Annotated in this window: 55 protein-coding genes and 1 riboswitch (2 of these 56 only partly in view); of the genes, 29 read left to right on the top strand and 26 right to left on the bottom strand. The window is 51.9% G+C overall.

Going from position 1 to position 57456, the window contains the following annotated elements; all coding sequences use genetic code 11:
• Together AGRI_RS06380 and AGRI_RS06375 are read left to right on the top strand one after the other, a co-directional pair.
• A protein-coding gene (locus AGRI_RS06380) for a DEAD/DEAH box helicase (protein WP_008984165.1) crosses the window boundary here: on the top strand, positions 1–803 show its 3' portion. Its footprint begins 532 nt before the window's first position; only the last 803 of its 1335 coding nucleotides appear in the window; the start codon falls outside the window, past its left edge; its stop codon occupies positions 801–803.
• A 229-nt stretch (positions 804–1032) separates the two neighbouring features.
• Entirely contained in the window at positions 1033–1245 is a 213-nt protein-coding gene (locus tag AGRI_RS06375) for a cold-shock protein (protein WP_008984164.1), read from the top strand.
• Between the two features lie 105 nt (positions 1246–1350).
• On the opposite strand, the gene dinB is transcribed toward AGRI_RS06375, so the two are convergent.
• A complete protein-coding gene (gene dinB / locus AGRI_RS06370; RefSeq protein WP_008984163.1) occupies positions 1351–2484 on the bottom strand; it encodes a DNA polymerase IV in 1134 nt (377 codons plus the stop codon).
• Positions 2485–2716: 232 nt separating this feature from the next.
• Between dinB and glyA the strand changes: the two genes are divergently transcribed.
• The 10 genes from glyA to AGRI_RS06320 all read left to right on the top strand — a co-directional run bounded on the left by glyA (position 2717) and on the right by AGRI_RS06320 (position 12947).
• The gene (glyA, locus tag AGRI_RS06365; RefSeq protein WP_008984162.1) at positions 2717–3970 is read left to right on the top strand and encodes a serine hydroxymethyltransferase; all 1254 of its coding nucleotides are present in this window, start codon (positions 2717–2719) and stop codon (positions 3968–3970) included.
• 120 nt (positions 3971–4090) lie between these two features.
• Positions 4091–4543, top strand: coding sequence for a transcriptional regulator NrdR (gene nrdR, locus AGRI_RS06360; RefSeq protein WP_008607564.1), 453 nt, complete (start codon positions 4091–4093; stop codon positions 4541–4543).
• A gap of 1 nt (position 4544) precedes the next feature.
• Positions 4545–5693 (top strand): bifunctional diaminohydroxyphosphoribosylaminopyrimidine deaminase/5-amino-6-(5-phosphoribosylamino)uracil reductase RibD, encoded by a 1149-nt coding sequence (gene ribD / locus AGRI_RS06355; protein ID WP_008984161.1) that lies wholly within the window; start codon positions 4545–4547, stop codon positions 5691–5693.
• 1 nt (position 5694) lies between these two features.
• Positions 5695–6345: a riboflavin synthase gene (locus tag AGRI_RS06350; RefSeq protein WP_008951478.1), complete on the top strand. Its 651-nt coding sequence runs from the start codon at positions 5695–5697 to the stop codon at positions 6343–6345.
• A gap of 11 nt (positions 6346–6356) precedes the next feature.
• Positions 6357–7466, top strand: a complete 1110-nt coding sequence (gene ribBA, locus AGRI_RS06345; protein WP_008984160.1) for a bifunctional 3,4-dihydroxy-2-butanone-4-phosphate synthase/GTP cyclohydrolase II — start codon at positions 6357–6359, stop codon at positions 7464–7466.
• A gap of 76 nt (positions 7467–7542) precedes the next feature.
• The gene (gene ribH, locus AGRI_RS06340; RefSeq protein ID WP_008607568.1) at positions 7543–8007 is read left to right on the top strand and encodes a 6,7-dimethyl-8-ribityllumazine synthase; all 465 of its coding nucleotides are present in this window, start codon (positions 7543–7545) and stop codon (positions 8005–8007) included.
• Between the two features lie 12 nt (positions 8008–8019).
• Positions 8020–8433 carry a transcription antitermination factor NusB gene (gene nusB / locus AGRI_RS06335; RefSeq protein ID WP_008607569.1) on the top strand — a complete coding sequence of 138 codons (414 nt, stop codon included), beginning with the start codon at positions 8020–8022 and terminating at the stop codon, positions 8431–8433.
• A 42-nt stretch (positions 8434–8475) separates the two neighbouring features.
• A complete protein-coding gene (gene thiL, locus AGRI_RS06330) occupies positions 8476–9435 on the top strand; it encodes a thiamine-phosphate kinase (protein WP_008984159.1) in 960 nt (319 codons plus the stop codon).
• Entirely contained in the window at positions 9435–9911 is a 477-nt protein-coding gene (locus AGRI_RS06325) for a phosphatidylglycerophosphatase A family protein (RefSeq protein ID WP_008984158.1), read from the top strand. The genes thiL and AGRI_RS06325 overlap by 1 nt, the downstream gene beginning before the upstream one ends.
• A gap of 27 nt (positions 9912–9938) precedes the next feature.
• A complete protein-coding gene (locus tag AGRI_RS06320; RefSeq protein WP_008984157.1) occupies positions 9939–12947 on the top strand; it encodes a two-component regulator propeller domain-containing protein in 3009 nt (1002 codons plus the stop codon).
• Positions 12948–12995: 48 nt separating this feature from the next.
• Here the strand turns inward: AGRI_RS06320 and dxs are convergent, their stop codons facing one another.
• Genes dxs through xseB form a run of 3 tightly spaced genes read right to left on the bottom strand, consistent with a single transcriptional unit; the run spans position 12996 to position 16022 of the window.
• Positions 12996–14864: a 1-deoxy-D-xylulose-5-phosphate synthase gene (dxs, locus tag AGRI_RS06315; protein WP_008984156.1), complete on the bottom strand. Its 1869-nt coding sequence runs from the start codon at positions 14862–14864 to the stop codon at positions 12996–12998.
• Between the two features lie 23 nt (positions 14865–14887).
• Positions 14888–15775 (bottom strand): (2E,6E)-farnesyl diphosphate synthase, encoded by an 888-nt coding sequence (ispA, locus tag AGRI_RS06310; RefSeq protein ID WP_008984155.1) that lies wholly within the window; start codon positions 15773–15775, stop codon positions 14888–14890.
• A gap of 1 nt (position 15776) precedes the next feature.
• A complete protein-coding gene (gene xseB / locus AGRI_RS06305) occupies positions 15777–16022 on the bottom strand; it encodes an exodeoxyribonuclease VII small subunit (RefSeq protein WP_008984154.1) in 246 nt (81 codons plus the stop codon).
• Positions 16023–16232: 210 nt separating this feature from the next.
• Between xseB and pomA the strand changes: the two genes are divergently transcribed.
• The 3 genes from pomA (at position 16233) to thiI (ending at position 19489) form a co-directional block, all read left to right on the top strand.
• A complete protein-coding gene (pomA, locus tag AGRI_RS06300; protein WP_008984153.1) occupies positions 16233–17003 on the top strand; it encodes a flagellar motor protein PomA in 771 nt (256 codons plus the stop codon).
• Positions 17000–17944 (top strand): flagellar motor protein MotB, encoded by a 945-nt coding sequence (locus AGRI_RS06295; protein ID WP_008984152.1) that lies wholly within the window; start codon positions 17000–17002, stop codon positions 17942–17944. The genes pomA and AGRI_RS06295 overlap by 4 nt, the downstream gene beginning before the upstream one ends.
• Positions 17945–18031: 87 nt before the next feature.
• Positions 18032–19489 carry a tRNA uracil 4-sulfurtransferase ThiI gene (thiI, locus tag AGRI_RS06290; RefSeq protein ID WP_008984151.1) on the top strand — a complete coding sequence of 486 codons (1458 nt, stop codon included), beginning with the start codon at positions 18032–18034 and terminating at the stop codon, positions 19487–19489.
• Here the strand turns inward: thiI and AGRI_RS06285 are convergent.
• Both AGRI_RS06285 and AGRI_RS06280 read right to left on the bottom strand, forming a co-directional pair.
• Positions 19486–20373 carry a ketopantoate reductase family protein gene (locus AGRI_RS06285; protein WP_008984150.1) on the bottom strand — a complete coding sequence of 296 codons (888 nt, stop codon included), beginning with the start codon at positions 20371–20373 and terminating at the stop codon, positions 19486–19488. The two genes, thiI and AGRI_RS06285, sit on opposite strands and share 4 nt — an antisense overlap.
• Entirely contained in the window at positions 20343–20705 is a 363-nt protein-coding gene (locus AGRI_RS06280) for a VanZ family protein (RefSeq protein WP_008984149.1), read from the bottom strand. The genes AGRI_RS06285 and AGRI_RS06280 overlap by 31 nt, the downstream gene beginning before the upstream one ends.
• Positions 20706–20786: 81 nt before the next feature.
• On the opposite strand from AGRI_RS06280, the gene AGRI_RS06275 reads away from it, so the two are divergent.
• Complete coding sequence (locus AGRI_RS06275) at positions 20787–21269, top strand: YajQ family cyclic di-GMP-binding protein (protein ID WP_008984148.1); 483 nt, start codon at positions 20787–20789, stop codon at positions 21267–21269.
• A gap of 70 nt (positions 21270–21339) precedes the next feature.
• Positions 21340–21560, top strand: a riboswitch (cobalamin riboswitch).
• A 36-nt stretch (positions 21561–21596) separates the two neighbouring features.
• Positions 21597–23369, top strand: a complete 1773-nt coding sequence (locus tag AGRI_RS06270) for a TonB-dependent receptor domain-containing protein (protein WP_008984147.1) — start codon at positions 21597–21599, stop codon at positions 23367–23369.
• Positions 23370–23430: 61 nt separating this feature from the next.
• On the opposite strand, the gene msrA is transcribed toward AGRI_RS06270, so the two are convergent.
• Positions 23431–23964 (bottom strand): peptide-methionine (S)-S-oxide reductase MsrA, encoded by a 534-nt coding sequence (gene msrA, locus AGRI_RS06265; RefSeq protein ID WP_008984146.1) that lies wholly within the window; start codon positions 23962–23964, stop codon positions 23431–23433.
• Positions 23965–24351: 387 nt separating this feature from the next.
• Here msrA and AGRI_RS06260 point away from each other — a divergent pair, with 387 nt between their 5' ends.
• Together AGRI_RS06260 and AGRI_RS06255 are read left to right on the top strand one after the other, a co-directional pair.
• The gene (locus AGRI_RS06260; protein WP_050979282.1) at positions 24352–25320 is read left to right on the top strand and encodes an NAD(P)/FAD-dependent oxidoreductase; all 969 of its coding nucleotides are present in this window, start codon (positions 24352–24354) and stop codon (positions 25318–25320) included.
• On the top strand, positions 25313–26041 hold the full coding sequence (locus AGRI_RS06255) for an SDR family NAD(P)-dependent oxidoreductase (protein ID WP_008984144.1): 729 nt from the start codon (positions 25313–25315) through the stop codon (positions 26039–26041). Before AGRI_RS06260 ends, AGRI_RS06255 begins: the two co-directional genes overlap by 8 nt.
• Positions 26042–26159: 118 nt before the next feature.
• Here AGRI_RS06255 and AGRI_RS06250 read toward each other — a convergent pair whose 3' ends face one another.
• On the bottom strand, positions 26160–29300 hold the full coding sequence (locus tag AGRI_RS06250; RefSeq protein ID WP_008984143.1) for an efflux RND transporter permease subunit: 3141 nt from the start codon (positions 29298–29300) through the stop codon (positions 26160–26162).
• Positions 29301–29302: 2 nt separating this feature from the next.
• Positions 29303–30358, bottom strand: a complete 1056-nt coding sequence (locus AGRI_RS06245) for an efflux RND transporter periplasmic adaptor subunit (RefSeq protein WP_156808360.1) — start codon at positions 30356–30358, stop codon at positions 29303–29305.
• Positions 30359–30559: 201 nt separating this feature from the next.
• Here AGRI_RS06245 and AGRI_RS06240 point away from each other — a divergent pair, with 201 nt between their 5' ends.
• From AGRI_RS06240 to AGRI_RS06225, 4 genes are all read left to right on the top strand, one after another.
• On the top strand, positions 30560–31222 hold the full coding sequence (locus AGRI_RS06240) for a DUF2982 domain-containing protein (RefSeq protein ID WP_008984141.1): 663 nt from the start codon (positions 30560–30562) through the stop codon (positions 31220–31222).
• A gap of 57 nt (positions 31223–31279) precedes the next feature.
• The gene (locus tag AGRI_RS06235; protein ID WP_008984140.1) at positions 31280–31615 is read left to right on the top strand and encodes a hypothetical protein; all 336 of its coding nucleotides are present in this window, start codon (positions 31280–31282) and stop codon (positions 31613–31615) included.
• 212 nt (positions 31616–31827) lie between these two features.
• Complete coding sequence (locus tag AGRI_RS06230) at positions 31828–33486, top strand: FapA family protein (RefSeq protein ID WP_008984139.1); 1659 nt, start codon at positions 31828–31830, stop codon at positions 33484–33486.
• Between the two features lie 160 nt (positions 33487–33646).
• Complete coding sequence (locus AGRI_RS06225; RefSeq protein WP_040291536.1) at positions 33647–34348, top strand: DUF2884 family protein; 702 nt, start codon at positions 33647–33649, stop codon at positions 34346–34348.
• Positions 34349–34366: 18 nt separating this feature from the next.
• Here the strand turns inward: AGRI_RS06225 and AGRI_RS06220 are convergent, their stop codons facing one another.
• The 11 genes from AGRI_RS06220 to AGRI_RS06170 form a co-directional block, all read right to left on the bottom strand.
• Complete coding sequence (locus AGRI_RS06220) at positions 34367–35419, bottom strand: succinylglutamate desuccinylase/aspartoacylase family protein (RefSeq protein WP_008984137.1); 1053 nt, start codon at positions 35417–35419, stop codon at positions 34367–34369.
• Positions 35419–36336: a 30S ribosomal protein S6--L-glutamate ligase gene (gene rimK, locus AGRI_RS06215; RefSeq protein WP_008984136.1), complete on the bottom strand. Its 918-nt coding sequence runs from the start codon at positions 36334–36336 to the stop codon at positions 35419–35421. The genes AGRI_RS06220 and rimK overlap by 1 nt, the downstream gene beginning before the upstream one ends.
• A gap of 68 nt (positions 36337–36404) precedes the next feature.
• On the bottom strand, positions 36405–37754 hold the full coding sequence (gene mgtE / locus AGRI_RS06210; RefSeq protein WP_008984135.1) for a magnesium transporter: 1350 nt from the start codon (positions 37752–37754) through the stop codon (positions 36405–36407).
• A gap of 28 nt (positions 37755–37782) precedes the next feature.
• Positions 37783–38745: a magnesium transporter CorA family protein gene (locus AGRI_RS06205; protein WP_008984134.1), complete on the bottom strand. Its 963-nt coding sequence runs from the start codon at positions 38743–38745 to the stop codon at positions 37783–37785.
• 50 nt (positions 38746–38795) lie between these two features.
• Complete coding sequence (locus AGRI_RS06200) at positions 38796–40643, bottom strand: DUF885 domain-containing protein (RefSeq protein ID WP_008984133.1); 1848 nt, start codon at positions 40641–40643, stop codon at positions 38796–38798.
• A 21-nt stretch (positions 40644–40664) separates the two neighbouring features.
• Positions 40665–41807, bottom strand: a complete 1143-nt coding sequence (hemW, locus tag AGRI_RS06195; RefSeq protein ID WP_008984132.1) for a radical SAM family heme chaperone HemW — start codon at positions 41805–41807, stop codon at positions 40665–40667.
• On the bottom strand, positions 41804–42409 hold the full coding sequence (rdgB, locus tag AGRI_RS06190) for an RdgB/HAM1 family non-canonical purine NTP pyrophosphatase (protein WP_008984131.1): 606 nt from the start codon (positions 42407–42409) through the stop codon (positions 41804–41806). The genes hemW and rdgB overlap by 4 nt, the downstream gene beginning before the upstream one ends.
• Before the next feature lie 9 nt (positions 42410–42418).
• Positions 42419–42853 (bottom strand): DUF4426 domain-containing protein, encoded by a 435-nt coding sequence (locus tag AGRI_RS06185; RefSeq protein WP_008984130.1) that lies wholly within the window; start codon positions 42851–42853, stop codon positions 42419–42421.
• A gap of 12 nt (positions 42854–42865) precedes the next feature.
• Positions 42866–43405, bottom strand: coding sequence for a YggT family protein (locus AGRI_RS06180; protein WP_008984129.1), 540 nt, complete (start codon positions 43403–43405; stop codon positions 42866–42868).
• A gap of 15 nt (positions 43406–43420) precedes the next feature.
• The gene (gene proC, locus AGRI_RS06175) at positions 43421–44236 is read right to left on the bottom strand and encodes a pyrroline-5-carboxylate reductase (RefSeq protein ID WP_008984128.1); all 816 of its coding nucleotides are present in this window, start codon (positions 44234–44236) and stop codon (positions 43421–43423) included.
• On the bottom strand, positions 44229–44927 hold the full coding sequence (locus AGRI_RS06170; RefSeq protein WP_008984127.1) for a YggS family pyridoxal phosphate-dependent enzyme: 699 nt from the start codon (positions 44925–44927) through the stop codon (positions 44229–44231). Before AGRI_RS06170 ends, proC begins: the two co-directional genes overlap by 8 nt.
• A 26-nt stretch (positions 44928–44953) precedes the next feature.
• On the opposite strand from AGRI_RS06170, the gene AGRI_RS06165 reads away from it, so the two are divergent.
• The 3 genes from AGRI_RS06165 to AGRI_RS06155 are packed head-to-tail and all read left to right on the top strand — an operon-like array spanning position 44954 to position 47588.
• Positions 44954–46006, top strand: coding sequence for a type IV pilus twitching motility protein PilT (locus tag AGRI_RS06165; protein WP_008984126.1), 1053 nt, complete (start codon positions 44954–44956; stop codon positions 46004–46006).
• An 8-nt stretch (positions 46007–46014) separates the two neighbouring features.
• Positions 46015–47133, top strand: a complete 1119-nt coding sequence (locus AGRI_RS06160) for a PilT/PilU family type 4a pilus ATPase (RefSeq protein ID WP_008984125.1) — start codon at positions 46015–46017, stop codon at positions 47131–47133.
• A gap of 11 nt (positions 47134–47144) precedes the next feature.
• On the top strand, positions 47145–47588 hold the full coding sequence (locus AGRI_RS06155) for a CBS domain-containing protein (RefSeq protein WP_008984124.1): 444 nt from the start codon (positions 47145–47147) through the stop codon (positions 47586–47588).
• Here the strand turns inward: AGRI_RS06155 and AGRI_RS06150 are convergent.
• A complete protein-coding gene (locus AGRI_RS06150) occupies positions 47573–48247 on the bottom strand; it encodes a lytic transglycosylase domain-containing protein (protein WP_008984123.1) in 675 nt (224 codons plus the stop codon). The two genes, AGRI_RS06155 and AGRI_RS06150, sit on opposite strands and share 16 nt — an antisense overlap.
• 12 nt (positions 48248–48259) lie before the next feature.
• Positions 48260–49537, bottom strand: a complete 1278-nt coding sequence (locus AGRI_RS06145; protein WP_008984122.1) for a DUF3422 family protein — start codon at positions 49535–49537, stop codon at positions 48260–48262.
• A 261-nt stretch (positions 49538–49798) separates the two neighbouring features.
• Here AGRI_RS06145 and AGRI_RS06140 point away from each other — a divergent pair, with 261 nt between their 5' ends.
• A complete protein-coding gene (locus AGRI_RS06140) occupies positions 49799–50656 on the top strand; it encodes an EamA family transporter (RefSeq protein WP_008984121.1) in 858 nt (285 codons plus the stop codon).
• Positions 50657–50705: 49 nt separating this feature from the next.
• Here AGRI_RS06140 and AGRI_RS06135 read toward each other — a convergent pair whose 3' ends face one another.
• The 3 genes from AGRI_RS06135 to AGRI_RS06125 are packed head-to-tail and all read right to left on the bottom strand — an operon-like array spanning position 50706 to position 55698.
• Entirely contained in the window at positions 50706–53780 is a 3075-nt protein-coding gene (locus AGRI_RS06135; RefSeq protein WP_008984120.1) for an efflux RND transporter permease subunit, read from the bottom strand.
• 10 nt (positions 53781–53790) lie between these two features.
• Complete coding sequence (locus AGRI_RS06130; RefSeq protein ID WP_008984119.1) at positions 53791–54909, bottom strand: efflux RND transporter periplasmic adaptor subunit; 1119 nt, start codon at positions 54907–54909, stop codon at positions 53791–53793.
• A 45-nt stretch (positions 54910–54954) separates the two neighbouring features.
• A complete protein-coding gene (locus tag AGRI_RS06125; protein ID WP_008984118.1) occupies positions 54955–55698 on the bottom strand; it encodes a helix-turn-helix domain-containing protein in 744 nt (247 codons plus the stop codon).
• Positions 55699–55895: 197 nt separating this feature from the next.
• On the opposite strand from AGRI_RS06125, the gene AGRI_RS06120 reads away from it, so the two are divergent.
• On the top strand, positions 55896–56324 hold the full coding sequence (locus tag AGRI_RS06120) for a CBS domain-containing protein (protein ID WP_008984117.1): 429 nt from the start codon (positions 55896–55898) through the stop codon (positions 56322–56324).
• Positions 56325–56475: 151 nt separating this feature from the next.
• Positions 56476–57096, top strand: coding sequence for a TetR family transcriptional regulator (locus tag AGRI_RS06115; RefSeq protein WP_008984116.1), 621 nt, complete (start codon positions 56476–56478; stop codon positions 57094–57096).
• A 44-nt stretch (positions 57097–57140) separates the two neighbouring features.
• On the opposite strand, the gene AGRI_RS06110 is transcribed toward AGRI_RS06115, so the two are convergent.
• On the bottom strand, positions 57141–57456 hold the end of the coding sequence (locus tag AGRI_RS06110; RefSeq protein ID WP_008984115.1) for a S46 family peptidase. Its footprint extends 1841 nt past the window's final position; only the last 316 of its 2157 coding nucleotides appear in the window; the start codon falls outside the window, past its right edge — the gene reads right to left on this strand; its stop codon occupies positions 57141–57143.

Here is a 57456-nt window from a genome sequence, read left to right as displayed (position 1 = left end):
GCTTACGGCAGACCTTGTTGTTTTCCGCCACGCTGGAGCATACCGACTTAGATGCGTTATCACTGGCGCTGTTAAAAAATCCGTTTCGGGTTAGTGTAAATAGCGGGCACGAGCTGCACAGTGATATCAGCCAGCGCTTCTATTTTGCCGATCATTTAACGCACAAAGAAGCGCTGCTAGCGAAGTTGTTACAGCAGGAAAGCCTGAAGCAGCTGATTATTTTTACCGCAACCCGCGATGACGCTGGCCGGCTGGCCGAGTTTTGTCAGCAAGCCGGTTTGCCCGCTATTGGTTTAAGTGCGCGGCTGAATCAGGCACAGCGTAATAAAGTGATGCAGGATTTCGCCAGCGGCAAGTATCAGGTGTTGGTAACGACTGATTTGGCCTCCCGTGGTCTGGACCTGTTGCAAGTATCACATGTCATCAATTTTGACCTGCCGAAACATCCGGAAGAATATGTACACCGCATCGGCCGTACCGGCCGGGCCGGTGCCAAGGGTACCGCAATCTCGCTGGTTGGTCCAAAGGATTGGCCAGCGCTACAGAAAATCGAAGCCTTCTTACGACGGCCGGCAGAATTCAGTACCCTGGAGGGGCTTACAGCGCGCTTTAATGGCCAGCCGGTAGTTAAGATGGCGCCGAAGAAAGCCGCACAAACTAAGGCTGCCAAGCCAGGTGCTGGCAAGGCAACACGGGTAGTGGCAAAACCTGAAACCAGCCCAACTGCAACGGCCAAACGTTTCTTTCAGGGCGGCGACGATGGCAGTGCACCGGTGCGGCGGAAAAAAATTCAGCCAGAGTGATTATTTTTTCAACATCTGCTGCTACACTCAAAAAGTGACATAGCAAAACTTGCCATGTCGCCGGTACGGCCTGTACAGCAACGAAAGTTCTGTTCGCTCCGGTATTTATGTTGACCACAGCATCAGCGCCACTGATAATGAGGTTGAATATCTATCAGCTCGATTACCTGGCCGGTAATATTTAAGACGCCGGAGCTCCGGCAAACTTTTGTTTAAGTAAGAGAATGTTATGTCACAGTTAATTTCTGGTACAGTGAAGTGGTTCAACGAGGAAAAAGGTTTTGGTTTTATCGCCCGTGAAGGCGGCAAAGACGTGTTTGTACACTTCCGCGCCATCAACGGCACTGGTCGTAAAACGCTGGTTGAAGGCCAGAAAGTAACTTTCGAAGTTACTGAAGGTCAAAAAGGCCCACAGGCTGAAAACGTCACTGTTACCGGTTAATTAGTCTCGTTTTTTTAAAAGAGCCGGCCTAGCGCCGGCTTTTTATTGCTGCCGACTTTATTGCCGGCTTAGTTGGCACTGCTGCCTTGATTCAAACCCGCTGGCTTAACCAGGCAGACAGGCCGCACTATAATTAAATTCATTAGGATGGGTTAGCGCCACCTCAAATGGCAGGCTCAACTGCTCTTCGCACTGTGTTTTAAAGCCCAATTGCAATCCCAACAGGCGAATACCCTGATCCGCGCGTCTTTGCCAGGCCTGTGTTAACAGCTCGTTTAGTAATACCGGGTCCAGATGCTGGCTTTGCGTCTCGACTGTGGTCAGCCGAAAATCACTAAACTTTAATTTCACGCCGATTTTAGCCAGTAAATGCGCCTTGCCGCTTTGCTCGAGCCGGCGTTGTAAATCCGGCAATAACTGTTGCAGCATCTGCTGGGCGTCAGTTAGTTGGTGTAAATCGCTGGCCAGTGTCCGCTCCACCGCGACCGATTTGCGCTCCCGGCTCGGTTGCACCTCGCGCAGATCGATACCCTGACAGCGCTCTAACAAACTGGCGGTTTGACTGCCAAACTCTTTGAGTAGAGCGCTTAGTAACGGCAGCGGCACTTCACCACCCGGCGGTACAATATCGCGGCAAAATTGTAGTCCCAGCCTGGCCAGCTTCTCCGCTGCCTTAGGGCCGACGCCGGGAATTTTGCGTAGCGGCAGCGCGGCGACAAAGTCGGCTACCTTAGCCGGCGTTAACACAAAAAGCCCATCCGGCTTATTTTCATCACTGGCAATTTTTGCCAGAAATTTATTTGGTGCCACCCCGGCGGAGACGGTCAGACCGGTTTCCGCGAACACGCTACGGCGGATATCTTCGGCAATCAGTGTCGCGCTGCCGGCAAAATGTGGGCTGGCACTGACATCAAGATAGGCTTCATCCAGGGATAAGGGTTCGACTAACGGCGTGTAGCGCAAAAAAATCTGGCGGATCTGCTTACTGACTGCCTGATATTTATCCATATTGCCGCGGACAAAAGTCAGCTGCGGGCAACGCTTTAATGCCTCATGACTGGACATCGCGGAGCGCACACCAAAGGCCCGCGCCGGATAATTACAGGTGGCGACAACACCCCGTTTACCGTCACTGCCGATGGCAAGCGGAATATCACGCAGCCGCGGATTATCGCGCATCTCCACGGCGGCGAAGAAGCAGTCCATATCCAGATGAATAATTTTCCGCGTCGAAGTCATTACTGCTTAGTGTGCTGTATGAATAACCAGTAATTTAGCCGATGGTCGCGGCTTTGGCAACTTTGCTGCACATTTTTAGCACGGTAAAAACAGCGCGGGTGGCATATTTTGTTTTGCAGAAGTCTGGACGGCTGTTTTTTCGGTGCAACAATTTTTATTTCAGGGTAGAATAGCCGCCAGTTTTTCAAACTGTCGTTAACGTTAAGCGTGATAGCCGCGCCCAGGAGAAAGCATGTTAAAGCGTGATATGAATATTGCGGATTTTGATCCGGAATTATGGCAATCCATGGTTCAGGAAACTGAGCGGCAGGAGGCTCACATTGAGCTGATCGCGTCAGAAAACTATGCCAGCCCCCGGGTGTTGCAGGCGCAAGGTTCACAATTAACCAATAAATATGCTGAAGGTTATCCGCACAAACGTTACTACGGCGGCTGTGAATATGTGGATATCGCGGAAGATTTAGCCATTGCCCGCGCGAAAGAATTATTTGGTGCCGACTACGCCAACGTACAACCGCATTCAGGTTCACAGGCGAACTCAGCGGTATTCCTGGCCTTATTAAATGCCGGCGATACCATTCTTGGCATGAGTCTGGCCCATGGCGGTCACCTGACCCACGGTGCCACAGTTAGTTCCTCTGGTAAGCTGTATCATGCAGTACAGTACGGTCTGCATCCTGAAACGGGTGTGATTGATTATGATCAGGCTGAAGCCCTGGCGTTAGAGCACAAGCCGAAGCTGATTATTGCCGGCTTCTCGGCATACTCAGGTATTGTTGACTGGCAGCGCTTCCGTGAGATTGCGGATAAAGTCGGTGCCAACCTGATGGTGGATATGGCGCACGTTGCCGGTCTGGTGGCGGCGGGTCTGTATCCCAACCCGGTACCTATCGCCGATGTGGTGACCACCACCACCCATAAAACCCTGGCCGGCCCTCGTGGCGGTCTGATCCTGGCCCGGAAGAATGAAGCCATTGAGAAGAAACTGAATTCAGCGGTGTTCCCGGGCGGACAGGGTGGCCCGTTAATGCATGTGATCGCGGCGAAAGCGGTAGCCTTTAAAGAAGCGCTGCAGCCGGAATTTAAAGTTTATCAGCAGCAGGTGCTGGTGAACGCTAAAGCCATGTGTACTGAGATGATCAGCCGTGGCTATAAGATTGTATCCGGTGGTACCGAGAACCATCTGTTCCTGATGGATCTGATTGATAAAGATATCACCGGTAAAGATGCCGATGCCTGGTTAGGGCTGGCGCATATTACGGTAAACAAGAACTCAGTACCGAACGACCCGCGTTCGCCATTTGTTACCAGCGGTCTGCGCATCGGTACCCCGGCTATTACCCGTCGTGGTTTTAAAGAAGCCGAAGCACGTTTAGTTGCTAACCTGATTTGTGATGTGCTGGATAGCCGTGGTGACGAGGCGGTAATTGCCAAGGTACGGGCTCAGGTGGCTGAAGTCTGTGGCCGCTTCCCGGTTTATGCCTAAGGCATAACTCGTGCTATGCTGTGATGGCCGCTAATGCGGCCATTCTTTTATGCAAAGCGCCGGCTAAACAGGCTGTTAGCGCCTTGTCCTGAACAGTTAGCTAGGGGGTAAAAGGTCAGTATGTATTGTCCCTTTTGTAATGCCGATGATACCAAGGTCATTGACTCGCGTCTGGTCGCCGATGGTCATCAGGTGCGCCGTCGTCGCGAGTGCCTGGCTTGCCACGAACGCTTTACTACCTTTGAAGCGGCAGAGTTGGTGATGCCACGAATTATTAAACGTGACGGCTCCCGCGAACCCTTTAATGAAGATAAGTTACGCAGCGGTTTATTACGCTCGCTGGAAAAGCGGCCGGTGGCGACCGAACAAATTGAGCAGCTGATTAATAAAATTAAATCCCAGCTCCGGGCTACCGGTGAGCGGGAAGTCGCCAGTAATTTGCTGGGGAATCTGATAATGGATGAGCTGGTGAAAGTCGATAAAGTTGCTTATGTGCGCTTTGCCTCGGTGTACCGCTCCTTTAAAGATATCCGCGAGTTTGGTGAAGAAATTGCCCGCCTCGGAGAGCAATAAGGTGAGTTTTAGTCAGGCCGATCATGCTTTTATGCGCCGCGCGCTGGCGCTGGCAGCACAGGGCCGTTTTACTACTGATCCCAACCCCAATGTGGGAGCGCTGGTGGTTAAGGATGGCCAGGTGCTCGGCGAAGGCTTTCATCAGCAAGCCGGCGGCCCGCATGCTGAAGTCTTTGCCTTACAACAAGCCGGCAGCGCCGCCCGGGGGGCGACCTGTTACGTGACGCTGGAGCCATGTGCCCACTATGGTCGCACGCCACCTTGTGCGGAAGCCCTGGTAAAAGCCGGTGTCGCCAGGGTGGTGATTGCAATGCTGGATCCGAATCCGCTGGTCGCAGGTAAGGGCGTTGCCATACTGCAACAAGCTGGCATTAGCGTTGCGCACGGTTTATTAACTGAGGAAGCCAGAGCGCTTAATCCGGGCTTCTTGAGCCGGATGGAGCGGCAGCGGCCTTATCTGTATCTGAAACTGGCGGCCAGTCTGGATGGGCGTACCGCCCTGGCGAATGGCCAGAGTCAATGGCTCACCAGTGACGTCGCGCGCGCTGACGTGCAGTTATGGCGGGCGCAGGTTAGCGCGATTTTATCCACTGCCAGTACCGTACTCGCCGATGCGGCGCGTTTAACGGTACGGCAAAGTAGCGATGCTGGCGCAGAGCCGGCTGCCTTGATCCGGCCGCTTGCCGATGGCAGTTTACGCCAGCCACTGCGGGTGATTCTGGACCGGCAGCAGCGGTTAACCGGCAGCGAACCACTGTTTAATGAGGGTGGTCCTGTGCTGCTGTGTTTTGCCGCTGACGCTGCGCCGCGTAAGTTAGCTGTGACAAAGGTCACAGTGGAACAACTGCCGCTGGCGTTAAGCGCTGACGGTCAGTTGGACCTGGTTCAGCTACTAACACGACTCGCAGCGCGACAGATTAATAGTCTGTGGACCGAAGCCGGCGCGATATTAGCGGGCAGTTTGCTAAAAGCTGGCTTAGTCGATGAATTACTGCTGTATCAGGCCCCGCTGCTGCTGGGCGAGCAAGGCCGGCCATTGGCGGTACTGGGTGATTTTCAGCAACTGGCGCAGACGCCAAAACTGGCGTTTAATGAGGTCATTAGTCTGGGGCCGGACCTGCGCCTGCGCGCCCGCCTGAGCGAGGAATAAGATGTTTACCGGTATTATTGAAGCCACTGGCACCCTGAGCCGGCTTAGCCCCAAGGGCGGCGATCTCAGTGTCACCATCCAGAGCAGTAGTCTGGATTTTAGCGACGTCAAATTGGGCGATAGTATCGCGACGAATGGCGTCTGTCTGACGGTCACTGCGCTGGGTAGCCAGTCTTTTAGTGCCGACTTGTCAGCTGAAACCTTAGCCCTGACCCGCTTTGGTGAATATAAGGTCGGGCAGTTGCTGAATCTGGAGAAGGCACTGCTGGCAACCGGGCGTCTCGGTGGGCATCTGGTGAGTGGTCATGTCGATGGGGTGACGTCTTTGCTGGCCATGGAACAAAGCGCCCGTGCCTGGCAACTGTGGTTTGCGCTGCCGGCAGAACTGGCGCCCTTTATTGCCCACAAGGGCTCGGTGACTATCGATGGCATTAGTCTGACCGTAAATGAAGTACTGACTGACCGATTTCGCTTAACCATAGTGCCGCATACGGCAGCACAAACTACCTTACTGACCTTGCAAAAAGGCAGTCGGGTACATATAGAGGTGGATCTGTTAGCCCGCTATATCCAGCGGCTGTTAACCACACCGGTTGCGGCGCCTAAGGGCGGTGTTGATTTGGCGTTGCTGGCGCAGCGCGGCTTTTTATAAGAAGGTTAGTTATGCAACTGAATACCCCCGCTGAAATTATTGAAGATATCCGTCAGGGCAAGATGGTGATCCTGATGGATGATGAAGATCGTGAGAATGAAGGCGATCTGGTGATGGCGGCCGAATATGTCACGCCGGAAGCCATTAACTTTATGGCCAAATATGGCCGCGGTCTGATTTGTTTAACACTGACCAAAAAGCGCTGCAAGCAGCTTAATCTGGCGTTAATGGTTGATGCCAACAAATCACCGTTCTCGACCAATTTTACCGTATCGATTGAAGCCGCTGAGGGCGTTACCACCGGTATTTCGGCAGCCGATCGCGCCCGCACTGTGAAAGCGGCGGTCGCACGTGATGCCAGTCCGGCAGATATCGTGCAGCCCGGCCATATTTTTCCGTTAATGGCGCAGGACGGCGGTGTGCTGGTGCGGGCCGGTCATACTGAAGCCGGCTGTGATCTGGCGCGCCTGGCTGGCCTGGAACCGGCCGCTGTGATTGTCGAGATCCTGAATGATGACGGTACCATGGCGCGGCGCCCGGATCTGGAAGTTTTTGCCAAGCAGCATGATATTAAGATTGGTACCATCGCCGATCTGATTGAATACCGGAACCTGAATGAAACCACCATCGAAAAGGTGGCCACCTGCCAGCTGCCAACGGAGATGGGCGAGTTTGAACTGGTGACCTTTAAAGATACTATCGATAATCAGCTGCATTTTGCGCTGGTGAAAGGGGAAATCCAGCCAGAACAACCAACCTTGGTGCGGGTACATTTACACAATACCTTCAGTGATTTATTACTGAGCAACCGTGGCGCTAATCTGAGTTTCCCATTGCACACTGCCATGCAGCGTATTGCTGACGAGGGCGGGGTGCTGGTGCTACTGGGTAAGCACGAGTCGACTGACGAGCTGGTGCAAATGGTGCAGAATTTCCAGGCCGAAGATAAAGGTGAAAAGCCCCGCTCTGCGCCCTGGAAAGGTACCTCCCGTAATGTTGGCGTTGGCTCGCAAATTCTGGCCAGCCTTGGTGTGCGGAAAATGCGGCTGTTAAGCCAACCGAAAAAGTATCATGCGCTGTCGGGTTTTGGCCTGGAAGTGGTGGATTACGTTTCTGAATAAGCCTCTGCCAGAACGTCGCAAACTATGCTATTATGCGCGGCTGATTTTAGTGGCAGTTAACAAGTAAGGACTGGCAATGCAGGTGATTGAAGCAGGCTATGCTGCAACAGGTAAAAAGATCGCGATCGTGGTCGCGCGCTTTAACAGTTTTATCGTCGAAAGTTTGCTTAGCGGCGCCGTAGATACTTTACAGCGTGTCGGCAATATCGCCGCTGAAGATATTACCGTGGTACGCATTCCCGGTGCCTTCGAACTGCCATTAGCGGTGCAGCGGGTTGCTGCCAGCAAAAAATATGACGCTATCGTTGCGCTGGGCGCGGTGATCCGCGGTGGCACGCCGCACTTTGAATATGTGTCCGGCGAATGTGTCAAAGGTATCGCTCAGGTCGCGATGCAGTTTGACCTGCCGGTTGCATTTGGCGTGCTGACGGTCGACAGTATCGAGCAGGCGATCGAGCGTGCCGGTACCAAGGCAGGCAATAAAGGCGGTGAAGCAGCGATGTCGGCACTGGAAATGATTAATGTGCTTGAGCAGCTGTAACAGGAAACCGGCATGAAACCAAATGTGCGTCGTCAGTCCCGCTCGTTAGCGGTACAAGGTATCTACAGCTGGCAAGTCAGCCAGAATCCGATTGCCGATATTGAACAGCAACTGTTGCTGGAAAACAATGTCAAACATCTGGATGTGCCTTACTTCCAGGATATTCTGCGTGGCGTGGTGTTACATCACAGTAAGCTTGATGAAGCCATTAAACCCTTTCTGGAACGGCCGTTTGAAGATATCGATCTGGTCGAGAAAGCCGTGTTACGGGTATCGGCTTATGAGCTGAAGTACCGGCTGGATGTGCCCTATAAAGTTGTCATTAATGAGGCAATTGAATTGGCCAAGGCCTTCGCCGCGGATGACAGCCACAAATTCGTCAATGGTATCCTGGACAAAGCCGTCCGGGTATTACGACCAGCATAACCTGCTTTATGGAGGCCGACGTAAGTCGGCTTTTTAATCTGTATGGGTGAATTTGATTTAATTGCCCGGTACTTTAGTCAGGCCGGAGCAAAACGCGCTGATACCCAACTGGGGATCGGTGACGACGGTGCTGTACTGCAGGTGCGGGATGGCTATGATCTGGTGATCACCACCGATACTATGGTGTGTGGCACCCATTTCTTTGCCGATGTGGATCCCAGAGCCCTCGGTCATAAGCTGGTGGCGGTTAACGTCAGTGATTTAGCAGCGATGGGCGCGGAACCTGCCTGGTTGTCGCTAGCCCTTACGTTACCGGAAGTTAACGAAGACTGGCTGGCGGAATTTGCTGCCGGTTTACATGAAACTGCCGACTATTATCACTGCCAGTTGATTGGTGGTGATACTACCCGCGGACCACTTAGTCTGACCATGATTGCCAAGGGGTTGGTGCCGCATGGTAAAGCCATTACCCGCAGCGGAGCCAAGGTCGGTGATTATATCTATGTTACCGGCACTTTGGGCGATGCCGCGCTCGGTTTAAAGTTAGTGCAAGGCCAGCATCAGGTCAGTAAGAAACATCAGGGCCACCTGCTGCAACGGTTTCATTACCCTTCAGCCCGTGTGGCTTTGGGACAGGCGCTGCGCAATCTGGCGAGTAGTGCAATGGATATCTCTGATGGTCTGGCCGGTGATTTACCGCATATTTTGCGCCGCTCCGGTGTTGGCGCCTTTATTGATGTCAATCGCATTCCGATGTCGCAAGCGTTAAAAGACAGTTGCGATCAAGCCGAAGCCTTACAGTTGGCCTTATCCGGTGGTGAAGACTATGAGTTGCTGTTCACGGTGCCGGAGAGCCGCCGTGGTGCCCTGGATGTACTGTTAAGCCCTTATGGCGTACCTGTTACCTGTATCGGCCGCATTACCGGCGCCAGTGGCAAACTGGAATTAAAAGCCGGTGAACAGGCTATTAGTTATCAACATACCGGCTTTGTTCATTTCTGATGCAGAACACTAAATTTCAGCTGTCTAAATGGCAGCATTTCTTAGCCCTCGGCTTTGGCAGTGGTTTAGCACCAAAGGCACCTGGTACCTTTGGAACTCTTGCTGCGGTGCCGCTGATCTTATTATTCAGTCAGTTAGGTACGCTTTGGTACGGGCTGTTTTTGCTATTTGGCACCGCTCTGGGTTGCTATATTTGTGGCAAAGCCGCGGCGGATGCCGGTGAGCATGACCACGGTGCTATTGTCTGGGATGAGATTATCGGCTTTATGCTGACGATGTTAATGGTGCCAATTTCTGTTAGCAGTCTGTTAGTGGGCTTTGTATTATTCCGCTTCTTTGATATTGTCAAACCCTGGCCGATCCGTTGGTTTGATCAGCGGGTGCATGGTGGTGTTGGCATTATGCTGGACGATCTGCTCGCTGCATTGCCGGCGCTGCTGATTTTACAGCTGTTAGTGCAGCTCAATTGGTTGTAAGGGTAAATCTATTCTAGGGAGGGAGTCATGCGACTGTTCTGCAGTATTTTGATGCTGTTGTGGCTACTGCCGCTACAGGCTGCAACTCCCTCAGTCTTTGACTACGATATTAAACACTGGACCAGTGCTGATGGTCTGGCCAGTAACTCGGTGCGGGCAGTGACCCAGGATCAGCAAGGCTATCTGTGGTTCGGAACCCTCTATGGTCTGCATCGTTTCGATGGCCAACAATTTGAAGTCTTTACCACTGAAACTCACCCCCACCTTGCCAGCAATGCTATCACACAGTTATTAACCGACAGTGACGGGCGGATTTGGGTCGGCACCAAAGCCGGCTTATCGGTGCTACAACCGCAAGAGCTGAGCTTTGAGCGCTTGCCGTTATTTAATGAAGTTACCTCCTTGATCGAAATGGCTCCGGGTGAAGTCTGGGTGGCTGCAGACCAATTGTTTCAGGTGCAGCAGGGGCAAGTACAAAGGATTGAGCAGGTTAAAACCGTTGTCAGTCAATTAACCCGCCATCAGCAGCAGGTGTGGGTGGTGGCGGCAGAAAGCCTCTATCAACGTGATGCCGATGGTAGCTGGCAGCAATTTGAATTGCCGCCGGAGTTGCGTCAGACACCGGTGTATGACGTCAGTTGGACTAGTGGCGGCGTGATGTTAGCTGCGGAGCCTGGTCTTTACCGACTCACTGCTGCAGGCGTAGTGGCTGAGGCATTGCCGGATAACAGTAAGGTTCCGGTATACCAGGTGTTACAGGATAGCAACGGCGCTATGTGGCTTTCGGCCTATCGGAAATTATTTTACCGGTTTCAGCAACAAGACTGGCAAACTGTGACCGTGCAGGAGTTAGGGAATTATCCCTGGTTTAGTGCGCTGTATCAGGATCAGAATCAGCAACTTTGGTTAACCAGTTTTAGCGATGGTATCTATCGTGCCGGCCTGACCCAAATCCGGCGCTTGCAACCGGCTCCGGATCCGGTGATCCGCAGCTTGGCGCTGACACCACAGGGGCAACTGCTACTGGCAGCGCAGACCGAGTTAGGCGTGCTGAGTAAAGACGGTGATTACCAGCAAATCCTGGCGGCAGAACAGTTGCAAGGACAAACGGTGCACGCGATGTATTGGCCTGAGCCTACAACGTTGTGGCTTGGCTTAGAGCGAGGTTTATTTCAGCTAACACTCGAAAAGGGTAGTTTACAACCTTTATTTCCGGAGCTGCAGGGGCAGGCCGTCAGAGTGATCCAGGGCGCCAGAGCCGGTGGCGTTTGGCTGGGGGCTTTAAAGGGCTTGTATTTCGCAACCGCAACCAAGCTGGAGTATTGGAGTGAAAACGCGGAGCTGGAATCGCGGCAAATCACGGCGCTGGATGAGAGTGAACAGCAGTTATTGGTGGGTACCAGCCGCGGTTTGTATCGCTGGCAACAACAACGTTTAACCCGGCTCGGCTCGGGTACTGCGCTCTATAATGCCTATATTATGGCGATACTGTTGCTCCCCGATCAAACGATACTGGTCAGTACCCTGGATGACGGTATTTTTATTTTGCAGCCAGGGCAGAGCTGGCAGCAGCTACACAGCGGTAATGGCTTGTTACACGGACCTGCGGTCAGTTTTTACTTCCATCAACAAAGCGGTTGGATCTGGATCAGTACGCACAAAGGCATCTTCCGCCTCGAACGTGCCAGCCTAAATCAGTTGCCACAAGAGGGGTATCGTATCGAAGAGGTGCTATCGCCTTTTGATCGTCAGATGGGCTCACTCTCCAGTCGATGCTGTAATGGTGCCGGTCAGGCTAAAGTGGCCTATTGGCAACAACAGCTCTGGTATCCAACTTTAAAAGGCGTGGTAGCAGTACCTGAACAACCACAAGGTACGGCCTTGCCTGATATTCAGTTACGGGTAAAACAGGTCCAAACTCCGCGTTTATATCCGTTAACAGCAACTGAGCGTCGCTTAGTGTTGGAGCAATATGAGCGTAATCTGACCATCAGTTATACGGCTTTGGAGTTTAGCCGGCCGGAAAGTCTGGAGTTTCGCTATCAGCTGCAGGGCTTTGATGAAGAATGGTACAGCGCTGCCGAGCGGCGGGAAGCGGTTTATACCAATTTACCACCCGGTAGCTTTGACTTCGTGGTACAGGCCAAATACCGACATCAGAGCTGGCAGGAAGCGGTGCAAGCACAGCTGCAACTGGTGATCCCGCGCCATTTTGATGAAACGCTGCTATATCGCTTATTATGGCTGGTATTGATTATCAGCTCCTTGTACGGTTTGTTTTGGCTGTACCGGCAGAATGCGCTGTTAAAACAGGAGCAGCTCGAGCGTTTGGTGCGACAGCGGACACAGGAGTTAGAAAACTCCAATCAGCGTTTAAACGAGCTTAATGAAGAGTTGCAGCAACTGACTCATCGCGATAGTCAAACCGGATTACGCAATAGCCGGTTCTTACACGAGCAATTGCCGAAAGACATTGAGCACTTCCAGCGTAATCTGGCCTCACTGCAAGCCCAGGGTAAGAGTATCGCGCTATTGGTGTTGCAACCCGAAGCTTTGGCACCGCTGGTACAACAGCACGGCAAGGGGATTACCGATAGCCTGTTGCAGCATTTTAGCGCAGTACTGAGTCGTGAGACCCGCGGCTCGGATTATGTTGTACGACTGGATAACTGGCAATTTGTCGTGGTGTTCCGGGATATTCCGCTGTCTCAGGTGGGCGCCTACGGTAAAAAACTGGCTGAGCAGCTGTCGGCTTTAACATTAAGTGAAGGCAACAGTCAGCAGCGCCTAAAAGTCTATGGCGGTTATGCGCTTTATCCTTTGCCGCTATTGGGCGGGCAGCTATTGGGGTGGGAAGTGTCGTTGCAACTGGCCAGTCTGTCCGCCAGTCAGCTACTGCAAAATGCCACACCAGGGGTCGCCAGTCTGCAATTTGCCGGGCAGGTTGATGCCTTTGAGTTTGAAGAGAGCACTGATCTAGAGCGGCAGGTGTTAAGGCTGCAGGCTGAAGGCTTAATCTGGTTACAACAGGAATAGCAGGCCCCGGGTGGAGCCTGAGAGTAAGAGCTTATTGATGTGTACTGGTTAGATTTTACTCAGTAAAGCCGAGGCCTGTTGCAAAATACCAGCGCTATCGAGCCCCAGTTCACTATAGATTTCCTGTTGGGTGCCCTGTTTTATAAATTCATCCGGTAAGCCAAGGTTAACCACCTTGCCAGCATACTGCTGTGCCAGCAGAAATTCATTAACCGCAGAGCCGGCACCGCCCATAATGGTATTGTCTTCCACCGTCAGGATGGCCTGATGCTCAGCCATCAGCTGGTGTAACAGCGCAGCATCCAGAGGTTTGACAAAACGCATATCCACCAGGGTAGCATCCAGCGCTTCCGCTACACTCTGACAGGCCGCCAGCAGCGGGCCAAAAGCCAGGATTGCCAGTTGCTTACCCTGACGCACTAACCGGGCTTTGCCGATAGCTAATAGCTCCATTTGCTCGCTAGCTGTGACGCCAGTACCACTGCCGCGCGGGTAGCGCACAGCAGCAGGCCCCGGATACTGATAGCCGGTATATAGCATCTGGCGGCATTCGTTTTCGTCGGATGGCACCATCACCACCAGATTCGGAATACAGCGCATAAAACTGATATCAAAGGCACCCTGGTGGGTTGGACCGTCGGCACCCACGATACCGGCACGGTCAATCGCAAACAGCACATCTAAGTTTTGCAGGGCCACATCATGGATGAGTTGGTCATAGCCGCGTTGTAAAAAACTGGAGTAGATCGCCACCACCGGCTTTAAGCCTTCAATCGCCAGACCAGCAGCCAGAGTGACGGCATGTTGTTCGGCTATCGCGACATCAAAGTAGCGCTTTGGAAAACGTTTGGAGAAGGCCACCAGATCCGAACCTTCGCGCATTGCCGGCGTAATACCTTGCAGCCGCTCATCCTGCTCTGCCATATCGCAAATCCATTGCCCGAAGATATTCGAAAAGCTGGGTTTGCCGGCTTTTTTCTCCGGCTGCTTGTGTTGCGCCGGGTCAAATTTCGAGACCGCATGATAACCAATTGGATCGGCTTCAGCCGGAGCATAACCTTTACCTTTTTTGGTAACGATATGCAGCAGTTGCGGCCCTTTTAATGACCGCATATTGCGGATAGTATCGACCAGCCCCAGCACATCATGGCCATCAATGGGGCCGATATAGTTAAATCCCAGCTCTTCAAAGAAGGTGCCTGGCGTGACCATGCCCTTAAAGTGTTCTTCGGCGCGACTAGCCAGCTCGTGTAATGGCGGCACACCACGCAGAATTTTCTTGCCGCCTTCGCGCAGGCTGGTGTAAAAACTGCCGGATAAAATCCGGGCGAAATACTGATTCAGGGCGCCAACATTCTCAGAAATGGACATCTCGTTGTCGTTGAGAATTACCAGCATGTCCGGTTTAACTTCACCGGCATGATTCAGCGCTTCAAATGCCATGCCGGCAGTGATGGCACCATCACCAATGACTGCGACTACTTTACGCTGACTTTTCGCTTGCCGGGCAGCAATTGCCATGCCGAGGGCAGCGCTAATGGAAGTACTGGAGTGGCCGACTGACAGCACATCGTATTCACTTTCTTCGCGGTACGGAAACGGATGTAAGCCATCTTTCTGGCGGATGGTATGCATGCGATCGCGGCGGCCGGTCAAAATTTTATGCGGGTAAGCCTGATGACCCACATCCCAGATCAGCCGATCAAAGGGGGTATTGTAGACATAATGTAAGGCCACGGTCAGCTCGACTGTACCCAAGCCTGAGGCAAAATGGCCACTGCTCTGACTGACCGTTTTTAATAAAAACTGCCGCAGCTCCTGACTTAGCTGTGGTAATTGCTCCTGCGGCAACTGTCTGAGTTGCTCCGGCAGGTTTGCTTTGTCCAACAGCGGATAATCCGTCATATCAATATGCATAGCTTGTCTACCACATGCCTTGGTTAAAACGTTCTGGCGATTATATAGTGGGCAAAGGCCCGTAATTCACTGGTGTCACCCGGCACGGTATCCAGTGCTGCCAGGGCGTCCTGGTACAGTTGCCCGGCTTTTTGCCTGGCACCTTCCAGACCTAACAAGGCCGGATAGGTTGATTTATTGGCTTTTAAATCTGAGCCCTGCGGCTTACCCAGGGTTGCGGTATCGCTCTCAATATCCAGAATATCATCCTGCACCTGAAAGGCCAGACCCAGCGCGCTGGCATAGGTTAATAATGCTGCTAACACCTGCGGATCCTGGCACGGACTGCAGTAATAGGCCATTTTAACGCTACATTCAATCAGGGCACCGGTTTTCAAGCGATGCATCTGCTCTAACCGGTTTAAATCGATTTGCTGATTGGTCTGAGCCAGATCAATGGCCTGGCCGGCACACATGCCGGCAGCACCGGCTGCTCTGGCTAAGGCGTGCACCATTTTGATCTGGCATGCACTACTGACTTGCTGATAAGGATGCTGGCTCAATATTTCGAATGCCAGAGCCTGTAAAGCATCACCGGCCAGAATGGCTGTGGCTTCGTTAAAGGCTTTGTGGCAGGTCGCTTTACCGCGGCGTAAATCGTCATCATCCATCGCCGGTAAATCATCATGGATCAACGAATAGGTATGCAAGGCTTCAATGGCCATCGCCGGGGCATCTAAATCTTCCAGGCGGGCACCCAACAGTTGCCCGGTAACATAGACCAGATAAGGGCGAATGCGTTTGCCACCAAGTAATAAACTGTACGACATCGCTGGTTCCAACACCGCAGTGTCAGGCAGGCCCTGTTGCATTAATTGCTGAAGTTGCTGTTCCAGACGTTGCTGAAACCTGGGTAAACTGGCAGGGATCAAGTTAGTCTCCCGCCTGCGGGGTAAATGCAGTCAGTTGTTCTTGTTGCTGTTGTTGCAACAGGATTTGCACTTTTTGTTCGGCACTTTGTAATTGCAGTTGGCTGTGTTTAACCAGCGCAATACCACGCTCGAATTGGCTCAGCGCTTGCTCCAGTGTCAGCTCACCTTGCTCCAGCTGTTGCACAATTTGCTCCAGCTCCTGCATGGACTGCTCGAACTGTAACGAATCTGCGTTTTTTTTACTCATGCCACTCCCCAAAAACTGTGCGCAACCTTATCGTAGCAGGCTATTATGGTCAATGCTGCGATACTTGGAAACGACTAAATTGGTATTTTCTGACGATTTATTGCTTAATGTTCGTTAACATAGGTCGATAACTGTACGTTGCCTAAGATAATATAAGCAAACAGCAACCTCTTGAAGCCCACAAGGTGTCTGACGATTAAGGAGTGAGAAGTGGATTTAGCGACGCTAATCGGAATGGTAGGCGCTATCGGTTTTGTCGTGATGGCGATGATTATCGGCAGTGCTGGCGATCCCGGTATGTTTGGTGATTTAGTCTCAGTGCTGATTGTCGTTGGGGGTTCAATTTTTGTGGTGTTGTCGAAGTTTCCGTTAGCCGGATTTTTGGGGGCCGGTAAGGCGGCAGCTAAAGCCTTTATGTTTAAAATTGAGGCGCCGGAAGAACTGATTGAAAAAGCGGTGCAGCTGGGCGACTCGGCCCGCAAAGGCGGCTTTTTGGCGTTGGAAGAAGCTGAGATCCCAAATGCCTTTATGCAAAAGGGCATCAATATGCTGGTCGATGGCCATGATGCCGATGTGGTGCGCGCCACTTTGCAAAAAGATATTGCCTTAACCGAAAAGCGGCATGAAAACGCGATTGCGGTGTTTAAAAGTTTAGGTGATGTGGCGCCGGCAATGGGTATGATCGGCACCCTGATCGGTCTGGTTGCGATGTTATCCAATATGGACGACCCAAAAGCAATAGGCCCGGCGATGGCGGTAGCCCTGTTAACCACCCTGTATGGTGCCTTTATTGCTAACGTCATTGCGATTCCGATTGCAGACAAATTAGCCATTCGAAACCAGCAGGAAAAACTGAACAATATGCTGATTTTGGATGCCGTACTGGGTATTCAGGATGGCCAGAACCCGAAAGTTATCGAGGGTATTTTGCGTAATTATCTGGCGCAGGGTAAACGCGAAGTTGCCGGAGAAGCCGCATGAGTGACATGCCGGAAGAGTGCAAATGTCCACCACCGGGGGCACCAGCCTATCTGGCAACTTTTGCCGATCTGATGTCGCTGTTGATGTGCTTCTTTGTGTTGCTGCTGGCGTTTTCTGAGATGGACGTACTGAAATTTAAGCAGATTGCCGGCTCGATGAAGTTTGCCTTTGGCGTACAGAATAAAATCGAAGTGGACGATATTCCAAAAGGCACCAGTGTGATTGCCATGGAATTCCGGCCGGGGCGGCCGGATCCGACGCCAATTGAGACCATTCAGCAACAAACCATGGAAATGACACAACAGGTGATCGAGTTTCAGGCCGGTGAGGAAGACTCCGCCGGTGGTCGGCAAGAACAACGCGAAGATCAAACCGGTGGTCAGTCAGCGTTAAATGCCGAGGAGCAGGAAGTCGCCGAAGCGCTGGCAGAGGCGGCGCAGGAAAGAGTCAATGAGACGGTTAAAAAGCTGGCGGAAGAGTTAGAGCAACAAATTGTTGATGGTGCTATCGAGTTAGAATCGCTGGGACAACAGATTATTATCCGTATTCGCGAGAACGGCGCTTTCCCGTCGGGCTCGTCGTTTTTACAACCAAGATTCCGCCCTATTGTGCAACAGATTGGCCGGATGTTGGTCGATATTCCGGGGGAGATTACTGTCAGCGGTCATACCGATGATTTTCAGGTGGCTGATGAGCTGCATTTAAATAACTGGGATCTGTCGGCGAAGCGGGCAGTATCGGTTGCATCTGAGCTGATTCGGGCACCTGGTTTTGATCGTAATCGTTTGATGGTGGTGGGGCATGCTGATACCCGGCCACTGGTCCCCAATGACAGCGAATTGAACCGGCGGCGTAATCGCCGGGTAGAAATTGCGATTATGCAAGGCAAACCCAAAGAGTCGGAACCCGTCAGTTTGGAGCCAATCAGTAATCCCGGCTAAACATGTTCTGTTACGGCAGACCGCGAGTTAGCGGTTTGCCGGCTTTTCCGCTATAATGCGCGCCTTTTTTGCTACTGACTGTCAATCATGCTTGAATTTATCATCAAACTGCATCCGGAAATCTCGATCAAAAGTAAGTCTGTCCGCAAACGCCAAACCTTACTGCTGGAACGGAATCTGAAAACGATCCTCAAACAGTTGGATGAGCAGGTTGAGGTATTAAATAACTTTGATCACCTGACAGTGCGTAGCAGCAGGGTTGAACCTGAACTGCGCAGCCAAATGATAGAGCGTTTAAGCTGTATTCCCGGCATTGTCAGTTTCTCACAAATGCAAACCCGCAGTTTTTCCGATCTGCATGATATGTTTGAGCAGGTTGCCGCTGTCTATGAGCCGCAACTGGCCGGCAAAAGTTTTTGTATCCGGGTGCGGCGGCAGGGCAGTCACAGTTTTAGCTCGCTGGAGGCGGAGCGTTATATTGGTGGTGGACTTAATCAGCGCGTGGCCAGTGCCCGCGTGCAGTTAAAAAAGCCGGATCTGACCATCAAGCTCGAAATTAAGCAGGATAAATTTTTACTGGTCAGCGAGAGCTTTGCCGGTATGGGCGGCTTTCCGCTGCCATCACAGTCTGACGTGCTATCACTGATCTCCGGTGGTTACGATTCGGCGGTTGCCAGCTATCTGATGATCCGCAAGGGGTTACGTACCCACTACCTGTTTTTTAACCTGGGTGGTGCGGCGCATGAAGCCGGGGTGCGGGAAATGGCCTTCTATCTGTGGCAAAAATACAGCCTGTCGCACCGGGTAAAATTTGTCAGTGTTGATTTCGCGCCTGTGGTGACGGAGATTCTGGAGAAAGTCGAATCTGGTCTGATGGGCGTCGTTTTAAAACGGATGATGATGCGGGCGGCCAGTAAGGTGGCAGCAGATTTAGGTATCAAAGCACTGGTGACGGGTGAGAGTATTGGCCAGGTTGCCAGTCAGACCATTGCTAATCTGGCGGTAATTGATCGGGTAACCGATACCTTGATCCTGCGGCCACTGATTTATCAGGATAAGCAGGAAATTATCGATCTGGCGAAGCACATTGGCGCGGAAGAGCTGGCCCGCACTATGCCGGAATACTGTGGCGTGATTTCCAAAAGCCCGACGGTGAATGCGGTACTGGCAGAAGTTGAAGCCACCGAAGCCGCCTTTGACAGTACTATTCTGCAGCGTGTCGTTCAGGAGGCTAAGGTGCTGGATATCCGCACCGTAGAATATCAGGCCGAGCAACAGGCCCGTACGGTAGCGGTTGAAGAGGTGCTGCCGGTGGATGCGGTCGTGCTGGATATTCGCGCCCCGGATGAAACCGAGAGCCGACCTTTACAGCTGCACAGTCATCAGGTTTTGGAAATCCCGTTCTTCCGACTGGCAACGCAGTTCCCACAATTGGATCAGAGCAAGCAGTATTACTGCTATTGCGATCGCGGCGTGATGAGCCGTTTGCAAGCGCTACTGCTCCAGGAGCAGGGCTATCAGAATGTGGCAGTTTATCGCCCCTAAGCGGTGCTTGCCAGCGCTTGCCACAACGCCTGATTTGCCGGCACGGCTAAACCATGCCGTGCTGCCGTGTTGACTATGTAGCCAGTGATCGCTGCCAGCTCAGTGCGCCGGCCTACTCTGACATCCTGTAACATGGATGAGTAATTCGCGGCGGTGGCTGCTATCACTTGCTGCACCTGCTGCAGCGTCTCTGCAAGGGGCAGGTGCATGCCCTCGGCTGCGGCCACCACACAGACTTCGCTGACTATCGCTTCGAGCTGAGCCTGGAATTCCGCCGCCGCCAAAGCGCCATTGTTAATGCCATGAATAGCGGTAAGGGGATTAATAGCGGCATTGATAGCCAGTTTGCGCCAGAGTGCCGGTTGAATATCTGCGGTGATGGTCAGTGGCCCAAGCGCCGTATTCAGCCAGGGTTCGACCTTGGGCTGGCTGCTCAGGGCAGTGTCATTTAGCGCTGCCAGCACACTGCTACCGGCACCGGTATGCCTGACACCTGTGGCGGTGCGCATTGCTGCCTGACTGGTGCTGAGAAACCATAAACCCTGATTGACAGTAACATGACGTTGTAAAGTTGCCAGATCCGGCATGCCATTATGGCTAATCACGATTTGAGTGCCGGGCTGCAGAAGTGGCTGCAGCTGTTGTAAACACGGTAAAGCGGCATAGGCTTTAACCGGAATAAACAACAGCTCTGCCGGTCGCTGGCAGGCAGCAAAGTTTAAGCTTTGGCCAGGACCTTGTAATGGATGAAAATCGATCCGAAGCGGGTTTGGCTGACGCAACCACAGATCAACCGCCCAACCAGCCAGTTGGAGTCGGCTAGCTGCCAGTAAGCCGATGGCGCCCTGGCCAACTATGCTGCACTGCGGTTGCGCGGACGCCATAAATGCCAGAGTTTACGGCCAAGATAGAAGGTCAGGACGCCGGCCATATCGGCTACCCAGTCCCAGACGTCACCGTGGCGGCGGGTAAAGTATTCCTGCACCACCTCAATCAGGGCGCCATAAATGCCTAAAAACAGCAGTAACTTCCAGAAAACCGGCCGGAAAGCTTTAAAAAACAACCAGCTGAGTACAAGGAAGATCAGAAAATGCGCCAGCTTGTCGAGGTTAGCAACACCGACGCCAATGCGATGACCACTAAGTTCTGCCAGAAAACCGAAGGTCGATAACAGTAAGACAAACCAGCACAGTACACGATAAAAAGCTTGGGGCACGATACAACCTCCGCGAAAGTCGCTCGGATTGTAGCAGTTTTCTGGGTATAATCACCAGCAAACAGCTTATAGGAGAACAAGATGCCGTCCTTTGATATTGTCTCAGAAGTGGATCAGCAAGAAGTGCTGAATGCCGTTGATAACGCCAACCGGGAACTGCAAACCCGCTTTGATTTTCGTGGTATTACCGCCGAGTTTGCGTTGAAGGATAAAGTCGTCACGCTAACGGCTGAAGCAGAATTCCAGTTACAACAAATGGTCGAGATTTTCCTGACCAAGGCGGTAAAGCGCGGCATTGATATTCGCTCCTTTAAAGAGGGCAGTGTCAGTTTCTCCGGCAAGACCTGTAGTAACGCGTTAAATCTGCTGCAAGGTATTGAAACTGAAATGGCGAAAAAGTTGGTAAAGCTGATTAAAGACAGCAAAGCCAAGGTGCAGGCGTCTATTCAGGGCGAGCAAGTCCGGGTGACCGGTAAAAAACGCGATGATTTGCAAGAAGTGATTGCGCTGGTACGCGGCGCCGAGCTGGAACAGGCGTTTCAATTTACTAATTTTCGCGATTAACTAGACTTCCAGATGTCTGTTGACAATCTGGCGCAGAAGCGTAAACTGCCACGGCTTTTATCTTAGGGTAAAAGCCGTTTTGTTTTCAGGTGCTTTGCCAGCCAGGCAAGGTTAAACGGGAATCTGGTGTAACACCAGAGCTGCCCCCGCAACGGTAACTTACTGTGTTTATTTCAGATGCCACTGTCATAAGTCGCTTACTACAGGCGCTCAGATGGGAAGGCGAAATAGACGGTAGCCCTGTGCTACCAGGTAATAAGCCCGGAGACCGGCCTGAAAATTCCCCTAACCTGATTCACAGTGCGGTGGGCACTGTGTGGAGTGACTATGTTTAAATTCAGTTGGGCAAGCTTAATGCTTGCATCGTCTGCTATGGCGGTAGCGACAGAGCCGGTAGAACGGATCAGTGTCTATGCCAGCCATACGCCCATGTCGGAAAGTGAAGTCCTAGCCAGTGTTACGGTGCTGGAGCTAGCAGATATTCAAGCACGTCAGGCCCGCGATCTCCCCGCTTTGTTAGCGCAACTACCGGGCGTTCAACTTTCCCGGGACGGTGGTCGTGGCCAGAATAGTGGCCTTTATTTACGTGGCGGTAACACCGGTCATACGCTGGTGTTGATCGATGGTATTCGCGCCGGGGCGGCTACCAATGGCTATAAAGCGCTGGCACTGGTGCCGCTTGAACTGGTCGAGCGGATTGAGGTAATCCGTGGTCCACGCGCTGCCTGGTATGGGGCGGATGCGTTAGCCGGCGTTATCGCTATTACTACCCGGCAAAGTGCCGGTGCTGAGCTTAATGCTAATCTTGGTAGTTATGGCCAGGCGGGGGCTGATTTGAGTACCGGTTGGCAGCAAGACCGGCTGCAACTTAATGCATCTCTGGGCTATAGCCGCGCTGATGGTTTTAACGTACGAGAAGATTTAGATCCGGATCGCGATGGCTATCAGCAGCGTTTTGCTAAGTTTGCGGCCACTTATCAAACATCCTTTGGCACCCTACAGGCGCAAGCCGATATCAATAGTGGTAACACCGAATTTGATACCGGTTGGGGCACTGAAGATCAGAGTGCCGTACTGCAGCGCAGTTACCGTCTGGGGTGGCAGCATGATGGCGCGCGCTGGCAACAGCAGGCGCAGCTGAGCCGTATTTACGATCAGGATACCAGCTATGGCCCGGCTTCGCGCAGCCCTTTTATTACTGAACGGGATGAGTTTAGTTATCAGAGCTCGCTGAGTCTGACTGAGCAGCTACAGTGGCACGGCGGCGTCAATTGGTATGCGGAACAGGTCGACCGTTCTGCTGTGCCGTATCTGGAGCAGAGCCGCATCAACCGGGCATTATTTAGCGGTTTGAACTGGCAACAGGCTGGCTGGCTGCTGGAAGGCTCGGCCAGACGCGATCTAAACCAGCGTTATGGTGGTAATAATACCTGGCAAGTGGCGGCAGGCTATCAGTTTGCTGATGGCTGGCTAGTTCGCGCCAGCCGCGGGGCAGCGTTTAAAGCGCCAACCTTTAATGATCTGTATTATCCGGGTAGTGCCAACCCGGAGTTGGCTCCGGAACGGGCCATCGCCGATGAGCTGGCGTTAAGTTACTACACTGATAATGGCAGTGTGCAACTGGCCTGGTTTGCCCGCGATGTCAGCGATCTGATCCAGTTTAATCTGGCGACCTATTTGCCGGAGAATATTAGTCAGGCGCGGATCACCGGTGCCGAGCTGCAGGTGGATGTGACCTTAGCCCAGTTACGGCAACAGTTTGCCTATACCTTTTTGGACACGGAGAATCAGCTCACCAGCGAGCCACTGCCGCGACGGCCAAAGCATAACCTCAATTGGCGTTTGGAATACCAATGGCGGCAGCTTAGCACTTACCTAAGTGCCAGTTACCAGAGTGAGAGTTTTCAGGGGCCCTACGCCAGTCGTAGTTATCTTGGTGGTTATACGCTGTGGGGGCTGGGCGCAGCTTATCCGCTGAGTTCAAAACTCACGGTGCGGGCGAATATCGATAACCTGCTGGATAAAAATTATCAAAGCAGCGATGGTTACAACACCGCCGGCCTGACATTTGGTTTAAACCTGAATTACCGCGCTTTTTAAAGCGGCAAGGCAGGATGTTGGCTAATTTGATAAACGGCGGGCGGCGCAGGCGGCTCGCCGTTTATTTTAACCGCGCTTTAAATTGCTGCCGGAATTGCTGCATCTTAGGCGTAATGATCCAATGGCAATAGCCCTGAGTCGGGTGCTGCCGGTAATAGCCCTGATGATAGGCTTCGGCCGGATAAAACTGACTGGCAGGGCTTAATTCAGTGACGATGCTATCACTAAAAACCTGTGCCCGGCTTAATTCCGCGATAAAGCTTTGCGCTTGCTGCCGCTGTTGCTGATCATGATAAAAAATAACCGAGCGGTACTGGCTGCCAATATCATTACCCTGACGGTTAAGTTGCGTCGGATCATGTAAGGCAAAGAAGATCTGACAAAGCTCTGCAAAACTAATCAGAGCGGGATCAAACCGAACCTGCACCACCTCAGCATGCCCGGTTTGGCCGCTACAGACACTCTGATAATCGGGGTTAGCGGTATGACCGCCCATATAGCCGCTTAATGCTTCGGTTACGCCAGCCGTTTCATTTAACGCGGCTTCCAGGCACCAAAAGCAGCCGGCGCCGAAGGTGGCAAGTTGTTCGGTCATGATGTTCTCCTGATCGTCTGTTGCAGGTTAAACGTAAGCTGCAGTAAGCCAGATAAGGGCGTGTTGACGTTTGCTGCTTGTTTTTGCAGCCGTTTGGCTGGTGTTTATACAAGGCAGAGCTTGTGATGTGTAGTTATTCTACATGAACAAGCGATAACGCAGTAGAAACGCCAGCCAAACGCTGCCCAAAGGGTTCGCGCTGGCGGCGCTTTGCTCTTTGGGGCCTGCATGGATGCAGGTCAGGGGCGAGAGCAGGACGCGGTAGCTTCACTCGTCACTTATTTAGAATAACTAAACTGCGCTCCTCGTTTCGCGATCAAAGCGCCGCCAGTGCGAACAAAATCTAAGCAGCAAACGTCAACACGCCCTAGCATAAGTGAGTAAAGAATGAAGGTTGCAGTAGTAGGGGCAGGGATAGCGGGCTTGGCCTGTGCCAAGCGGCTGACAGAGCTTGGCATGGTGGTGGAGGTGTTTGATAAGGCGCGCGGCCCGGGAGGGCGCATGACTAGTAAGCGCACGACGCATGGGTATCTGGATTTGGGCGCGCAATATTTTACTGCCCGGGAGCCACGTTTTATCAAACAGGTGCAACACTGGCAGCAGCAAGGCGTGGTTGCCCCCTGGTTAGCACCCGTCTGGCAATATCAGCAGGGTAAGTTACAGCCATCTCCAGACTCGCAATACCGGTTTATTGGCGTGCCGGCGATGCACAGCCCAGTAAAACAGCTGGCAATGGGGCTTAACGTACAGTACCAGTGGCAATTGACCAAGCTACAATACGACGCAGCGGGCTGGTGGCTTACTGATAGCCAGGCGCGGCAACTTGGCCCGTTTTCAGCGGTGGTGTTAAGTATTCCTCCGGCCCAGGCGGCGGCTATGCTGCCAGCAGAGCTGGCGGCATCCTTGCCGACTGCCAGCCTGACCCCCTGCTGGGCGGTGAATATTGAACTGGTGGCACCAAGTGGCGTGCCGGCCGGCGGCATCTTTGTTAAAGATCCAGCCTTGCCGGTGAGTTGGCTGAGCCGGCAAAACAGCAAGCCAGGGCGCATGCACAGTGAAAGCTGGTTAGTGCATTTTACGCCGGCATTTAGTCAGCAGCATCTGGAGCAAGACGATAGCTTCTGGCAGCAAAGCGCTGTGACCTGTCTAGCCCAGATTTTATCAGCTGATATCAGCAGCAAATCGATACTTTGCCATCGCTGGCGCTACGCACAAATTAATCCCGCCAGTCAGGCCACAGCAACACAGGCATTAAGCCAGGGCTTATGGCTGGCTGGTGACTGGACTAAAGGTGGCCGGGTAGAGAATGCTTGGTTAAGTGGTATCGACATTGCGGAGCAACTTACCTATGGCTGAACATTGGTTAATCATTGGTGCCGCCGGCGGCATCGCGCAGGGCTTAATTCAACAATTACTGGCTGAGGGACACCGGGTCTCAGCAATCAGTCGGCAGGCCGCGCCTGCGCCACAGCCGCAACTTAGCTGGTATCAGTCAGCCACACCTGCCGATAATGGCGCTGAGGTGTCACCGGAACTAACCGCGGTGTTGCAGCAGGTGTTTAGTCAGGGCGTGACGGCCGTAGTGCTCTGTCAGGGCTGGTTGCATGGTGCCGGTATGCTGCCGGAAAAAAGCCTGAAGCAGCTAACCCGGCAAAGCTTGCAGCAAAGCCTGGAAGTGAACTTATTTAGCGTGGCATTTTATCTGCAAGCGCTACTGCCTTGGCTGCAGAAACAGCCTGGTATTAAAGTGGCGGTGCTGAGTGCTAAAGTGGGCAGTATCAGTGATAACCGCCTCGGTGGCTGGTACAGTTACCGGATGGCAAAAGCGGCACTGAATATGCTGGTAAAATGCAGCAGTATTGAATTAGGCCGCTTTAACAAAAGCGCGGTGTTATTTAGTTTGCACCCCGGTACGACGGATAGCCCGCTGTCGGCACCTTTTCAGCAAAATTTGCCGGCAGGGCAACTAAAAACGCCAGCCGATACAGCCAGCTATTTACTGGCGACGATTCGCGCTGTTAGTGAGGCAGAGACTGGCTTATTAGTTAACTGGGATGGCAAGGTATTAGCTTTTTAGATGCTGGCTGATGACAACGCAATAGCATCATTACGTTTAGCTGTTTTGGCAGGAGATAATGAAAACGGAGGCAGCGGCCTCCGTTTTTCATTAGGGTGTTAACACGAACGGGTGTCGCTTATGGCTTGTTTGGCTCCACAGGCACCACCTCATCGTGTGCGTGTTCGTTCGGGTTTTCCTGCTCAAGGCGTGCTAACTCTCGGCTAAGCGCCTGTGGCGAACCGGTGTTACGGGCCAGTGCGATATACATTACCGGCACCACATAAATAGTGAGTAAGGTTGCAAAGGCCACACCTGACAGGATCACCATACCGATCACCATCCGGCTCTCGGAACCAGGTCCGGTTGCCAGTACTAATGGCAGGCTACTCATGACAGTGGTAAAAGCGGTCATCACAATAGGGCGTAAGCGTTGTGCCGCCGCGCGTTTTACCGCCTCTTCAAAGGCAATACCGGCATCCCGTAGCTGGTTAGCGAACTCGACAATCAAGATACCGTTTTTCGCGACCAGGCCAATCAACATCACCATGCCAATCTGACTGTAAATGTTCAACGTCATGCCAGAGAAATAGAGTCCGGACAGGGCGCCAATCAGCCCCAATGGCACGGTAATCATAATGACCAGCGGGTGGATAAAGCTCTCAAACTGCGCGGCCAGTACCAGATAGGTAATGACCAGTGCCAGAATAAACACCAGCGCTGTCGATTTACCACTTTCCTGGAATAGCAGTGATTCCCCTTTATAATCGATACCAACCGGTGCATCAATTTCGGTACGCACGATATTGTTCAGATATTCCAGGGCTTCACCCAGGCTGTAACCCGGCGCCAAACCACCGGTAATGGTAATGGCTCGCATCCGGTTATAGCGGTTTAAACTGGACGCTGTTGCTTCCTCGCGTAAGGTCACCAGGTTATCCAGTGGAATCAGCTCACCGCTGTTATCAGAACGAATATAAACATTACTGATTTTACTGGGTGCCCGGAAATCGTCGTCCAGACCTTCAATAATCACATCATATTCACGGCCGCGGTCAAGGAAAGTCGTAACCCGCCGGCCACCGAGCATGGCTTCCAGCGCGCGGCCGATGGCGCCGACAGAGATACCGAGATCACCGGCCCGGTCGATATTGATATCGATCAGTACCTGTGGCACGGTTTCTTTATAGTCATGGTCCAGCATCAGTAAGTTTGGATTTTCTGCTGCCTTGGTCAGGATAATATCCCGCCATTGCGCTAACTCAGCATAGGTATTGCCTTGAATAACGAACTGGATCGGTCTGTTACCACCGCCGCCACCACCCAGGCCGCCACGCATAAAGGTAAAAGCACGGACGTCTGGTAATTCATTAATCTTACCGCCGATTTCTGTCACCAGATCCTGAGTACGGCGTTTACCGTTATACCAGTTTTCGGTACCTACGATAGCAATACCGCCGCTATTACCCCAGCCCGGCACCCGGATTAACATGCGGGTCAGCTGGCCATCCTGATAGTAAGGGGTGAGAATATCTTCAATCAGCCGCATGTTTCTGCTGTTACTGGCATAACTGGCGCCTTCGGCCGGGCTCATCATCACAAAGAAGGTGCCGCGATCTTCCTGTGGTGCCAGTTCGCTGGGCAGTAAACGGAAAACCTGATAACTGCCGAGAAAACACAGTACAACAACGATCACAACCGGCCAGCGGGTGTTACAGACAACCGCCAGCTGTCTTTTGTAAGCCTCTTCCAGTTTGGCAAAGGCCTGATGTAACCAGGTGCCTAACTTACTCTCCCGTTTGCGGTGGGTGAGTAGTTTCGAACAGAGCATCGGCGATAGCGTTAGGGCAACCACGCTGGAGAACGCAACGGCAGCTGCCACAGCCAGGGCAAACTCGGTGAACAGTTTACCAAGCTGGCCTTGCATAAAAACCAGCGGGACAAAGACGGAGATTAATACCAGCGTGGTCGCGACAACCGCAAAACCCACTTCGCGGGCACCGCGATAAGCAGCCAGCAGCGGAGCTTCACCTTGCTCAATCCGCCGGTAAATATTTTCCAGTACCACTATGGAGTCATCGACCACCAGGCCGATAGCCAGTACCATGGCCAATAAGGTAAGCAGGTTAATCGAAAAATCGAGCGCAAACAGCACAGTAACTGCTGCCACTAAAGCCACGGGTACGGTAATTGCTGGAATAAAAGTTGCCCGAATATTCCCTAAAAACAGGAAGATCACCAGGATCACCATGCACATAGCAATCCCCAGGGTGTTATAAACTTCTTTAATCGATTCGGCGATAAAGACCGAAGAGTCATAGCCAGGTTCAATAGTCAGGCCTGGTGGCAGATTGGCTTTAATCCGCTCCATTTCAGCGCGGGCGTTACGCACTACCTCCAGCGTATTGGCCTTAGATTGCTTGATAATACCGATACCGAGAATGTTTTTCCCGTCGCTACGGAATTCGCCTTCTTCATCCTCTGCCGCCAGCATCACATCGGCAATTTCAGATAAGCGCACTAAGTAGTTGTTGGCACCGCGTTTAACCACCAAGCGCTCAAAATCCTGTTGGCTGCGGAACGAACGTTCCACCCGCACCGTAAAGTCCCGCTCAAAAGATTTAATATTACCCGCTGGTAACTCCACGTTTTCTGCGCGTAATACGGCTTCTACGTCCTGCACGGTAACACCGCGAGCCGCCATGGCATCACGGTCCAGCCAGATCCGCATCGCATAATCCCGGGCGCCGCCGAATTGTAAACGGGCTACACCATCGACCACTGAAAAACGCTCAGCGATATAACGGTTGGCGTAGTCGGTAAGTTCCAACGTAGTCATATTGTCGCTGTTAAGCAGGAACCAGGCGATAGTATCTTCATCGGCATTCGCCTTGAATACTTCCGGCGGATCGGCCTGATCCGGCAGGTTATTTAAGGCGCGGGACACCCGCTCACGCACATCATTCGCTGCGGCATCGATATCGCGCTCGACATTAAACTCGATGGTGATGCTGGAGCGGCCATTGCGGCTGCTGGAGTTGATACTCTTAATGCCTTCCACCCCGCTGATGCGGTCTTCCAGCATTTGGGTAATTTTGGTTTCGACAATCTCGGCCGAAGCCCCAGGATAGTTGGTATTAATACTGACGATTGGCGAGTCGATATCCGGGTATTCGCGCAGCGGCAACATGCTGAAGCAAACAATACCAAAGATCACCAGCAGCAGGTTGACAACGGTCGCAAAGACCGGGCGTTTTACTGAGGTATCAGATAACCACATACTCAGCTCCCAACTTTACTGATGGTCACGCCGGTACGCACTTTTTGCACACCCTCAACAATAATTTCGTCGCCGACATCCAGACCGGTAACCACTTCCACCCAGCCCGGAATACGTTGACCAATTTCGACTTCTTTTTGCGTTACCCTATTATCGGCGTCAACCACAAATACATATTGGCGGTTTTGCTGCGGCACCAGGGCTTTTTCTGATACCTGCACTACCTCGCGGTTTTCCAATTGCAAGCGGACATTTAGCAGCATACCGGGCCGCAGTTTTAAACTTTCGTTTTCGATGATGCCGTGTACTGTCACCGAGCGGGTTACCGGATCAAGGCGGGTATCAATCGCCGAAACCGTTCCTTTAAACGGAATATTGCCATAAGCGATGTTAGTTACCGTAACGGGCATACCCACTGCTACCTCAGCCAGATAGCGTTCGGCAATACTAAACTGAACCCGCAGCTGCTGCATATCATCCAGTGTGGTAATCACGGTGCCAGCATTAATATAGGCGCCCCGGCTAACCTGACGTAAACCGAGGTGGCCGGTAAAGGGGGCGCGGATGGTCATATCCTGTAACTGCTTACGGGCGGTATCAAGCTGGGCCAGGGTGCTGTTAACCCGGGTTTGTTGCTCGTCAAGTAGAGATTGTGCCGTAGCCTGGGTTGTTGCCAGATTCTTTAAGCGGTCCAGTTGACGTTTTTGCTCACTCAGTACCGCTTCTAACTCTGCTACCCGGGCTTTTTGCTGCACATCATTTAAACGGGCTATCACCTCGCCCTGGGCGACCTTTTTACCTTCGTTCACATTCAATTCGACTAAAAATTCACTGCTGGGTGCGATTAACTGAATAGAATTATTGGCGATCCCAGTACCGATAGCACTGACTTCACGACTCATTGCCTGACTTTGCACCATTGCGGTTTTTACAGCGATAGCACCGCCCGGGCCGCGACCATTTTCGGTACTTTGTTGTGATTGCCAGTACAGAAAGCCAACAAAACAGAGTAGTGCCAGCAAAATGAACCAAATCAAACGAGAATGTAAAGGCGCCAAGGGAACTCCAAAATTAACCAAAAAATCAACTCCTGCTATTGTATGGAAATAAAGCCAATTCAGATTTCCTGTTATCGCAGTCATCAGGGTATTGGTCGTATCAGGCGCTAAGCCGGGAGCTGAAGCGGCGCTGACTTTGTGCTAATCTGCCATTAATAGATGACCGTATGGTGTTTCCGGTCTTTTTGCAGAGGAATTTAGATGTCAGCTTTGGCCTTCTCCGGCTCTGCCAGCAGTGGCGGGGCACGTTTGCTAATCGCCTCAGCGGTATTACTGCTTGGCTTGTTGCTTTACACCGCCTTTTTGGCGCAGCAATTTACCGCCATCCTCGCGATTGCGTATATCGCCGCCTTGCTGGGGCTGTTTCTGGGCTGGGCTAAGCTCGCTGAGCCGAAATACAGTCTGGTGTGTGACGCTGAAGGTGTCCGTTATCAGCATCGTAGCGGCAGTTGGTGTTTACCCTGGTCGGCGTTTAGTTACTGTGCGGTACCGAGTATAGAGGGTAAATCGCTTGCCTATATTGGTTTTAAAGTAACCAATATTGACGCCCTGCTCACCGGCTTGCCGGTGCGGTTGGCAGTGAAAATTATGACAGAGCAACGGCCGCTTTATCTGGAAGCCGTGCGTCAAAGTTGCAGCAGCGGCCAATGCGCAACGGAGTTATTGCGCGAAAAAGACCAGTATAAAACGTCCGTCGCGGTCTATGAGGGTGTTAAGGCGGTGTTCGCGCAGCGGATGCTGCGGTTAGCTGCCGCGACCGGACTGGAGTTGATGGTACCGGTTAATGTCGCGCCGGAGCAGGCGGAAAGCTGGTGTCGGGCGATTAATAAACAGCGTCTGACGCAGCTGCAAGATCCAAACTAGACAGTCAGGAAGGCCTGTATCATAATACGCTTAAATTAGTCACGTGGCAGAGCAGTAATGAATAATTATGAAAAAGCTTTTCTGGTAAGCGGCCGGAACACCATCATTCATAAGAATAAAAAGTTGGATCTGATTATCATCAATGATGATATTGATCCACCTTTAATCGTTACACGGCATGGTGTAAAAGAGTTCACTGACGAGGTGCCTGCCAGTAAGCTGGAAGCAAAAGAGCGTTATCTGGAGCTGGTTGATGTCTCGAGCGTTGACGTCTTCGGCGAGACCAAAACCCTGCTGTTTATTCAGGCGCTGAATAATAAAGAGTACAAGGTAGACTTCACTAAAAGAGGTACTGATATGTTTATCCGGGTACATCAGGATAACTATATCTGAATTCTTTTGGGGTATTCCGCTGTTATCGCCGCCCGAAGCAGAAACAGCGCTTGCCTTTCCAATGAATTTTTGGTTCATTAGCAGTTAAATTACACAGAATGTTGGTTGATGCTGCGATGAACCTGGTTATGCCTCCAGCTTCTTGCAAATTACCGGGTACAGGTCCCGGTGCGTCATGTTCTGTGATTCCCTTGAAGTAATGGGACTGCACCATGGAATTCGCTGAGCACAATAACAATATTATAATCAAAGTGCCGGTTACTGCCGAACCACTTAATGCGGCGACGATCAAGCAAGGGTTACAAGATGCTGGTTTTGGTCGCTGCTTTTTACTGCAAAATCAATTAGAAAATTTGCTGGTGGAATACCAGCAGTTACAGCAAAAAGTCAAAGCCTTAACCCTGGCCGAGCGTGCTAAGGTATTGAGCTATCCACTGGCCGAAAAACGGGCCGCTCAACTTAGCTTTGAACTCTCCGATGATAAAATGACCGCCTGGGCAATTATTACCGCAGCCTGGGGTGGTAATCCAATCTCCGCCAATGAGTTAGTGAAGGCCGCGCAGCAGTTCGGGATTATTTTTGGTTTTAATAAAGAACAAATAATTCAACTGGTGCAGCAAGCCAGCCGGGCTGAGCCTGGCAGCCGCTTAAAAATTGATATCGCCCAGGGCCGACCGGTAAAAGATGGTAAGAACTCCTGGTTTGAACCCTTGATTCCTGACATGGTGCGGCGACGCAACCAACCACTGGTGGAATCGGAGGCTAAAGCCGACTTGCGTGATTTTGGTGCTATTCCATCGGTTGCCAAAGGCCAGCCGTTGATGCGACGGCATCCGCCAACTGCCGGCGAGGCCGGTGTGGATGTGACAGGCGTGATCACGGCACCCACACCCGGTGTGGCTATCGAATGGCAATTAGCTGACGGGGTAGAACTGAGTCCGGAGAACGCGGATATACTGTTAGCGGCGAAAGATGGCTTGCCACGTGCCATCGATAATGGGGCGACTGTGGATGATGTGTTTACCGTCAAAAATGTCGATTTGGCGTCCGGACATATTATTTTTAAAGGCTCGGTAGTGATCAATGGTAATGTGATCTCCGGCATGAAAGTGGTGGCAGGCGGCAATGTTTTTGTAAAAGGGGTAATGGAAGGCGCCTTGATTGAAGCCGGTGGCGATATCACTGTAATGGGTTCGATTATTGGCCATCAGTTAAATAATCCGGGGGCCGCTGAAGCCGAATACAGCACAGTGCTGAAAGCCGCCGGCGATATTCATTGCAATATTGCTCAGTACTCAGCCTTTAATTGTCAGGGGGAGTTACAGGCCAATAAGTACTTAATGCACTGTCAGGTAGAAGCCGAGCGTGTCACCGCGGGCACTCCGGACAAATTAACTGGCAAGGTCGTTGGTGGTCATTACTTGTTAGGTCAGACACTACATTGTGGTCAACTTGGATCTCCTTCCAGCGGCGTGGTGTTTGTTAAATTAAACCGGCGTTTAAATCCATTATTCGAGCAACAAGAGACGATTCGCGCTCAGTTAGCGCCGATCAGAGTGTTAATGGATGAAATCAAACAGAGAATCGACAAGCAGAAAAAACTGCTCGCCGGGCAGGTCGACGAAACGTTAAAACGTTTAGAGCAGGAGTTTGAGGACCAAAAACAATTGGCGAAAACCCTGATTAATGAGGTGCGGGAGCTGGAAGAACAACGGCTGCAGATAGTGCCGCAGTTACACGTGAAAGTAAGCCAACAGCTATTTTCTGCGGTGGAGTTTCAATTTGGCAAAGAGATTATTCGCAGTCGCCGGGAATATGGGCCATCACTGGTTGCGGTCCAGGACGGTCACCCTGCGATCAATCCATTGTAGTAATGCGACCAAGCGGTACCCCGCTGCGATAGCGGGGGCTGTGCCGGAGACACTTTTTTTCTAAGCTGTCATAGACCCTGTTTATCGAGATACTGTTGTGCGATTTCTGCTAGTGTGCTGCTTCTTTCTAATTAGTTTGCCGTTGCAAGCTAACTGTAATATGGCATTCCGATACGGGGTGCTGATTTCGCCTGAGCATATCAGGGTAATGCAAAATAATCGCACCTTTGTCCAAATCAATCACGATCAACAGCTATTTATTAAAGGTGAATGGCAGCAGTTAGATGCCGACACGCAGCAACTGTTGCAACTATATGCGCATGGCTTGCGCAAATTTGTACCGGAAATTGTAAGCCTGGCAGTGGATGGCGTAGAGGTTGGCTTATCCAGTATCGAAGCGATGCTTGCCGGCGTGGGCAACAAGTCGCAACAAGCTGAATGGCGGGCGCTGATCCGCGAGACGACGTTTCAGTTTTTATCCCGTTTTGTCCGCACCGGCGACCATTTTTATCTGGCACCACAGAGCCTGAATGAGCTGGATAATTTCCTGAATGGCGAGCTTAAGCCACAATTAACCATGCTAGCCCGCCATACTGTTGGCGCGGTCTGGGGCGCGTTACGTGATGCGCTGCGCCAGTCAGACAGTAATTTTGAAAAAGCCGATAGTCAGGATTGGCAATCAGTAAATCAGCTGATGGATAAGATTACGCTGGGTATGGATCAAAAAATGGTCGAGCTGGAGGCAAAATCGGCGCTGTTTTGCCAGCGGATGCAAGAGCTTGATGAAATAGAGAGCAAACTGCAACAACGTTTACCTGCATTAGTCGAATACGACGTCGTAGTAGAAAAAGCGACGCCTTAACAGCGTCAACAGTTACGCTCAGACGACGCCGTACTCATCTGTTAACGACAGTGGCATCGCATTATCGACTTCGTCACTGATGGCATCCAGGGTTTTTTCTGCTTCCGCCAGCGAGCTGACTTCGGCAATATGAAATAAGGCCTCCCCCTCATTGACCAGCGGCAGGTTGGTGCGGCCGATAATGACCCCGGACAGCGTTGCGGTAACGGCCACTTCAAAATCGGAGTAGGGCGAGTAAATATGCGCCAGCAAATCGCCTTGCTGTACCGTTTGCCCCAGACTAACGTAATAGCGGGCAATGCCGTCATGCTCAGCGCGCACCCAGCTACTTTTCTTGGAAAATAACGAACGCGTTTTACCCAGCCGTTTGCCGCGGCTCAGCATGCCCAATTGTTGCATCACATTAACGATACCCCTAACGCCGATTTTGATCGATTGTTCGTCAAAGCGCAGCGCTTCGCCTGCTTCATACAGCAAAATCGGAATGCCCAGGTTGTTTGCCGTACCACGCATAGTGCCGTCACGACTGGCTGCTTTAATAATAATAGGGGCGTTAAAGCTCTCTGCCATACTCAGCGCCACTTTGTCTTTGGCACTGGCGCGCACCTGAGGCAGGTTACTCCGGTGAATGGCGCCGGTATGCAGATCGATGGCGTGTGTACATTTGCGTAAAATTTGTTCGGTAAACTGAAAGGCCATCCGGCTACCCAGCGAGCCTTTTTCGCTACCGGGGAAACTGCGGTTTAAATCCCGGCGATCCGGCAGGTAACGCGACTGTTGTACAAAACCATAGGTATTAACAATGGGTACCACTACTAATGTACCCCGTAGCCGATTTAAACGCGGTACTTTCAGTAAGCGGCGGCAGATTTCAACGCCGTTAATTTCATCACCGTGCAGGGCTGCGGTCACCAGTAAGATTGGCCCATCCTGACGGCCATGCACCACATGAGCGCCGATATTCAGTTCAGTGTGGGTGTAAAGTTTGCCAAACGGGATATCCACAACTGCCCGGCTGCCGGGGGGGATCTGGCTGTCGCCGAGGAAAAAAGACGCGCGTTGCTCAGTCATTAGCCGGTTCCTTTGGTTTTGGCCGGCTTGCGGCCTTTAAAACTGCTGACCCGTTTTTCCAGATGCTGAATAATGGCGCCGGCGACATCTTTGCCAGTAGCGCTCTCTATACCCTCCAGACCCGGAGAGCTGTTGACTTCCATTACCACCGGGCCATGATTTGAACGCAACAAGTCTACACCAGCCACATCCAGCCCCATGGTTTTGGCCGCTGCCAGTGCAGTACGGCGTTCCTCCGGCGTCAGGCTGACTTTGGTCGCGGTTCCACCACGGTGCAGATTGGAGCGAAACTCGCCGGCTTTAGCCTGGCGCTTCATGGCCGCGACGACCTTATCGCCGACCACAAAACAGCGAATATCGGCGCCATTGGCTTCTTTAATATATTCCTGTACCAAAATATGTGCGTTAAGCCCCATAAAGGCGTCAATCACACTCTCGGCGGCAGTGCGGGTTTCAGCCAGCACCACACCGATACCCTGAGTCCCTTCGAGTAATTTAATCACCAGCGGCGCACCACCCACCATATCAATCAAGTCAGGGATATCGCCAGGCTTATCGGCAAAGCCGGTAACAGGTAAGCCAATACCCTGACGGGCTAATAATTGTAGTGAGCGTAACTTATCGCGGGCACGGCCAATTGCCACGGACTCATTCAGCGCATACACCCCCATCATTTCAAATTGGCGCAATACCGCGGTACCATAAAAGGTGATTGAGGCGCCAATGCGTGGGATCACCGCATCAAAGCCCTCCAGTACCTCGCCTTTATAATGAATAGACGAGTTGATACGGTTGATATTCATATAACACATTAAGGGATCAATGACCCTTACTTCATGTCCGGCCAGAGTGGCGGCTTCCACTAAACGCTTGGTTGAGTAAAGCTCTGCGTTGCGCGATAAAATCGCTATTTTCATATCGGCTCCTGTTCCGCGAAGCTTGGAACAACAGTTAGCACTGCCTGCGGTGGCAGCTAGAGACCATATTATGCCAGTAAAAACAATGAACCTAAGCCCAGGAACGCAAAAAAACCAACCACATCAGTGACCGTAGTGAGGATCACTGAACCAGACAGGGCGGGGTCGATATTCAGTTTGTCTAACCAGCGTGGTATGTAAACGCCGGATACCGCTGCAATCACAATATTAATCACGATAGCGGCGCCGATAATACCGCCAATCAGCCAATCACCAAACCAGAAGTAGGTAATGATGGCAATGACCACTGACCAGAGCACACCGTTTAACGCTGCTACGCCCATTTCTTTACGCAGCAGCGCCATATAGGTTTGTTCGGTAATCTGCTCCAGTGCCAGGCCCCGAATCATCAGCGTTAGCGTTTGGCTACCGGCAATCCCGCCCATACTGGCGACAATCGGCATCAGTACAGCTAAGGCAACCACTTGCTGTAAGGTGGCTTCAAACAGGCCGATGGTCCAGGCTGCCAGAAATGCTGTCAGCAGATTAATACCAAGCCAGAGTGCGCGGCGTTTAGCACTGATCATAATAGGGGCAAATAAGTCTTCTTCTTCGTCCAGACCGGCGGTATGCATAAACTGGCTTTCCAGGCTGCGACGGACATTTTCCAGCGCTTCACCAATCGAGAGTCTGCCCAATAACTTGCCGTCGCTGTCGACCACCGCCAGTGCGGTATAACCCGAGCGCGAGACAATATCTGAACCCTGATCCAGGTCCAGTTCACCCTCTACCACAGGTGCGTCATGATCGATCAGCAGATCGACCGGTAAATGCGTCGCTTGTCCCAGCAAACGGCTGGCCTGGATCTGGCCGGCATAGCGACCGGTGCGGTCAATCACAAACAGCGTATCCTGATATTCCGTATCATCCGGCAGGTTCTGAAATAATCGGATCGCATCCCGAACCCGGGCGTTTTTGTTAATTATCAGCAGGTCATGATCGGCATAGCGACCACATTGGTCTTCGTCATAGGTTAACGCAGTTTCTAACCAGCGCCTTTGACTGGCATCCAGCCGCGAGCAGGCATAATCATAAAGTCGGGTTGGTAGTTCATCCAGCAGTTCCAGTAGGGCATCAACGTCCATTTCCTCAACCAGGGTACGCAGTTGCTGGTCGTCCAATTGACGGAAAATATTTTCCCGGGCGTCGACCCGCATAGACATCAGCGCATCAATCTGATCGCTGACGGCCAGGCCAAGGTAGCAATTCAGGCGTTGTTCCAGCGGCATCGATTCCAATGCCAGTGCCAGCTCGGCCGGCTCCAGCTCGGTTAAGCGGGCCAGCAGTTGTTGCAGCTCATCTTCGTCAAAGCTGTCGCGGACAATCTCTTCCAGATCTAAATGCGGGTGGTCAACCATAAAGACTCCTGTACATCACTAGCAATTATTACCACCACTTTCTGAATTTAAACCACAGCAAGCTACCCACGCCAAGCGCTCCCATAATAAACAGCGTAATAAAGTAGCCGTTTTCTGCCTCTAATTCTGGCATATAGCGAAAATTCATGCCGTAGACACCCGCCAGAAAGGTCAGCGGAATAAAGATGCTACTCACGATGGTCAGCACTTTCATCCGCTCGTTAATTTGATGCGAGGTGGTAGAAAGATAGCCGTGTACTAAATCGCTTAATTGATCGTAGTACATTTCAGTCATGGAATGCAGACGTTCAAACTTTTCATAAAAATCGCGCAAGTCAGCCAGCGCAAAGTGTTTAAACAGCACATGCTGCTCTTCATACAATGCATCGGCAAAAATATCTTTCTGATACGCCAGATTACGCCGGACTTTACGTAGTACTGAGCGATAGCGCATCATCGTTGCCATGAGTTCATCATTGCCTTTGTGCAGCATCCGATCTTCAATCTCGCTCAGCTCATCTTCAAAACTGAGTAGCTTGCCCAGATAACTGGCAGAGACCGCTACCAGCAGCTGTTTAACCCAATCGCTGAGTTGATTACTGCTCAGCATACCCAGTTGTGGTTGTAATTGTGCCAGCAAAGCGGGGTCCGGGCTTTGCACCTTTGAAATCAACACCTCGCGTGAAAACAGCAGATTAACTTGGGCATGTTGGGTTACCTCGCTAAAGTCCGGATCGGCATAGCCGCGCAGGATTAACAACGCAAAGTCATGCTGTGCTTCAAATTTGGGTGGGTGTCGCTCGCGACTGAAGTCTTCTGCCATCGTCGGGGCAATCTGCAGATCCTGCAGCAATTGCTGTTCTTCCGCTGCTGTCGCGCTATGCAAATCCAACCATAAAGGGGGAGTATGCCGGGCGGTATCGGGCAGACGAGTAATATGCTGTTGCTGCCAGCCACCTAACTCTGGATCATAGTAATGAAGTGTGATCATCCGTTACCCTCAGGCGCTGGTTGCCAGAACAACCAGCGCAATAGCATCAGTTAGTCGCCTTTGGCGGCAATATAGTCTCTGACCAGCTGCTCCAGCACGTCCAGTGGCACAGCACCGTTTTGCAATACGACGTTGTGAAACTCGCGGATATCAAAGCGTTCACCCAGTTCAGTTCTCGCCAGCTCGCGCAGTTCCAGCATTTTAATCATACCCACCATATAAGCGGTAGCCTGCCCCGGCATCACGATATAGCGCTCGATGGCTTTTTCCGCGTCTCCCTCCGGGTTAGGGGTGTTATCGACCAAATACTGAATCGCCTGTTCGCGACTCCATTTTTTAGCGTGAATACCGGTATCGACTACCAGACGGGCAGCGCGCCATAATTCCATCGCCAACCGGCCAAAATCAGAGTAGGGGTCCTGATAAAGGCCAATTTCTTTTGGTAGCAACTCAGAATACAGGCCCCAACCCTCAATATAAGCAGTGGCACCACCAAAGCGGCGGAATTTCGGAATACCCTCCAGTTCCTGCGCAATGGCCAGCTGCATATGGTGGCCCGGAATACCTTCATGATAGGCGAGGGCTTCCAACTGGTATTTAGGCATATCGCTCATGCGGTACAAATTAGCATAGTAAACACCGGGTCGGCTGCCATCCATTGAGGGGCGCTGATAAAAGGCTTTACCGGCGGTCTGCTCACGAAAGGGTTCAACAGCTTTGACGATCATCTCCGCCCTGGGCTTAACCAAAAACAGCTCATCCAACCTGGTACGCATATCGTCAATCACTGCGGTGGCCTCAGCCAGATAAGCCGCGCGGCCTTCTTCAGTATCCGGATAATAAAACTGTGGTGCCTCGCGCATAAACACAAAAAACTCGGCCAGATCGCCGGCAAAGCCGACCTGTTGCATAATTTGCCGCATCTCGCTATGAATACGCTCGACCTGTTGCAGCCCAAGCTGATGGATCTGCTCAGCACTGTAATCGGTGGTGGTCATCCGGGCCAGCCGATTCTGATAAAAGGCGGCGCCTTCCGGAAAGCGCCAGACGCCATCATCGGTACCGGCTTGCTGCTCTAACTGCTGTAAAAAGCTGATCAGACTGCGATAGGCCGGCCCAACACTGGTAATCAGTGCCACTCTGGCTTCATCCAGCAACAACTTTTGCTCGTGCTCTGATAACGGCAGCGCCGAAACTTTGGCACTAAAGTCTGCCAGTAGGGTACTGTCGCCTTGTTCTGAAAAGGGCGCGCCTTGTAGCAGGTTTTCGCTGGCTGAATACAGATGCGGAAATACAAACTTCGGCACTATGATACCGGCTTCGGCACTTTGCGTGAGCAGTTGCTGTAACTGGCGGAATAATTCCGGCACGGCATTTAAACGGGCAATATAAGCCTTGGCATCGTCAACAGAGTCAATTTTATGTTGGTTGATTAATAGTGCTGGCACCTGTGAATGCACGCCAAACATCTGATTTACCGGATAGCTGTACAGACGCCAGCGTGCATCGTCCAGCATTTCCTGCAGCTGCTTCTGCATTAACTGATAACTTAAGCGGGTTTGTTTATCCAGGGCGGCAACATCAATACCTTCCAGTAAGGCCAGATGCTGACGGGTAAGGGCCAGCTCTGCCTCAAACGCGGCATCAGACAGGTCCTGCCATTTATCATAGTCATCTTTAATACCCAGGCTGGTTTGTAATACCGGATTACGCTGCACCCGCTCATTAAAGATTTGCTCAAACAGGGCATTGGCGCGTTCATTTTGATCAACTTGCTGGACTGATGCGGCGGGAACGACTGCTGAAGGCTCAGCCGTCTTCGGGCCACAGGCGCTGAGCAGTAAGCTACTTAGCAGCAGCGGCAAGGCCGCGGTTTTCAGGGGAAAATGTTGTCGCATAACAGACCTCTGTTTGGTTATTTAAATAAAGAGTGTCAGTAAATCATTCAGATAGCGGGCACCTTTGGCTGTAATTTGCCAATGCTGCGGGCTTACTGTAATCAGTTGTTTTTGCTCGGCTTCTGCCAAAGGCGCGCTGATGCTAGCCAAGGGTAAACCGGTCAGAGCGCTAAAGTCACTGATTGGGCAGGGCTCCAGTAAGCGAAAGCGGTTCATAAAAAATTCAAAGGGCCGATCTTCCGGCTCAACCTGAGTACGCTCGTCCAGATAACCACGGCTTAAATCCATATAGCCTTTCGGATGTTTAATTTTCACCGTACGCAGAATACTGTTGCGGCTAGGCAGGGTAATTTTGCCGTGAGCGCCACAACCAATACCCAGATAGTCGCCATAGCGCCAGTAATTCAGGTTATGCCGGCACTGATGACCGGCTTGGCTGTAGGCTGAAGTTTCATATTGTTGATAACCGGCTGCAGCCAGCAGCTCAGCACCCTGCTGCTGGATATCCCATAACAACTCATCCTCGGGTAACACCGGTGGCCGGCTGGCAAAGGCGGTATTCGGCTCAATCGTTAGCTGATACCAGGACAAATGCGGAGGATTAAGAGCAATAGCTTGCTGCAAATCCGCTAATGCGCCCTCCAGTGTTTGACCGGGCAAGCCATGCATCAGGTCCAGATTAAAACTAGATAGTGGCAGGGTAGCAGCCAGCCGCGCCGCGGCTTTGGCTTCTTCGGCATTATGAATGCGTCCCAAAGCTTTTAGTTGTTCGCTTTGAAAGCTCTGCACACCGATTGAGAAACGGGTCACACCGCCGGCAACATAGCCAGCAAAGCGCTCTGCTTCGAAGGTGCCCGGATTGGCCTCCATTGTCACTTCTAAATCCGCAGCGACAGGGAGCCGCAGTTTTACCCCTTCGAGAATTTGGGTGATACCGGCGGCGCTAAACACACTGGGCGTACCGCCGCCGATAAAAATACTACTAAGCTGACGGCCAGCAACCAGTGGCAGATCCTGATCTAAATCGGCCAGCAGGTGGGCAATATATTCCTGCTCCGGGATCCCTTGTTTTACCGCATGGGAATTAAAATCACAGTAAGGACATTTCTGGATACACCAGGGAATATGGATATAAAGTGATAGCGGCGGCAGGCTTAAACTCAAAGCGCGCGCTCCTTAACCTGCAGCGCGGCAACCAGTTGTCGCAGGGCCTGGCCGCGATGGCTCAGCTGTTGCTTTTCTGCTTTGCTCAGTTCAGCTGCGGTTTTGCCAAGTTCAGGCAGATAAAACACCGGATCATAACCAAAGCCACCACTACCGCTTTGCGACAACGCGATTTCGCCTTGCCAGCTAGCATGACAAATTAGTGGGGTCGGATCCGCTGCATGCTGCAAATATACCAGCACACAATGAAAAGCCGCCTGACGTTGGCTGGCCGGAACACTGTTCATGGTTTGCAATAACTTATCAATATTAGCCTGATCGCCGGCACCAACACCGGCATAGCGCGCTGAGTAGATACCAGGCGCGCCGCCCAGAGCAGCAACGGCGAGACCTGAATCATCGGCAATCGCCGGTAAGCCGGTGATTTGTGCTGCATGGCGGGCCTTTAACAGCGCATTTTCGACAAAGGTCAGGCCGGTTTCATCGGCATCACTAACCCCAAGTACGGTTTGCGGCACAATGTCCAGCGCAAAGGGCGTCAGCATGGCCGACAGTTCTGCGACTTTGCCGGCATTACCGGTGGCCAATACCACGTTTTGCATCAGCAGGTCCTATTCGGTATAGAGTTTCTGGTCAAAGTTCAGTTGCTGGCGCTGATTACCCTGGCGGATATCCAGGCTAAAGCGGAACTGCTCTTCGTTACGAAATGGCATCACCGCGATGTAGTAAATGGCGTCACCGTCCTTAATTTCGCGAAAAGTCAACTCACGTTGCTGACCCAGCAGGTTACGGGCAATACCACTGATCACCACTTGTTGCGCTTGCTGGCTTTGGCTATCCAATACCGAAATATTAATAATGGCATTAGTTTTATTACGGCTCAGGTTAGCCGCTCGGGCGACGTCTGGCGTTAAAAAGGTGGAGTTAAAGGCAATATAATGGATATCCCAGTTACCGAGCGTTTTTTTCTGCTCCGCCTGCGCGGGTTGCATTAAAAACACGGCCAGTATCATTACCCCTTTGAGCATTAAGCTTAATTTTCTCATGATGGACTCCGATTAAACCAATCTAAACCAGTCAGCCAGCAAAATATTAATAAACTGCAGCGCAATCAGTACAAATAATACCGACAAATCCAGGCCACCGAGGGGCGGAATAATACGGCGTACCGGCGCTAAAAAAGGTTCTGTTAGCTGATGAAACACCTGTTCCAGTGGGTTACGGCCCTGGCTAAACCAACTCATAATGGCGCGGATCACCAGTACCCAGAACAACAAATTCAAGGCTTCTTTGAACAGCAACAAAGCACCCAAAATAAAACTTACCCCCAGATTTAGCTCTGGCGAAAACACCAGCTGTAATACAATATATTTCGCTGTCGCAATCAAGTAAGCAAGCAATAAGGTGGCGGTGTCCAGCTGGCCGAGGCTTGGGATAACTTTACGCAGTGGCAGCACCAAAGGGTTGGTGGCTTTTACCACAAACTGACTGAATGGATTATAGAAATCAGCACGGGCCAGCTGTAACCATAAACGCAACATCACCACCATTAAATAGAGCGTAAAAGCGGTATTAATCAGAAAAATTACGGCGTTCATCTGTCTGCTCCCAATTTAAAGCGTCTTGGCCATGGCCTCAGCGCGCGCAATTGCCGCTTGCATGGCGTTGGCTACCATTTGTTCTAAGCCCTGCTCGCTAAAGGTGGTGACCGCTTCATGGGTGGTGCCGCCTTTGGACGTAACCTGAGCCCGTAACTCGGCAAAGCTGTGTTCGCTTTGTAATGCCATCGTTGCGGCACCTAACGCAGTTTGTGCCACCATGGCTTTAGCTTCAGTACTGTTAAACCCCAATTCTTCAGCTTTTTGTTGCATCGCCTGCATAAAGTAAAAGAAGTAGGCGGGAGCACTGCCGGTCACAGCAATAATATGATTAATTTGTGCTTCCTGTTCCAGCCACACCCGCATCCCGGTGCCGCTGAAGATATGGTCAACAAAGGCCCTTTCATAATTAGAGCAACGGCTGGGGAACAAACCGGTTACACCTAAACCGACCAGCGAGGGCGTATTGGGCATGGCCCGGACTAACCGGATTTCACCCAGCCAGGCCTCATAACGTGCTACCGGTAAGCCGGCAGCCAGCGTAACAAACAATTTTTCCTGGCATTCTGGTACTTCTGCCAGTAACTGTTCACACACCTGTTGCATCATCTGCGGCTTAACCGCCAGTATAATTACGTCGGCCCAGCGCGCCGCTTCACTATTACTTAAACTGGTGGTAATCGCAAAATCTGCCTGCAGAGCTAATAGTTTCGGTTCGCTACGATTAGCGGCCATAATATTTTCAGCCGGATAACCGGCCTTAACCATAGCTGCAATGACACAACGTGCCATATTTCCTGCGCCGATAAAGGCTACCCTATTATCATTCATGCTTGTCATAATTCCTTGCGCCAAAAATTGCGGTACCTAATCTTATCATAGTTGCACCATATCGCAGAGCCAGTGGCCAGTCATCTGACATTCCCATAGATAATTCAATAGCTTGTGGATAAAGTTGCTGTAACTGCTGGGATAACTGCTGCATCGCAGCAAAATCCTGCTCCAGGTTTTTACCCTGTGCCTCCGGGATCGCCATCAAACCACAGAGTTGTAATCCGGGCAGGCTTGCCACAGCCGCTGCCAGCGAGAGCATTTCAGCCGGCGCAATACCGGCTTTTGAAGTTTCGGCGCTGATATTTATTTGTAACAACACCTTTAATGGTGGCAGCTGCGGCGGGCGTTGTTCCGACAAGCGACGGGCGATTTTCTCCCGGTCGATGCTGTGCACCCAGCTGGCGGTTTCTGCGACTAATTTGGTCTTGTTTGACTGCAGCGGGCCGATAAAGTGCCATTCTAACTCACCCAAATGGGTTAGTTCTGCGGCTTTACTGGCCAGTTCCTGCGGATAATTCTCGCCGAACTGACGTTGACCTGCAGCAAAGGCGGCGACAATGTCGGCCACCGGTTTGGTTTTGCTCACCGCAATCAACCTTGGCTGCGGCCAGCTTGCGGGGCGGCTTTCACTGAATTTGTGCAGTTGCTGATAGGCGAGGGCCAGTTGTTCTGCTATGTTATTCATCATAAATAGGTAAGTTGGAGTTGCTGGTTGTGGATATTACCGAATTATTAGCCTTTAGTGTGGAACATAAAGCGTCAGATTTGCACCTTTCTGCCGGTGTACCGCCGTTAATCCGCGTCGACGGTGATGTGCGGAAACTCAATATTCCGCCACTGAATCATAAAGAAGTGCACGCACTGGTTTATGAAATTATGACTGACAAACAGCGTAAAGAGTACGAAGAGCGGCTCGAATCGGATTTTTCTTTTGAAATTCCGAATTTAGCGCGTTTCCGGGTCAATGCCTTTGTGCAAAACCGTGGTGCAGCTGCCGTCTTCCGTACCATTCCCAGCGAGGTGCTGACCTTAGACGATTTGGGCGCGCCGGATATCTTTAAAACCATCGCCGAGAACCCGCGTGGTTTAGTCCTGGTTACCGGGCCAACCGGCTCGGGTAAGAGTACCACTCTGGCGGCAATGATTGACTATATCAACAGCAGCCGTTTTGATCATATTCTGACCATTGAAGATCCGATCGAATTCGTACACAGCAACAAACTCAGCCTGATCAACCAACGGGAAGTACATCGTGACACCCATAGCTTCAGTAATGCGTTGCGCTCAGCCCTGCGCGAAGATCCGGATGTGATCCTGGTCGGTGAGTTGCGGGACTTAGAAACCATTCGCCTCGCGATGACTGCCGCCGAAACCGGTCACTTAGTCTTTGGTACTCTGCACACCACCTCAGCACCAAAAACCATCGACCGGATTATCGACGTCTTCCCGGGTGAGGAGAAAGATATGGTGCGCTCGATGTTATCGGAATCGCTCAGAGCCGTTATCTCGCAAACACTGCTGAAGAAAGTGGGGGGGGGCCGGATCGCTGCTCATGAAATTATGGTTGGCGTGCCAGCAATCCGAAATCTGATCCGTGAAGATAAAATTGCCCAAATGTATTCGGTGATTCAGACTGGCGCTGCTCATGGTATGCAGACCATGGACCAATGTTTAGTCAATCTGGTTAACCGCGGTTTGGTCACTCAAAAAGATGCTGCTGCCAAGGCGCAGGATAAGAATACCTTCGGTGCCATGGGCCGGTTTTAGAGGTAAGTATGCAGATCGTTAATTACATGAAAAAAATGGTCGAGCTTAAAGCGTCTGACCTCTTTGTTACCGCCGGTATGCCGGTGGCGGCAAAGATCAATGGTGAGTTAACACCTATTGATGATAAACCCTTGACCGAAATTGATTCGCTGGCGCTGGTATTGTCGGTGATGTCAGAAAAGCAACAGCACGAATTTAATACGCAAAAAGAGTGTAACTTCGCGATTCACAATGATGCCGGCCGCTTCCGGGTTTCGGCGTTTTGGCAGCGTGACAAAGCCGGCATGGTAATGCGGCGTATTGTTACCACCATTCCTAATGTGGAAGACTTGGGGCTGCCACCGATTTTAAAAGAAGTGATTATGTCCAAACGCGGCCTGGTGCTGTTTGTCGGTGGTACCGGTACCGGTAAATCGACCTCGCTGGCAGCACTGATTGGTTATCGCAATAAAAATGCCAAAGGTCATATTCTGACCATCGAAGATCCGATTGAATTTGTGCATGAACATGGTCGCAGCTTAATTACCCAGCGCGAAGTGGGGATTGATACTGAGTCTTTTGATGCCGCGTTGAAGAGTTCACTGCGCCAGGCACCGGATGTGATCCTGATTGGTGAGATCCGCTCGCAGGAAACCATGGAATTTGCGTTATCCTTTGCCGAGACGGGTCACCTTTGTATCGCCACCTTGCACGCCAACAATGCTAACCAGGCGATAGACCGTATTATGCACCTGGTACCGAAAGAGATGCATGATAAGTTGTTATTCGATTTATCGTTAAACTTACGTGGTATTGTTGCCCAGCAATTGATCCCGACAGCAGATGGCCACGGCCGGGTGGCAGCAATTGAAGTCCTGTTGAATACGCCCTTTGTTGCCGACCTGATTAGCAAAGGCGAGATTGGTGAAATTAAAGCAGTTATGACGAAATCGCGCGAGCTGGGGATGCAAACCTTCGATCAGGCACTGTACGACCTGTATCAACGGGGCACCATCAGCTATACCGATGCTATCCACCATGCTGACTCGCCAAATGATCTGCGTCTGATGATCAAATTACGCAATAATGAAGTGAAAGGTTCGGGCTTTTTATCGGGTGTCACCCTCGACGGCTTGGATAAAGACTAACGGAGTCTGACATGTCATTACTGGCGATTATGACGCCCAGAACCCGGTTATTAACCACTTCCGGTGATGCTAATCTGGCGTCACTGCGTTCGGTGTTCAGTCAGGCCCGGTTCCAGCATGTCCCGGTGGTCGATAGTATGGATCGGGTGGTTGGTATTGTCTCGGTGAAAGATTATTTCAAAGAGCTGAGCCCGCTGATGGAGGCGGCCGGTGAACAGGCTATTGGCCTGATGATGCGTACCCGTAAAGTGCATCAGGTCATGTCAACCCCCGTTATTACTGTGCTGCCGGACACCAGTGTGCGACAGGCGGCGAGCCTGTTAGTGGAAAATAATATCAGTTGCTTACTGGTGGCAGATCCACAGCAGCGTTTGCTAGGGTTGGTATCCTGGAAAGATCTGATGAAGGCCGCACTGCTGGCAAAACCAGGGAAACCGGCTCAGCCACCGCCATAGCGCTGCTGAAGAATCAATACCCGCTCGATATAGGCGGTGGTCTCCGGATAAGGGGGGACACCGCCAAAGCGTTTTACCGCGCCCGGACCGGCATTATAAGCGGCTAATGCCAGGCGCAGATCGCCATCAAAACTATCGATAAGTTGCTGCAGATAGCGGCTACCGCCGCGGATATTTTGCTCCGGTTGGCTTGGATCAGCGACCCCCAGCATACTGGCGGTTTGTGGCATCAGTTGCATCAGACCTTGTGCGCCGCGCCGCGAGACGGCTTGTGGATTAAAGGCCGACTCGGCATGAATAACGGCGCGAATCAGCGCCGGATCTAATACCAGCTCGGAAGCGACCTGTTCAATCAGCCGGGCGAAGCGGCGTTGAAATAAGGGTGTTGTATGCCAGTCAATCGGTGAGCTTACCGCGCAGGCATAGCAATCGAAACGCAGCAATTCATATTGCTGATTGGCAGGCGGCCGGTCAGAAAACACAGCTGAACCATCTTCGCGCTGACTTTTATAAACCAGGATCTGTGGTGCGGTATTTTTGGTCTCAGGCAAAGCCTGCCTTTGCGGACTTAACCGCTGCACGGGTTTGCTGTCATCGGCGATTACTGGCTGTGCCAGTAATAATAACAGCAGGGGGATCCACTTAAGATTGCCAGTCAAGCCGCTCTTTCCTTAAAGACTCCGTTTTAAGCGGGCTGCCTGATAACGCAGCAACCCCGCCACGCCAATAATAATGACAGGAATGGCGATACTTTGCCAGCGTCCGACGTTAAGCTCAGGCCACCAGTATTGCAGGCTGCTTAGCAGTTTTATGGCTAACTGTACCGCGTAATAGCTGATCGCAACCAGCGAAAAGCCTTCCACCATTTGCTGCAACTTCAGTTGCAGTTTGGCTTTCTGTTCCATTGAGCTTAGCAATTGCTGATTCTGTTGCTCCAGTTTCAGATTAAGCCGGGTGCGTAATAACTCCGTACAACGCCCCAGCCGGCTGGACAGCAGCTGCTGCCGCCGCTGCACTGCCTCACTGGTACGATACGCCGGGGTGAGGCGCTTTTCGGTAAAGTCCTGTAATGACAGATGATCCGCGAGCGGACTTTCCTGCAGTGCCTTTAATCGATCCAACGTCAGCTGATAGTAAGCCGCCGTCGCCTGTAAGCGGTTGCTATTTTCGGCGATCAGTCGCTCGGTGGCCGCGGCCAAACCGGTAATATCATGCAGTAACTGTTCATCACTGCGTTGTTGCAGCTCAATACTCTGGGTTAAACCAGCCAGTTGTAATTCGAGCTCGCTCAGCTGCTGCAGGCTCTGGCGAGCCAGTGGCCAACCCAGCAGCGATAGCTTACGGTAGTTACCCAGGTCGAACAGTTGTTGCGCCAGCCGGCCGAGTGCGTCGCCGGTCAAACCTTTACTTAGTAGCAGCATCCGACCGGCGCCTTCAGCATGCTTCTGGAAATCAGTCCAGATCCGTGCCTGGCCGCCGGCTAACTCACTGCTGATACAGTTATCGGCATTAAAGCTTTGCCGGATTAAGGTGTCCGCCGGTGACTGCTCTGCGGTTAAAATCGTTAATTGCACAATCCGGAAGATTTGTCCCGGTAGCTCGCTGAACCAGTCACGGCTGGGTAAAAAACTCAGTGGATCATCAAACCAGGGCTCTGCGATGCCTGGGCGGATAAAGGTATAGCTGGAGAATTCGCCATGCCGCTCCCAGCGCAGCCATAAACCGTACAGTGGCAGCGTCAGATCCTGAGCATTATCACTGAGTTGTTTACCTTGCTGTTGCGCCAGTTGTTGCATTAGCGTCAACTCCACACTGCGTAATGCCGGGCTGACCGTCAGCATAAAGTGGCACAGCCGGCAGGGCGCGCTAATAGAGCCAAAGGTGCGCTGCTGTAATTCTTTATCCAGTACATCACGTAACGGGTGATTACGGCGGGATAAGCTTTCCATATTGCGCTCCGCTGTGACTGAGACTATCAGGTTAGTAGCAGGTAATGTGCCAGCTTGAATATTCTGCTGGCAGCTGATGACAAAGGCTTAACAGAACGATGAATTTACCAAGACAATGCTTCGGGAGAGAGAGGTTTTATTATTGCCTGTTTGCGCCAGAAGCAGGCATGTTGCCTGTTTTCGGTGCAATGCTTGAAAGCACAACACGCTTGCTTGGGAATGGCGTAAAATATCACTATTCCGGATCCGAACAAGGTCGTTATGCAAACCAACAAGGCGGTTTGGCTGGCTGTTGCCAGCGTACTCCTGGCAATGGTCACCATTCAAAGTGGGGCTTCGATTGCCAAGCAACTCTTTCCAGTAATTGGCCCTGAGGGCACCACAGCGCTGCGGGTCGGTTTTTCGGCTTTGATGCTATGGCTGGTATTCCGGCCCTGGCGGCAGCTACCGCAGGGGCGTGGCTGGCGCTCCGTGATCGTGTACGGCGCCTGCCTGGGTGGTATGAATTTGCTCTTTTATCTGGCTATCGCCCGTATTCCGCTGGGTATTGGTGTCGCTCTGGAATTTACCGGGCCCCTGGCAGTGGCACTGTTCTCTTCCAGGCGGAAACTGGATTTGCTCTGGGTGGCGTTAGCCTTGGGCGGGATCCTGCTGTTGCTGCCAGATATGACCAGTGTCGATGCGTTGGATCCGGTTGGGGTCATGTTAGCTTTGGCTGCCGGCGCCTGTTGGGCGGGGTATATTTTATTTGGCCAGCGCGCCGGTAATCTGGCCTCGGGCGGCATTACGGTTGCCCTAGGGATGACCGTGGCTGCGGCTTTTTTAGTGCCGATTGGTTTAGTTAGTGCCGGTAGCAGCTTATTTAGCTGGCAGGTTATTCCGCTGGCGATCGCAGTAGCGGCGCTGTCCAGTGCCTTACCTTATAGTCTGGAAATGGTGGCGTTAAAGGCGTTACCGGCAAAGAGTTTTAGTGTGTTAATGAGTTTAGAGCCGGCAATTGCCGCCCTGGCAGGGTTCTTATTGTTGGCTGAACTGCTCACACTGACCCAGTGGCTGGCTATTTTGCTGGTGATCAGCGCGTCTTTGGGCAGCACACTTAGTAAAAACTCCAAGCACTAAATCGGAATAACGAATTAAAGAAGGCGGCCGTAGCCGCCTTTGTCTCAGGTTATTGCTCAGTCACTTCTTTGTCTGGTTGCTGGCGATAGTCACGCGCCAACAACAGGTACATCGCCGGAACCACATAGAGCGTAAAAAAAGTGCCGATGGTCATACCGCTGGCAATCACTACGCCCATCGCATAGCGCGAGGCTGCACCGGCACCGGTGGCGACCAGTAGCGGGATCACCGCCAGCACGGTTGCCGCTGTGGTCATCAGAATCGGGCGTAGCCGCAGCGCGGTGGCCTCTTCAATGGCGTCACGCTTCGACTTACCCTCCTGTTGCAACTGGTTAGCGAATTCAACAATCAGAATACCGTGCTTGGCAATCAGACCGACCAGGGTCAGCAGACCGACCTGGGTGTAGATATTAATGCTGGTAAAACCCAGGCTGGTAAAGATCAGCGCGCCACAGACACTCATCGGTACCGTGACCATAATGATAATGGCGTTTTTGTACGATTCGAACTGGGCTGCCAGCACCAGGAAAATCACAATCAGGGCAAAGAAGAAGGTAATCACCAGTTGCTGACCTTCCTGCTTGTACTGCCGTGACTGACCGGCATAATCAATACTAAAGCCGGCTGGCATGACGTCAGCGGCAATATTATCCAACACCGCTAGGGCTTCACCTAAGGGCACACCCGGGCGTGGTACGCCGGAGATTTTTACCGCATTTAGCTGCTGAAAGCCGCGTAAGGCTTGGGGTTGTACCGATTCCTTCAGCGTCACCAGCGTGGATAGCGGGATCAGCTCGCCTTGCTGATTACGGGTATAGTAGTCCTTTAACTGCGCCGGATTCAGCCGCTCACTGCGCTCGATTTGCGGAATAACCCGGTACGAGCGGTTATCCAGTGCAAAGCGGCCAGCATCGGCACCGGCCAGTAACGAGCCTAAATCTGCCGCCAATTGCTGCATTGAGACGCCCATCAGCGCAGCTTTTTCGCGGTCGACCAGCACGGTTTGCTTCGGTTTGTCGATTTTTAAGTCACTATCAACAAAGATAAAGCGCCCCGATGCCATGGCCCGGCCCAGAATTTCTTGTGCCACTTCCTGTAAGGCAGCGAACGGTTGGGTTGAGCCAATCACAAACTCAATCGGCGTACCATCACCAGAAGAGGGCAGCGAAGGCGGTACCAGTGCAAAGGCGTTTAAGCCCGGAATACCGGCCAGATGCGGCTGAATATTTTGCTCCAGCACCTGAGCAGTAGTGCGCTCCCGCTGGTCCCAGGGCGCCAGCACAAAGCCGGCGATAGCAGTATTAGTGCCGCCCATACCATTGATAATAAAGACGTTGCGGATCTCGGGTGCTTGTGCCGGTAATTTATTCAGTTCAGCGGTGTTGCGCTCCAGATAATCCAGGGTAGCGTAACTGTCTGCACTAAGAATTGAGAATACAAAGCCCTGATCTTCGGCAGGTTCCAGCTCGGACGGGCTGGTCACAAACAGAAAATAGCAGGACACCAGTACCACGGCGGCAAAGGTCAGCACTACCGGCATCGTGTTTAGCGTACTGTGTAATTGCCGCTGGTATGCGCTGCGCAATTTCTCAAAACGTGCATCCAGCCAGGCCTCCAGCGACTTTTCTTTTTTACCGTCAGTACTGTGTGGTTTCAGGATATAGGCACACATTACCGGTGACAGTGTCAGTGCGACCACCCCTGACAGGATCACCGAAGCGGCTAAGGTAAAGGCAAACTCAACAAAGAGTACGCCGGTTAAGCCGCCAACAAAACCAATCGGCAGGAATACCGCCACCAGTGTGGTCGACATCGAGATAATCGGCCAGGCCAGTTGGCGTGCACCCATAATCGCAGCATCGATGCGGGAATGGCCTTCCTCGATAAAACGGTGCACGTTTTCCAGCATAATGATCGCGTCGTCAACCACGATACCGATTGCCAGTACCATCGCCAGCAGCGTCAGCAGGTTAATTGAGAAACCCAGAATCCACATTAAGAAGAAAGTCCCCACCAGCGATACCGGTATCGCCACGGCCGGAATAATCACACTGCGCATCGAGCCTAAGAAGGCGTAAATCACCAGTACGACAATCACCAGCGCCAGCACAATTGAAATCACGACTTCATCGATAGCGTTTTCAATATATTCAGTGGAGTCATACGGAATATCGGCATCCAGCCCCTGTGGCAGCTGCGGGATAATATCGCGATCCCAAACTTTACGTACTTCGGCAATCACATCCAGCGCATTGGCATCCGGTGAAATTTCAATGCCCATAAAGGTGGCGGCCAAACCATTAAAGCTGACCGAGCTGTCATAACTTTCTGCACCCAGCTCAACGGTTGCCACATCGCGCAGCCTGACTACGGCAGCACCATCACTGCTGACAATCAGTTGTTCAAACTCAGCCGCTGAGCGTAAATCGGTTGCGGCATTTAAATCTACCGCCACCATCTGACCTTTAGTGCTACCCAAAGCGGCCAGTACGTTGTTTCCACGGAGTGCCGCACTGACGTCTGATCCGGTCAGGTTATAGGCAGCAAGCTTCACCGGATCCAGCCAAATTCGCATCGCGAAGGTGCGGGCACCCAGAATTTCGGCGCGTTGCACCCCCGGGATCGTCGCCAGCTGCGGCTCCACCACCCGTACCAGGTAGTCGGTGATCTGATTATTACCCAGCACTTCAGAGTAGAACGATAGATACATCGCGGCCACGTTCTGGCCAACTTTTAGTGAAATGACCGGGTCGCGGGCATTTTCCGGCAGTTCAGAGCGAATTTTATTCACCTGGGCCGCAATCTGAGTTAATGCCTCATTCGGATCATAGTCCAGGCGCAGATAAGCCTGAATCGTGCTGACTCCGGATACGGAGTTAGAAACCAGATAATCTATGCCTTCGGCCGCGGCAATTTCGCGCTCCAGTGGTGTGGTAATAAAGCCCTGGATTAGATCGGCATCAGCACCGACATAGACGGTACTAACCGTTACTACCGCATTTTTGATTTCCGGAAACTGCCGCACATTCATTTCGGAGATGGCGCGCAGGCCCAGCAGCAGGATCAGCAGACTGACCACGCTGGCCAGGATCGGCTTTTTAATAAAGATATCGGTAAAGCGCATACTGCAATCCTTACTGGTTAGCCGGTGTCGGGGTCAGCTCAGCACTGGGCTCAGCCTGACTGTTCTCAACGATATTTACCACGGCGCCATTGCGCAGTTTTAACAAGCCCGAGGTCGCGACCTGCTCACCCGGCTCCAGACCGGCTGTGACGGCAATTAAATCGCCGCGCGCTTCACCGGTGCGGATAAAACGCTGTTGTGCAACCTGTTGGCCATCCTGTTCGGTGATCACAAACACCGAGTTGCCATAAGGGTTAAACTGCACTGCGGTTTGTGGGATCAGGGTAACGGTATTGGGTTCACCGGTGGTCATACTGACGCGGGCAAACATACCCGGGCGCAATAACTGCTGCGGATTGGCAAAAGTAGCTTGCACTTCAATACTGCGGCTTGACTCGCGAATGCCCGGTGCGACGGCGGTGATTGCACCGTTAAACGCTTGTTCGCCATAAGCATCTACCCTTACCGTTAATGGTTTACCCACTTCAATCAGCGCCAGTTGCTGCTCAGGCAGAGTAAAGTTCAGATAAATCGGGTCCAGCGACTGCAAACTGACCACAGTCGTGCCGCCAGTCAGTAACTGCCCAAGACTGACCTGACGGATACCGGCCACACCATCAAAGGGCGCGTACAGCGATTTTTGCGCAATACGTGCCTGTTGTGAGGCGACAGCAGCGCTGGCCTGAGCGGCTTCACTTTCGCGCCGGCGCAGCTCCAGCTCCGATACTCCCTTATCGCGGAATAAACGCTCCAGGCGGCTTTGCTCCAGTTTGGCCAACTGCTCGGCAGCTTTTAACCGGGCAAGCTCAGCTTGGTCGACGCTATCGTCCAGTTGTACTAACAGTTCGCCTTTTTTAATTAACGCGCCGTTGTCGAAGCGAATGCTACTGATAATGCCGCTGGCTTCGGTGGTCAGTTCGGTGCTATTCACGGCAGCAAAGCTGCCGATAGCATTTACGGCCGGTTGCCACTGTGCCGCGCTGACCGTGCTGGCGGTTATCGCTGCCGGCGGCATGGGCATATTGTCGAAGAACTGATTCATAAAGTAATTACCGACGGCTTTGTAACCGAAAATACCGCCAAATAACACAGTAACGAGGATAAGCATAATAATCATACGCTTAAGCATGATATCTCCTTGCAAGGGCGCTGGCCCGATTAACGAAAGTAAAATCTATTCCACAGTGAGCTGACAAAACCCACTAAATAACGGTGCAACCTGTTGTCGTAACTGCTGTAACTGTGCGGCTAACGCCGCGGTGTCGTTTAAATCCTGTAACGGTTGCCACTGCATACCATTTAGTAGCAGGTGCATATGGCGATAGCGTTGCAATGGATCTTTATTCAAGCCAAAAGCGGCCAGTAAGCCGGAGGTTTGTTCCAGATTATGGCTCCCAGTGCACAGTGCCCAGGGGGCTATCGACAGCTCCAGAGCGGTACACTGATGATCTGGCAGCTCGCCGGCGGCCAGGGCGGCACCGACAATACCACTGACCAGCTCTGACAAAGGTTTGCTGTTATCCAGAATCATCTGGCGCCGGCTGGCGGAGGCATTTTCCCAAACTACCTCAGTAAAAACGTATTGCTCCAGCCTGGCGTGGCTGGGGTGATACTCCCGTGCCAGCTCTTCGGCAACGCAAAGCGCCAGGATCTTGTGGCGGTTACAAATTGCTAAAGCAGCGATCTGTTGAAACAATTTCAACTGGTTGCAGCCGTTGCGGGCTACCAGTGCTAACAATAAATCTTCTTTCGAGCTGAAATGCTGATACAGGGTACCGGTCGCGTACTCACAAGCTCTGGCCAGCGGCGCCATCTGTAATTGCAGGATGCCCTCACTGGCGATAAGTTGGGCTGCTTTATCCAAAAACAGTTGTTCTCTGTCGAAGCGTTGCCGCTCCTTACGTTCGTTAACCGTCATCTGATCAACCAGTTTTATGAAGGATGCGAAATTATGAACCAGATTCAAAAAATGAGCAAGGTTCAAGTTGAGTGCGAAAAAAATAAACCTTATTTGATCTGGCGCGCGTCGCAGCGGCCAATAATTCGCTATAACTAATACAGGCAATTAAGACGCAGTTATGCGCCAGAAACCATATCAAGTAAAGGGAGCCTGAAATGACCATTACCACCGTCGCTGATTTAATGACTGCCGATCCATTATCAGTAAAACGTGCCTCAACGCTAAAAGAAGCCCATGATTTAATGCGCGAAAAAAATATCCGCCATATTCCGGTTATTGAAGATAATGGCGAGTTAGTGGGGATGCTGACCCAAAAAGTGATGATTGCTGCGGTGATGAGCCTGCTCGCCAAATACGGTGCCAGCGCCCTGGAGCGTAAGGAAAAACAGCAGCTGGTTGCTGAATTAATGCTAACAGATTTTGCGACGGTGACACCGGAGCAAAGCCTGCAACAGGTCGCCAGTTTTTTTGTGCAAAACCGGCATGGTTGCCTGCCAGTGGTGAATAGTCAAAACAAGCTGCTGGGTATTTTGACGTCTTCAGACTTTGTCAGGTTAGCCGCTGAGCTGCTGCAGCGTAACTAAACTAAGCTAAACCGCAAACTGGTAAAGCCGCAAAGGTGAATGCATCCAGCCCCATCGCTGCTAACGGATTGCCGGTCGAAAAATAGTTGATACAAACATACATGAATGTTAATTTGTGGCGTTAGTTGTACAGTCGTGTAGTGGAAAGTCAATGGCCAGACCCTGTAAAGCGGATGCAGAACATACCCGCGATAAAATCTTAGATGCTGCGGAATGGATGTTTTTGCAGCACGGTTATGCCAAAACCTCACTGGAAATGATTGCCCGTGCCGGTGGCTTCACCCGTGGCGCCATCTATTGGCATTTTACCGATAAGGTCAGTGTGTTTAAAGCCATGTTACAGCGGGTAAAACTGCCGATGGAGCGGATGTTTGAACAAAAAATTGAGCAAGAAGCCGATCCGCTGCAGGCGTTATATCAGATGTGTCTGGCCAGCTTGCTGCAACTATTCGAAGACGAACGGCACTACCGGGTGCATGCGATCCTGTTAACCCGCTGCGAGCAGGTTGGGGAACTGGCTGATTTACATCAGCATAATTTGGATCTGCACCTACGCATTAAACAGCGTTGTGAGGGGCTCTTTCGCCAAGCCAGAAAGCTGGGGCTGGTGGCCGCTGACCTTAACGAACAACGCGCGGCACTGGCGTTAAAAGCCTATATGATGGGACTCTATCTGAGTATTCTGCGGGAGCCGGACGAATTGAACACTATCGATACTGCGCGACAGTTACTCGACGATTATTTTCAGCGTTTAGGCTGTAAAGTCGTGTAAAAACAAAAACCTCCGCTTAAGCGGAGGTTTTTATCAGCAAGGGCTTATTGCACGCCCATCTCTTGTAACAGATTGTCGGCTTTATCGACTTGCTGCATTTGCCACAGCATAAAGCGCAGGTCCACCTGAATCGAACGGGTGTTCGTCAGATTGAAATCCCAATCGGAAATAATTGAGTCCAGAGTCCCATCGAAGGCCAGACCAACAAATTCACCTTTGCTGTTCAGAATGGCTGAGCCCGAGTTACCGCCAGTGATATCGAGTGTCGCCAGATAGTTAACAGGCACCGAATTCAGCGCGGGTACGGCATAAGGACCGTAGTTCTTCGCTTTAATCGCCTCTAACTGATTTTGCGGCGCA

Origin of the sequence: Alishewanella agri BL06, assembly GCF_000272005.1 — a bacterium.
GTDB lineage: Bacteria > Pseudomonadota > Gammaproteobacteria > Enterobacterales > Alteromonadaceae > Alishewanella > Alishewanella agri.
This window is presented reverse-complemented; position numbering and strand designations above follow the sequence as displayed.

Bases quoted from the DNA above. Each gene is read 5' to 3' on its own strand.
- AGRI_RS06235 (WP_008984140.1), top strand. From the start codon at position 31,280: ATGAATAATTATGAAAAAGCTTTTCTGGTAAGCGGCCGGAACACCATC.
- mgtE (WP_008984135.1), bottom strand. From the start codon at position 37,754: ATGGTTGACCACCCGCATTTAGATCTGGAAGAGATTGTCCGCGACAGC.
- AGRI_RS06120 (WP_008984117.1), top strand. From the start codon at position 55,896: ATGACCATTACCACCGTCGCTGATTTAATGACTGCCGATCCATTATCA.
- AGRI_RS06155 (WP_008984124.1), top strand. From the start codon at position 47,145: ATGTCATTACTGGCGATTATGACGCCCAGAACCCGGTTATTAACCACT.
- thiI (WP_008984151.1), top strand. From the start codon at position 18,032: ATGCTTGAATTTATCATCAAACTGCATCCGGAAATCTCGATCAAAAGT.
- AGRI_RS06225 (WP_040291536.1), top strand. From the start codon at position 33,647: ATGGCATTCCGATACGGGGTGCTGATTTCGCCTGAGCATATCAGGGTA.
- AGRI_RS06250 (WP_008984143.1), bottom strand. From the start codon at position 29,300: ATGTGGTTATCTGATACCTCAGTAAAACGCCCGGTCTTTGCGACCGTT.
- AGRI_RS06200 (WP_008984133.1), bottom strand. From the start codon at position 40,643: ATGCGACAACATTTTCCCCTGAAAACCGCGGCCTTGCCGCTGCTGCTA.
- AGRI_RS06270 (WP_008984147.1), top strand. From the start codon at position 21,597: ATGTTTAAATTCAGTTGGGCAAGCTTAATGCTTGCATCGTCTGCTATG.
- AGRI_RS06320 (WP_008984157.1), top strand. From the start codon at position 9,939: ATGCGACTGTTCTGCAGTATTTTGATGCTGTTGTGGCTACTGCCGCTA.
- AGRI_RS06170 (WP_008984127.1), bottom strand. From the start codon at position 44,927: ATGATGAATAACATAGCAGAACAACTGGCCCTCGCCTATCAGCAACTG.
- AGRI_RS06255 (WP_008984144.1), top strand. From the start codon at position 25,313: ATGGCTGAACATTGGTTAATCATTGGTGCCGCCGGCGGCATCGCGCAG.
- AGRI_RS06160 (WP_008984125.1), top strand. From the start codon at position 46,015: ATGCAGATCGTTAATTACATGAAAAAAATGGTCGAGCTTAAAGCGTCT.
- thiL (WP_008984159.1), top strand. From the start codon at position 8,476: ATGGGTGAATTTGATTTAATTGCCCGGTACTTTAGTCAGGCCGGAGCA.
- AGRI_RS06180 (WP_008984129.1), bottom strand. From the start codon at position 43,405: ATGAACGCCGTAATTTTTCTGATTAATACCGCTTTTACGCTCTATTTA.
- AGRI_RS06130 (WP_008984119.1), bottom strand. From the start codon at position 54,909: ATGCTTAAGCGTATGATTATTATGCTTATCCTCGTTACTGTGTTATTT.
- AGRI_RS06230 (WP_008984139.1), top strand. From the start codon at position 31,828: ATGGAATTCGCTGAGCACAATAACAATATTATAATCAAAGTGCCGGTT.
- AGRI_RS06145 (WP_008984122.1), bottom strand. From the start codon at position 49,537: ATGGAAAGCTTATCCCGCCGTAATCACCCGTTACGTGATGTACTGGAT.
- AGRI_RS06275 (WP_008984148.1), top strand. From the start codon at position 20,787: ATGCCGTCCTTTGATATTGTCTCAGAAGTGGATCAGCAAGAAGTGCTG.
- AGRI_RS06325 (WP_008984158.1), top strand. From the start codon at position 9,435: ATGCAGAACACTAAATTTCAGCTGTCTAAATGGCAGCATTTCTTAGCC.
- rdgB (WP_008984131.1), bottom strand. From the start codon at position 42,409: ATGCAAAACGTGGTATTGGCCACCGGTAATGCCGGCAAAGTCGCAGAA.
- AGRI_RS06260 (WP_050979282.1), top strand. From the start codon at position 24,352: ATGAAGGTTGCAGTAGTAGGGGCAGGGATAGCGGGCTTGGCCTGTGCC.
- AGRI_RS06285 (WP_008984150.1), bottom strand. From the start codon at position 20,373: ATGGCGTCCGCGCAACCGCAGTGCAGCATAGTTGGCCAGGGCGCCATC.
- dxs (WP_008984156.1), bottom strand. From the start codon at position 14,864: ATGCATATTGATATGACGGATTATCCGCTGTTGGACAAAGCAAACCTG.
- AGRI_RS06375 (WP_008984164.1), top strand. From the start codon at position 1,033: ATGTCACAGTTAATTTCTGGTACAGTGAAGTGGTTCAACGAGGAAAAA.
- AGRI_RS06140 (WP_008984121.1), top strand. From the start codon at position 49,799: ATGCAAACCAACAAGGCGGTTTGGCTGGCTGTTGCCAGCGTACTCCTG.
- nrdR (WP_008607564.1), top strand. From the start codon at position 4,091: ATGTATTGTCCCTTTTGTAATGCCGATGATACCAAGGTCATTGACTCG.
- ribBA (WP_008984160.1), top strand. From the start codon at position 6,357: ATGCAACTGAATACCCCCGCTGAAATTATTGAAGATATCCGTCAGGGC.
- dinB (WP_008984163.1), bottom strand. From the start codon at position 2,484: ATGACTTCGACGCGGAAAATTATTCATCTGGATATGGACTGCTTCTTC.
- AGRI_RS06205 (WP_008984134.1), bottom strand. From the start codon at position 38,745: ATGATCACACTTCATTACTATGATCCAGAGTTAGGTGGCTGGCAGCAA.
- ribH (WP_008607568.1), top strand. From the start codon at position 7,543: ATGCAGGTGATTGAAGCAGGCTATGCTGCAACAGGTAAAAAGATCGCG.
- AGRI_RS06220 (WP_008984137.1), bottom strand. From the start codon at position 35,419: ATGACTGAGCAACGCGCGTCTTTTTTCCTCGGCGACAGCCAGATCCCC.
- AGRI_RS06115 (WP_008984116.1), top strand. From the start codon at position 56,476: ATGGCCAGACCCTGTAAAGCGGATGCAGAACATACCCGCGATAAAATC.
- rimK (WP_008984136.1), bottom strand. From the start codon at position 36,336: ATGAAAATAGCGATTTTATCGCGCAACGCAGAGCTTTACTCAACCAAG.
- proC (WP_008984128.1), bottom strand. From the start codon at position 44,236: ATGAATGATAATAGGGTAGCCTTTATCGGCGCAGGAAATATGGCACGT.
- glyA (WP_008984162.1), top strand. From the start codon at position 2,717: ATGTTAAAGCGTGATATGAATATTGCGGATTTTGATCCGGAATTATGG.
- AGRI_RS06125 (WP_008984118.1), bottom strand. From the start codon at position 55,698: ATGACGGTTAACGAACGTAAGGAGCGGCAACGCTTCGACAGAGAACAA.
- nusB (WP_008607569.1), top strand. From the start codon at position 8,020: ATGAAACCAAATGTGCGTCGTCAGTCCCGCTCGTTAGCGGTACAAGGT.
- msrA (WP_008984146.1), bottom strand. From the start codon at position 23,964: ATGACCGAACAACTTGCCACCTTCGGCGCCGGCTGCTTTTGGTGCCTG.
- xseB (WP_008984154.1), bottom strand. From the start codon at position 16,022: ATGAGTAAAAAAAACGCAGATTCGTTACAGTTCGAGCAGTCCATGCAG.
- AGRI_RS06240 (WP_008984141.1), top strand. From the start codon at position 30,560: ATGTCAGCTTTGGCCTTCTCCGGCTCTGCCAGCAGTGGCGGGGCACGT.
- AGRI_RS06295 (WP_008984152.1), top strand. From the start codon at position 17,000: ATGAGTGACATGCCGGAAGAGTGCAAATGTCCACCACCGGGGGCACCA.
- AGRI_RS06185 (WP_008984130.1), bottom strand. From the start codon at position 42,853: ATGAGAAAATTAAGCTTAATGCTCAAAGGGGTAATGATACTGGCCGTG.
- AGRI_RS06135 (WP_008984120.1), bottom strand. From the start codon at position 53,780: ATGCGCTTTACCGATATCTTTATTAAAAAGCCGATCCTGGCCAGCGTG.
- AGRI_RS06350 (WP_008951478.1), top strand. From the start codon at position 5,695: ATGTTTACCGGTATTATTGAAGCCACTGGCACCCTGAGCCGGCTTAGC.